Annotated in this window: 52 protein-coding genes and 6 tRNA genes (1 of these 58 cut by a window edge); 34 read left to right on the forward strand and 24 right to left on the reverse strand. The window is 63.7% G+C overall.

What is annotated here, in order from left to right:
* The first annotated feature begins 50 nt into the window (after positions 1 to 50).
* From folP to GJ695_RS18005, 8 genes are all read left to right on the forward strand, one after another.
* Positions 51 to 890 (forward strand): dihydropteroate synthase, encoded by an 840-nt coding sequence (folP, locus tag GJ695_RS17970; protein WP_154367102.1) that lies wholly within the window; start codon positions 51 to 53, stop codon positions 888 to 890.
* A 25-nt stretch (positions 891 to 915) separates the two neighbouring features.
* Complete coding sequence (gene glmM, locus GJ695_RS17975; RefSeq protein WP_154359897.1) at positions 916 to 2,265, forward strand: phosphoglucosamine mutase; 1,350 nt, start codon at positions 916 to 918, stop codon at positions 2,263 to 2,265.
* A gap of 60 nt (positions 2,266 to 2,325) precedes the next feature.
* Positions 2,326 to 2,402 (forward strand) — tRNA-Pro (locus GJ695_RS17980).
* Between the two features lie 70 nt (positions 2,403 to 2,472).
* Positions 2,473 to 2,549, forward strand: a tRNA-Arg gene (locus tag GJ695_RS17985).
* A gap of 152 nt (positions 2,550 to 2,701) precedes the next feature.
* Complete coding sequence (locus tag GJ695_RS17990) at positions 2,702 to 2,911, forward strand: hypothetical protein (RefSeq protein WP_154367104.1); 210 nt, start codon at positions 2,702 to 2,704, stop codon at positions 2,909 to 2,911.
* Between the two features lie 217 nt (positions 2,912 to 3,128).
* A complete protein-coding gene (locus tag GJ695_RS17995) occupies positions 3,129 to 4,766 on the forward strand; it encodes a methyl-accepting chemotaxis protein (protein WP_154367106.1) in 1,638 nt (545 codons plus the stop codon).
* A 123-nt stretch (positions 4,767 to 4,889) separates the two neighbouring features.
* Positions 4,890 to 5,315, forward strand: coding sequence for a YeeE/YedE family protein (locus GJ695_RS18000; RefSeq protein ID WP_154367108.1), 426 nt, complete (start codon positions 4,890 to 4,892; stop codon positions 5,313 to 5,315).
* Positions 5,315 to 5,728 carry a DUF6691 family protein gene (locus GJ695_RS18005; protein ID WP_154367218.1) on the forward strand — a complete coding sequence of 138 codons (414 nt, stop codon included), beginning with the start codon at positions 5,315 to 5,317 and terminating at the stop codon, positions 5,726 to 5,728. The genes GJ695_RS18000 and GJ695_RS18005 overlap by 1 nt, the downstream gene beginning before the upstream one ends.
* A gap of 102 nt (positions 5,729 to 5,830) precedes the next feature.
* On the opposite strand, the gene GJ695_RS18010 is transcribed toward GJ695_RS18005, so the two are convergent.
* A complete protein-coding gene (locus tag GJ695_RS18010; RefSeq protein ID WP_154367110.1) occupies positions 5,831 to 6,730 on the reverse strand; it encodes a LysR family transcriptional regulator in 900 nt (299 codons plus the stop codon).
* 97 nt (positions 6,731 to 6,827) lie between these two features.
* Here GJ695_RS18010 and GJ695_RS18015 point away from each other — a divergent pair, with 97 nt between their 5' ends.
* Positions 6,828 to 7,673 (forward strand): type 1 glutamine amidotransferase domain-containing protein, encoded by an 846-nt coding sequence (locus GJ695_RS18015; protein ID WP_154367112.1) that lies wholly within the window; start codon positions 6,828 to 6,830, stop codon positions 7,671 to 7,673.
* Here the strand turns inward: GJ695_RS18015 and GJ695_RS18020 are convergent, their stop codons facing one another.
* Positions 7,674 to 8,123, reverse strand: a complete 450-nt coding sequence (locus GJ695_RS18020) for a GNAT family N-acetyltransferase (protein WP_154367115.1) — start codon at positions 8,121 to 8,123, stop codon at positions 7,674 to 7,676. It abuts the gene before it with no gap.
* Between the two features lie 107 nt (positions 8,124 to 8,230).
* On the opposite strand from GJ695_RS18020, the gene GJ695_RS18025 reads away from it, so the two are divergent.
* Positions 8,231 to 8,854, forward strand: coding sequence for a flavin reductase family protein (locus tag GJ695_RS18025; protein WP_154367117.1), 624 nt, complete (start codon positions 8,231 to 8,233; stop codon positions 8,852 to 8,854).
* Between the two features lie 6 nt (positions 8,855 to 8,860).
* Here GJ695_RS18025 and GJ695_RS18030 read toward each other — a convergent pair whose 3' ends face one another.
* Complete coding sequence (locus GJ695_RS18030) at positions 8,861 to 9,886, reverse strand: type II asparaginase (protein WP_371866561.1); 1,026 nt, start codon at positions 9,884 to 9,886, stop codon at positions 8,861 to 8,863.
* Between the two features lie 168 nt (positions 9,887 to 10,054).
* On the opposite strand from GJ695_RS18030, the gene GJ695_RS18035 reads away from it, so the two are divergent.
* Entirely contained in the window at positions 10,055 to 10,384 is a 330-nt protein-coding gene (locus tag GJ695_RS18035) for a hypothetical protein (RefSeq protein WP_154367121.1), read from the forward strand.
* Between the two features lie 83 nt (positions 10,385 to 10,467).
* The gene (locus tag GJ695_RS18040) at positions 10,468 to 12,168 is read left to right on the forward strand and encodes an FAD-dependent oxidoreductase (protein WP_154367123.1); all 1,701 of its coding nucleotides are present in this window, start codon (positions 10,468 to 10,470) and stop codon (positions 12,166 to 12,168) included.
* Here the strand turns inward: GJ695_RS18040 and GJ695_RS18045 are convergent.
* A complete protein-coding gene (locus GJ695_RS18045) occupies positions 12,165 to 13,235 on the reverse strand; it encodes a patatin-like phospholipase family protein (RefSeq protein ID WP_154367125.1) in 1,071 nt (356 codons plus the stop codon). The genes GJ695_RS18040 and GJ695_RS18045 overlap by 4 nt on opposite strands.
* Before the next feature lie 130 nt (positions 13,236 to 13,365).
* Here GJ695_RS18045 and GJ695_RS18050 point away from each other — a divergent pair, with 130 nt between their 5' ends.
* Positions 13,366 to 13,701, forward strand: a complete 336-nt coding sequence (locus GJ695_RS18050) for a hypothetical protein (RefSeq protein ID WP_154367127.1) — start codon at positions 13,366 to 13,368, stop codon at positions 13,699 to 13,701.
* Here GJ695_RS18050 and GJ695_RS18055 read toward each other — a convergent pair whose 3' ends face one another.
* From GJ695_RS18055 to GJ695_RS18065, 3 genes are read right to left on the reverse strand one after another with little or no spacing between them, the layout of a single operon-like run.
* Positions 13,702 to 15,825, reverse strand: coding sequence for a TonB-dependent receptor plug domain-containing protein (locus GJ695_RS18055; RefSeq protein WP_154367129.1), 2,124 nt, complete (start codon positions 15,823 to 15,825; stop codon positions 13,702 to 13,704).
* A gap of 3 nt (positions 15,826 to 15,828) precedes the next feature.
* A complete protein-coding gene (locus GJ695_RS18060) occupies positions 15,829 to 17,427 on the reverse strand; it encodes a M23/M56 family metallopeptidase (RefSeq protein WP_154367131.1) in 1,599 nt (532 codons plus the stop codon).
* Positions 17,427 to 17,807, reverse strand: a complete 381-nt coding sequence (locus GJ695_RS18065) for a BlaI/MecI/CopY family transcriptional regulator (RefSeq protein ID WP_154367133.1) — start codon at positions 17,805 to 17,807, stop codon at positions 17,427 to 17,429. The genes GJ695_RS18060 and GJ695_RS18065 overlap by 1 nt, the downstream gene beginning before the upstream one ends.
* Positions 17,808 to 18,102: 295 nt before the next feature.
* On the opposite strand from GJ695_RS18065, the gene trhA reads away from it, so the two are divergent.
* From trhA to GJ695_RS18100, 8 genes are all read left to right on the forward strand, one after another.
* Positions 18,103 to 18,720, forward strand: a complete 618-nt coding sequence (trhA, locus tag GJ695_RS18070) for a PAQR family membrane homeostasis protein TrhA (protein ID WP_154359913.1) — start codon at positions 18,103 to 18,105, stop codon at positions 18,718 to 18,720.
* A 13-nt stretch (positions 18,721 to 18,733) separates the two neighbouring features.
* Positions 18,734 to 19,615 (forward strand): LysR substrate-binding domain-containing protein, encoded by an 882-nt coding sequence (locus tag GJ695_RS18075; protein WP_166455275.1) that lies wholly within the window; start codon positions 18,734 to 18,736, stop codon positions 19,613 to 19,615.
* 167 nt (positions 19,616 to 19,782) lie between these two features.
* Positions 19,783 to 19,941 (forward strand): hypothetical protein, encoded by a 159-nt coding sequence (locus tag GJ695_RS29655; RefSeq protein WP_166454923.1) that lies wholly within the window; start codon positions 19,783 to 19,785, stop codon positions 19,939 to 19,941.
* A 139-nt stretch (positions 19,942 to 20,080) separates the two neighbouring features.
* Positions 20,081 to 20,461: a LiaF transmembrane domain-containing protein gene (locus GJ695_RS18080; protein WP_154367137.1), complete on the forward strand. Its 381-nt coding sequence runs from the start codon at positions 20,081 to 20,083 to the stop codon at positions 20,459 to 20,461.
* Positions 20,458 to 21,171, forward strand: a complete 714-nt coding sequence (locus tag GJ695_RS18085; RefSeq protein WP_229260581.1) for a LiaI-LiaF-like domain-containing protein — start codon at positions 20,458 to 20,460, stop codon at positions 21,169 to 21,171. Before GJ695_RS18080 ends, GJ695_RS18085 begins: the two co-directional genes overlap by 4 nt.
* Entirely contained in the window at positions 21,171 to 22,250 is a 1,080-nt protein-coding gene (locus GJ695_RS18090) for a sensor histidine kinase (protein ID WP_154367139.1), read from the forward strand. Before GJ695_RS18085 ends, GJ695_RS18090 begins: the two co-directional genes overlap by 1 nt.
* A 4-nt stretch (positions 22,251 to 22,254) precedes the next feature.
* Entirely contained in the window at positions 22,255 to 22,986 is a 732-nt protein-coding gene (locus GJ695_RS18095) for a LytR/AlgR family response regulator transcription factor (protein WP_154367141.1), read from the forward strand.
* Between the two features lie 29 nt (positions 22,987 to 23,015).
* Positions 23,016 to 23,210, forward strand: a complete 195-nt coding sequence (locus GJ695_RS18100) for a hypothetical protein (RefSeq protein WP_154367143.1) — start codon at positions 23,016 to 23,018, stop codon at positions 23,208 to 23,210.
* 22 nt (positions 23,211 to 23,232) lie between these two features.
* Here GJ695_RS18100 and GJ695_RS18105 read toward each other — a convergent pair whose 3' ends face one another.
* From GJ695_RS18105 to GJ695_RS18140, 8 genes are all read right to left on the reverse strand, one after another.
* Positions 23,233 to 23,697, reverse strand: coding sequence for a nuclear transport factor 2 family protein (locus GJ695_RS18105; RefSeq protein WP_154367145.1), 465 nt, complete (start codon positions 23,695 to 23,697; stop codon positions 23,233 to 23,235).
* 50 nt (positions 23,698 to 23,747) lie between these two features.
* Positions 23,748 to 26,096, reverse strand: a complete 2,349-nt coding sequence (locus GJ695_RS18110) for an ATP-dependent DNA helicase (protein ID WP_154367147.1) — start codon at positions 26,094 to 26,096, stop codon at positions 23,748 to 23,750.
* Positions 26,093 to 27,733, reverse strand: a complete 1,641-nt coding sequence (locus GJ695_RS18115; protein ID WP_154367150.1) for a VRR-NUC domain-containing protein — start codon at positions 27,731 to 27,733, stop codon at positions 26,093 to 26,095. Before GJ695_RS18115 ends, GJ695_RS18110 begins: the two co-directional genes overlap by 4 nt.
* Before the next feature lie 171 nt (positions 27,734 to 27,904).
* On the reverse strand, positions 27,905 to 28,438 hold the full coding sequence (locus GJ695_RS18120; protein WP_154367152.1) for a phasin family protein: 534 nt from the start codon (positions 28,436 to 28,438) through the stop codon (positions 27,905 to 27,907).
* A gap of 65 nt (positions 28,439 to 28,503) precedes the next feature.
* Positions 28,504 to 28,707, reverse strand: a complete 204-nt coding sequence (locus tag GJ695_RS18125) for a hypothetical protein (protein ID WP_154367154.1) — start codon at positions 28,705 to 28,707, stop codon at positions 28,504 to 28,506.
* A gap of 3 nt (positions 28,708 to 28,710) precedes the next feature.
* Positions 28,711 to 29,868 (reverse strand): GGDEF domain-containing protein, encoded by a 1,158-nt coding sequence (locus GJ695_RS18130; RefSeq protein ID WP_154367156.1) that lies wholly within the window; start codon positions 29,866 to 29,868, stop codon positions 28,711 to 28,713.
* Between the two features lie 96 nt (positions 29,869 to 29,964).
* Complete coding sequence (locus tag GJ695_RS18135; RefSeq protein ID WP_154367158.1) at positions 29,965 to 32,169, reverse strand: ATP-binding protein; 2,205 nt, start codon at positions 32,167 to 32,169, stop codon at positions 29,965 to 29,967.
* 72 nt (positions 32,170 to 32,241) lie between these two features.
* Complete coding sequence (locus GJ695_RS18140; RefSeq protein ID WP_154367161.1) at positions 32,242 to 32,652, reverse strand: winged helix-turn-helix transcriptional regulator; 411 nt, start codon at positions 32,650 to 32,652, stop codon at positions 32,242 to 32,244.
* 98 nt (positions 32,653 to 32,750) lie between these two features.
* Here GJ695_RS18140 and GJ695_RS18145 point away from each other — a divergent pair, with 98 nt between their 5' ends.
* Entirely contained in the window at positions 32,751 to 33,599 is an 849-nt protein-coding gene (locus tag GJ695_RS18145) for an SDR family oxidoreductase (RefSeq protein ID WP_154367163.1), read from the forward strand.
* Positions 33,600 to 33,651: 52 nt separating this feature from the next.
* Here GJ695_RS18145 and GJ695_RS18150 read toward each other — a convergent pair.
* Positions 33,652 to 33,736, reverse strand: a tRNA-Leu gene (locus tag GJ695_RS18150).
* 27 nt (positions 33,737 to 33,763) lie between these two features.
* Positions 33,764 to 33,848: transfer RNA gene (locus GJ695_RS18155), tRNA-Leu, on the reverse strand.
* 176 nt (positions 33,849 to 34,024) lie between these two features.
* On the opposite strand from GJ695_RS18155, the gene GJ695_RS18160 reads away from it, so the two are divergent.
* Positions 34,025 to 34,771 carry a substrate-binding periplasmic protein gene (locus GJ695_RS18160; RefSeq protein ID WP_154367165.1) on the forward strand — a complete coding sequence of 249 codons (747 nt, stop codon included), beginning with the start codon at positions 34,025 to 34,027 and terminating at the stop codon, positions 34,769 to 34,771.
* A 40-nt stretch (positions 34,772 to 34,811) separates the two neighbouring features.
* On the opposite strand, the gene GJ695_RS18165 is transcribed toward GJ695_RS18160, so the two are convergent.
* Positions 34,812 to 34,896, reverse strand: a tRNA-Leu gene (locus GJ695_RS18165).
* Between the two features lie 150 nt (positions 34,897 to 35,046).
* Between GJ695_RS18165 and GJ695_RS18170 the strand changes: the two genes are divergently transcribed.
* A complete protein-coding gene (locus tag GJ695_RS18170) occupies positions 35,047 to 36,642 on the forward strand; it encodes an ATP-binding protein (protein ID WP_154367167.1) in 1,596 nt (531 codons plus the stop codon).
* Between the two features lie 40 nt (positions 36,643 to 36,682).
* Here GJ695_RS18170 and GJ695_RS18175 read toward each other — a convergent pair.
* Positions 36,683 to 36,767 (reverse strand) — tRNA-Leu (locus GJ695_RS18175).
* A 320-nt stretch (positions 36,768 to 37,087) separates the two neighbouring features.
* On the opposite strand from GJ695_RS18175, the gene rnr reads away from it, so the two are divergent.
* The 4 genes from rnr (at position 37,088) to GJ695_RS18195 (ending at position 41,865) form a co-directional block, all read left to right on the forward strand.
* The gene (gene rnr, locus GJ695_RS18180; protein ID WP_154367168.1) at positions 37,088 to 39,559 is read left to right on the forward strand and encodes a ribonuclease R; all 2,472 of its coding nucleotides are present in this window, start codon (positions 37,088 to 37,090) and stop codon (positions 39,557 to 39,559) included.
* The gene (gene rlmB / locus GJ695_RS18185) at positions 39,560 to 40,306 is read left to right on the forward strand and encodes a 23S rRNA (guanosine(2251)-2'-O)-methyltransferase RlmB (protein ID WP_154367171.1); all 747 of its coding nucleotides are present in this window, start codon (positions 39,560 to 39,562) and stop codon (positions 40,304 to 40,306) included. It abuts the gene before it with no gap.
* A gap of 150 nt (positions 40,307 to 40,456) precedes the next feature.
* Complete coding sequence (gene cysE / locus GJ695_RS18190) at positions 40,457 to 41,194, forward strand: serine O-acetyltransferase (protein WP_154367173.1); 738 nt, start codon at positions 40,457 to 40,459, stop codon at positions 41,192 to 41,194.
* Positions 41,195 to 41,205: 11 nt separating this feature from the next.
* The gene (locus tag GJ695_RS18195) at positions 41,206 to 41,865 is read left to right on the forward strand and encodes a YceH family protein (protein WP_154359933.1); all 660 of its coding nucleotides are present in this window, start codon (positions 41,206 to 41,208) and stop codon (positions 41,863 to 41,865) included.
* Between the two features lie 126 nt (positions 41,866 to 41,991).
* Here the strand turns inward: GJ695_RS18195 and GJ695_RS18200 are convergent, their stop codons facing one another.
* Positions 41,992 to 44,388 (reverse strand): MtrB/PioB family decaheme-associated outer membrane protein, encoded by a 2,397-nt coding sequence (locus GJ695_RS18200; protein ID WP_166455276.1) that lies wholly within the window; start codon positions 44,386 to 44,388, stop codon positions 41,992 to 41,994.
* A gap of 12 nt (positions 44,389 to 44,400) precedes the next feature.
* Entirely contained in the window at positions 44,401 to 45,372 is a 972-nt protein-coding gene (locus tag GJ695_RS18205; RefSeq protein WP_154367177.1) for a DmsE family decaheme c-type cytochrome, read from the reverse strand.
* Here GJ695_RS18205 and GJ695_RS18210 point away from each other — a divergent pair.
* From GJ695_RS18210 to GJ695_RS18220, 3 genes are all read left to right on the forward strand, one after another.
* On the forward strand, positions 45,347 to 45,757 hold the full coding sequence (locus GJ695_RS18210) for a hypothetical protein (RefSeq protein WP_154367179.1): 411 nt from the start codon (positions 45,347 to 45,349) through the stop codon (positions 45,755 to 45,757). The genes GJ695_RS18205 and GJ695_RS18210 overlap by 26 nt on opposite strands.
* A 69-nt stretch (positions 45,758 to 45,826) precedes the next feature.
* Positions 45,827 to 46,867: a DmsE family decaheme c-type cytochrome gene (locus GJ695_RS18215; protein WP_154367181.1), complete on the forward strand. Its 1,041-nt coding sequence runs from the start codon at positions 45,827 to 45,829 to the stop codon at positions 46,865 to 46,867.
* Between the two features lie 21 nt (positions 46,868 to 46,888).
* The gene (locus GJ695_RS18220; protein ID WP_166455277.1) at positions 46,889 to 49,357 is read left to right on the forward strand and encodes an MtrB/PioB family decaheme-associated outer membrane protein; all 2,469 of its coding nucleotides are present in this window, start codon (positions 46,889 to 46,891) and stop codon (positions 49,355 to 49,357) included.
* Positions 49,358 to 49,684: 327 nt separating this feature from the next.
* On the opposite strand, the gene GJ695_RS18225 is transcribed toward GJ695_RS18220, so the two are convergent.
* The 3 genes from GJ695_RS18225 to GJ695_RS18235 form a co-directional block, all read right to left on the reverse strand.
* Positions 49,685 to 49,873 (reverse strand): hypothetical protein, encoded by a 189-nt coding sequence (locus GJ695_RS18225; protein WP_154367185.1) that lies wholly within the window; start codon positions 49,871 to 49,873, stop codon positions 49,685 to 49,687.
* A gap of 38 nt (positions 49,874 to 49,911) precedes the next feature.
* Positions 49,912 to 51,906 (reverse strand): multiheme c-type cytochrome, encoded by a 1,995-nt coding sequence (locus GJ695_RS18230; RefSeq protein ID WP_154367186.1) that lies wholly within the window; start codon positions 51,904 to 51,906, stop codon positions 49,912 to 49,914.
* Positions 51,907 to 51,973: 67 nt separating this feature from the next.
* Complete coding sequence (locus GJ695_RS18235; protein WP_154359942.1) at positions 51,974 to 52,312, reverse strand: c-type cytochrome; 339 nt, start codon at positions 52,310 to 52,312, stop codon at positions 51,974 to 51,976.
* A gap of 258 nt (positions 52,313 to 52,570) precedes the next feature.
* Here GJ695_RS18235 and GJ695_RS18240 point away from each other — a divergent pair, with 258 nt between their 5' ends.
* The 3 genes in view from GJ695_RS18240 to hemE are tightly spaced (at most 31 nt apart) and all read left to right on the forward strand, a layout consistent with a single transcriptional unit that may run on beyond the window.
* On the forward strand, positions 52,571 to 54,094 hold the full coding sequence (locus GJ695_RS18240; RefSeq protein WP_166455278.1) for a sensor histidine kinase: 1,524 nt from the start codon (positions 52,571 to 52,573) through the stop codon (positions 54,092 to 54,094).
* A complete protein-coding gene (locus GJ695_RS18245; protein ID WP_154367190.1) occupies positions 54,091 to 55,494 on the forward strand; it encodes a sigma-54-dependent transcriptional regulator in 1,404 nt (467 codons plus the stop codon). Before GJ695_RS18240 ends, GJ695_RS18245 begins: the two co-directional genes overlap by 4 nt.
* 31 nt (positions 55,495 to 55,525) lie before the next feature.
* Positions 55,526 to 56,081 carry the 5' portion of a uroporphyrinogen decarboxylase gene (hemE, locus tag GJ695_RS18250; RefSeq protein WP_154367192.1) on the forward strand. Its footprint extends 530 nt past the window's final position, so 556 of the gene's 1,086 nt are visible here — the first part of the coding sequence; it begins with the start codon at positions 55,526 to 55,528; the stop codon falls past the right edge of the window.

Genomic DNA, 56,081 nt, shown 5'->3' on the forward strand with positions numbered 1-56,081 from the left:
ATCAATCAAGGGTGAGGAGCAATCCTCGCCCTTTTTCATTTCAGTTTCACATGCAATCTACCTTACAGTTTGGCCGTTTTAATTACCCGTGGCGGGGGCAGGGCGTGCGCGCCCGCGTGATGGGCATCCTCAACGTGACGCCCGATTCGTTTTCCGATGGCGGCAACTACCAGTCGCTGGAGTTCGCGCTGTCGCATGCCGAGCAGATGATCCAGGACGGCGTCGACATCATCGACGTCGGCGGCGAATCGACCCGTCCCGGCTCGCCGGCCGTGTCGCTGGAAGACGAGCTGCAGCGCGTGATGCCGGTGCTGTACGCCGTGCGCGACATGGGCCCGGCCATCTCGGTCGACACCTACAAGCCACAGGTGATGCGCGAAGCCATCATCGCCGGCGTCGACATGATCAACGACATCAACGGTTTCCGCGCGCCGGGCGCCATCGAGGCGGTGCGCGACAGCGACTGCGCGCTGTGCATCATGCACATGCAGAGCGATCCGCAACACATGCAGCTGGCGCCGGCCTATACGGACGTGGTGGACGAGGTGATCGCCTTCCTGCGCGAGCGCGCCGCGGCGCTGCTGGCGGCCGGTATTGATCCACGTCGACTTTGCATCGATCCCGGCTTTGGCTTTGGCAAGACTGTGGAGCATAATTACGCCTTGCTGAAGGCGACCGCGCGCCTGATTGACGAACTGAACCTGCCGCTGCTGGCGGGTCTGTCGCGCAAGTCGATGGTCGGCGCGGTGACCGGCAAGCCGGTCGAGCAGCGCATGGCCGGCAGCGTCGGCGGCGCCCTGGCGGCGGTGGCGCAGGGCGCGCTGATCGTGCGCGTGCACGACGTGGCGGAGACGGTCGACGCCCTGAAGGTTTGGCAAGCGGCACAATAAAATAACGACTTAAAAGAGCACACACATGGCACGTAAATATTTTGGCACCGACGGCATCCGCGGTCTGGTCGGCGAAGCACCCATCACCCCTGACTTCGTCATGCGCCTCGGCTACGCGGCAGGCAAGGTCCTGGCCAGCAAGCGCTCCGGCGCCGGCCGCCCGACCGTCCTGATCGGCAAGGACACCCGCATCTCCGGCTACATGCTGGAAGCCGCGCTGGAAGCCGGCTTCTCGGCCGCCGGCGTCGACGTCATGCTGGCCGGCCCGATGCCGACGCCCGCCATCGCCTACCTGACGCGCGCGCTGCGCCTGTCGGCCGGCGTGGTGATCTCGGCGTCGCACAACCCGTTCCAGGACAACGGCATCAAGTTCTTCTCGGCGCAGGGCGCCAAGCTGCCGGACGCGGTCGAGCTCGACATCGAAGCCGAACTGGACCAGCCTATGAACTGCGTGCCGTCGGAAAAACTGGGCCGCGCCAAGCGCCTGGACGACGCCCAGGGCCGTTACATCGAATTCTGCAAGAGCACCTTCCCGAACGAACTGGACCTGCGCGGCCTGAAAGTGGTGGTCGATTGCGCCCACGGCGCCGCCTACAACATCGCACCGCACGTGTTCCATGAGCTGGGCGCGGAAGTGATCGCCATCGGCAACAAGCCGGACGGCTTCAACATCAACCTGGAACACGGCGCCACCGCGCCGGCCGCCATGGCCGCCGCCGTGCGCGCCCACGGCGCCGACCTCGGCATCGCGCTGGACGGTGACGCCGACCGCCTGATCATGTGCGACGCCAACGGCCGCCTGTATAACGGCGACGAGCTGCTGTACCTGATGGTGATGGACCGCCTGGCCACCGGCCCGGTGGCCGGCGCCGTCGGCACGCTGATGACCAATATGGCGGTCGAAGTGGCGCTGAAAGAGAAGGGCATCGGCTTCGCGCGCGCCAAGGTGGGCGACCGCTACGTGCTGGAAGTGATGCAGGAGAAGGGCTGGAACCTGGGCGGCGAAGGCTCGGGCCACCTGCTGGCGCTCGACAAGCACACCACCGGCGACGGCATCATCTCGGCGCTGCAAGTGCTGTCGGCGCTGAAGCGCGCCGGCAAGTCGCTGGAAGAGTGCTGCGCCGACCTGACCATCTTCCCGCAGACGCTGATCAACGTGCGCGTGGCGCCCGGCTTCGACTGGACCAAGAACGCCGCCATGGTGGCTGAAAAGGAAAAGGTCGAGGCCGAGCTGGGCGACAGCGGCCGCGTGCTGATCCGCGCCTCGGGCACCGAACCGCTGATCCGCGTGATGGTCGAGGCGCGCGACGCCAACGCCGCCCAATCGATGGCGCGCCGCATTGCCGACAAGGTGGAAAGCCAGCTTGCTGCGTAAAAATTTAAATCGCCTGCTTTGATTGACGGAATGGGCGACAACGACTAGAATACTGGTCTTCGGAGTGTAGCGCAGCCCGGTAGCGCACCTGGTTTGGGACCAGGGGGTCCAAGGTTCGAATCCTTGTACTCCGACCAAGAACTTTTAAACGGGTTGTCGAAAGACAGCCCGTTTTTCATTTCCGCCGCAGATTCCTGCGGCCATCCTCTGCCCATAGCTCAGTTGGATAGAGCACAAGCCTTCTAAGCTTGGGGTCGCTGGTTCGAACCCAGCTGGGCAGGCCAATCCTCAGCACGATACATTAAATCAATCACCGTCCGCGCGCAAAGTTGTTATAGTAATGATAGCTGCAGGCGCCCAGACAGCGCGCCACCGCGGCAGGCATTCTCACCTAATCCCGTGAGTATTTAATTTTTAAATACCAAGAGGTGAGAGCATGCAACCGAGAACCAACCACCAATTTGCCGATGCGCTGGAGCAGGGCGTTGTGATTGACGCGCTCTGTGGCGCGGCAACCGCATGGGCTTTCCTCGAAGCGCACGACGTGCCCAAGGAAATGATCTTCCGCGTCCTGTCATCGGCCAGCGTGCGACGACGGAGCGATACGCCTTCGCCCGACACCATCGAAAAGTGTCGCGCGCCCTGATTGCTATCGTGGTATTAGTTTAATTTGTGTTGATCTACGGCATTTTTTGAGGCATAGTGAGGGTCATGCATTCCGGTGCATCGAACCGCCGTCCATGCCTCAGACGGCCTGTTCATCGCCTGATTTCCCGTCCCCGCCCCGACTTCCGTGTATTTCATCGCTCCTAGCCCGCGAGCCTGGTTGTTAATCCAACTTTGCCCACACACAGGAGCGTCCCATGGACTCGTTCAAAAAATTAAAAATCGGTACCCAGCTCACGTTGGGCTTTGGCATGCTGACGGCGCTGATGCTGGTGCTGGCGGTGTTTTCGGTGGTGCGCGTGTCGGCGCTGTCGAAGGCCTTCAACGACGACAACCGCATCGCCTCGGAGAAGCTGGAGCCGCTGTACCTGGCGCGCGAGGCGCTGGCCCAGACCGGCCTAGCGGCGCGTAACGCCTATATCTTTACCGACGCCGCCGAAGCCAACAAGGAGCTCGACATCGTCGACGCCCAAAAGGCGATTTACCTGAAAGCCGTCGAGCAGATGGCGCCGGCTTACGCCAACGATCCGCAGTTCGCCAAGGTCAAGGAAGGCCTGCTGGCGATGGCAAACGAGCTCAAGCGCCCGCGCCAGTACCGCGATGCCGGTAAGATGGAGGAATATGGCCACTTCCTGGTCAATGAATGCAGCCCGTTGCGCCGCCGTATCGTGCAGGACATGGCCGTGCTGGTCACCTCCGCCCAGAAAGAATCGGAAGCCGCCACCGACACGGTGGAAGCCTACGCCAGCGGCGCGCAGCGCATGGTGACGGTGCTGGCGGTGGTGGCCTTCATCCTGAGCGTGGTGATTGCCGGCCTGATCAAGCGCGTGCTGCTGAAACAGCTGGGCGGCGAGCCGCTGTACGCGGCCGAAATCGCCAGCCGCATCGCCAAGGGCGACCTGTCCGTCAACGTGCGGGTGGCGGCCACCGACAAGGACAGCCTGCTGTTTGCCATCAAGAGCATGCGAGACAGCCTGGCTGGCATCGTCAGCGAGGTGCGCCATGGCACCGAATCCATCACCCATGCATCGACCGAGATCGCGGTCGGCAATCTGGACTTGTCGCAGCGGACCGAACAGCAGGCGCAATCGCTGGAACGCGTGGCGACGGCGATGGAAGAACTGACCTCGACCGTCAAGCAAAACGCCAGCAATGCGCAGCAGGCCAATCAATTGTCGCAATCGGCGTCGGAGGTGTCGGAGCAGGGCGGTGAAGTGATGCGCCAGGTAACCACGACCATGGAATCGATTAATGATTCGTCTAAAAAGATTGTCGATATTATTTCTGTTATCGATGGCATCGCATTCCAGACGAATATTCTGGCCTTGAATGCGGCAGTAGAGGCGGCGCGTGCCGGCGAACAAGGCCGTGGTTTTGCCGTGGTGGCCAGCGAGGTGCGCGTTTTGGCCCAGCGTGCAGCACAGGCGGCTAAGGAAATTAAAGTGTTGATTGATGATTCGGTGGTAAAAGTCGGCAGTGGTTCGGAACTGGTTGAAAAAGCCGGCGTCACCATGCATGAAGTCGTTGCCAGCGTGCGCAAGGTCACCGAGATTATGGCTGAGATTAGTAATGCCAGTCAGGAGCAGTGTATTGGCATTCAGGATGTCAGCCAGGCACTTGGTCAAATGGATGGCATGACCCAGCAGAATACCGCATTGGTGGAAGAGGCTAGTGCGGCGGCGGAAGAATTGAAAGAACAGGCTGCGCATTTAAGCGAAGTCGTCGGCCAGTTTAAACTGGATGCATCGACCGCGACGATCGCTGATTTACCGAGAAAATCTGGTTCACATAATATCCCGCGCGGTCGTCCTAACCTGCGGGTTGCAAACGGCTGATTAAAACAGGGCGCACGGACAGCCTGTCCGTGCGCCTTTTTGCCGCGCCGCCATGCTAAAAATTAGCGCGATGACACTGATATCTGGCATACTCTGAGAGACTTTTCCCAGAGGAGCGCCGCAATGACCATCGATAGCATCGCCTTCACGCCCGTCGCCGCCCTGGCCGGCGGGGTGCTGATCGGTTTGGCTGCTGCATTATTCGCCGTATTCAATGGCCGTATTGCCGGCATCAGCGGCATACTCGGCGGCCTGATTAAACCGCGTCGTGGCGATATAGGCTGGCGTGTCGCATTTATTGCCGGCCTGGTTGTGGCGCCTATTGCATGTGCTTTGGTCTGGATGCGTCCGGATATTCAAGTTGATGCTGATCCGTTTATTTTAATTGTTGCCGGATTAATCGTTGGATTTGGTACCAGAATGGGTTCCGGCTGCACCAGCGGTCATGGCGTCTGTGGAATAGCGCGGCTTTCGCCTCGCTCGCTGATTGCCACGCTGACTTTCATGGCGCTGGGATTTCTAACCGTATTTGTGGTACGCCATTTATGATGATTATTTCATTTCTGGCTGGTCTGATATTCGGTATCGGCCTTATTATTTCCGGCATGGCGAATCCCGCCAAGGTATTGGCGTTTCTGGATTTGGCGGGCAATTGGGACCCGTCGCTGATATTCGTTATGGCAGGCGCGGTTGGCGTTGGTTTCTTTGCTTTTCTTTGGGCCAGGTCCCGTAAAACCACGCTGTTGGGCGGTGCAATGAAATTACCCGTCGTCACCCGCATTGATCGCCGCCTGATAATCGGCGCCGTCATGTTCGGCATAGGCTGGGGACTGGCGGGATTTTGTCCGGGACCGGCCTTGGTCGGCCTGGGAATGGGCGTGCCGAAAGCCATACTGTTCGTTCTGGCCATGCTGGCGGGCATGGGGCTGTACGAATTGTTCGAGCGCCGTCGCGGTGGATAACTTTTTACTGCGCGAAAATTACGCAGCAAACTTTTGTCCTTTGAAAACAAGCACTTGTTTGTCGGCGCGCCAGCTTGTTAACAGCCTTATCCACAGAATTTGTTAACAACCGGCAGGCAGGGCGTCGATCAGTGCCCGCACGGCCGCCGACATGCGCCGGTGCGGTGGATAAATCAGCGAAAACGGCTTGCTGCGTCCCCGCAGCGCCGGCAGCACTTCCACCAGCTGACCGTTGCGCAACCGCTCCTCCGCCACGAAGTGATAGGTCTGGCAGATGCCCAGCCCTTGTTGCGCCAGCGACACCACGCCCAGCACGTCGTCCGCCACCTGCATGCGCGGGACGGGCAGCCAATCGACGTCTTCGCCATCCACCCGGAACAGCCACGGCGCCAGACGGCCGGTGCTCGGCATGATGAAGGGCAGGCAGGCGTGGTCCGCCAGCTCGTGCAGCGTTTGCGGCATGCCGGCGCGGTGCAGGTAGTCGGGTGAGGCCACCAGGCAGACCGCCTCGTCGCCGAGCCGCTTGGCGGCAAGGCCGCTGTCGGCCAGCTCCCCGAGCCGGATTGCCATGTCGTAGCCCTCGGCCACCAGATCGACATTCCGGTTATTGATGCTCAGTTCGATGCCAACCTGCGGGTGCCGCTCCATGAAGCTCCGCAGCATGGCCGGCAGGCGGTAGTGGCCGTAGGTGGTCGGCACGCTGATGCGCACCTTGCCCGACAGCGCGCCGCCCTGGCCCTGGATGGCGCGCTCGGCGTCGGCGATCAGGCCGAAAGCGCTGCGCGCCTGCTCCAGATACAGATTGCCCGCTTCCGTCACGCTGAGCCGGCGCGTGGTGCGCCGCATCAGCTGCACGCCCAGCCGCGCCTCCAGCCGGGCCACGGCGCGGCTCAACACCGACGGCGTGGTGCCGAGCGCCACCGCCGCCGCGCTGATCGTGCCCTTGTCGACGATGGTGACAAACGCTTCCAGGTCCGCCATATGATCGAATTGCCGTGCCATTCACACCTTTCGAGAACAAATGATTTGATTTTCAGCGTATTTAAACATGACTGAGGCATGAATACACTGGCGGGACTGAAAAACAAAGGAACTGATCATGGAAAACATTCTTCGCAACGCCATTGCCGCCGCCGTGCTGGGCCTGAACGCGGTTGCCGCCCACAGCGCCAACGTGCTGGTCGTGCTGTCCGATGAATCCCAGCTGGCCCTGCGTGACAACCGCACCTTCGACACCGGTTTTTACGCCAATGAACTGATGCAGCCGGTCAAAAGGCTGCTGGATGCCGGCCATACCGTCACCTTCGCCACGCCGCTGGGCAAGGCGCCGACCGTCGACCGTGGCTCGATCGACAAAATGTACTTCGGCAATGACGAAGCCGCCATGCGGCAACATCTGGCGCTGCTCGACAAGCTGCAACTGACCTCGGCCGCGCACTCGCCGGTGATCAGCCTGGCGCGCGTGGAGCAGGCCGGCTACGACCGCTACGATGCCATCTACATCCCCGGCGGTCACGCGCCGATGCAGGATTTGTTGTACAGCGCGCCGCTGGGTCGCGTGCTGGCCGCCTTCCACCAGCAAGGCAAGCCGACCGCGCTGGTCTGCCACGGTCCGATCGCGTTGCTGTCGACGCTGGATGCGCCACGGCAGCTGACCCTGCCGCTGGAAAGCGGCGGCCAGGCCGGCAGGGCGCCCGCCTGGATCTACGCCGGCTACAGGATGACGGTCATCAGCAATAACGAAGAGGAGGCGGCGAAGGGGATGTTGAAGGGCGGCGTCATGAAGTTCACGCCGCAAACCGCGCTGGAAAGTGCCGGCGGCGTCTACAGCAGTGGCGCCAACTGGCAATCCTATGTGGTGAAGGACCGTGAACTGATCACGGGCCAGAATCCGGCGTCGGCCAATGCGGTGGCCGACGAGCTGCTGGCGCGGCTGAAGCGCTGATCAGCCGAACATCGGCGTGAAGATCTTCCGGTGCAAAGGGCTGATTTCCTTGCGCCACAGCCGTGGCGCCAGCGGATCGGGCACGAAAGCCTGCGATTTGTAGAAACTGTCCGTGCCTTCGGCCGCTTCCAGCAGCAGGCGCTGGGTGCCCCGGCCGAGGCAGTATTGTTCGATGCGCTGGATCAGCCAGTGGCCGATGCCCCGGCCGCGGTACTGGCTCAACACCATCAGGTCCGACACAAAGCAGAACATCGGCGGCGCGATCTCCAGCCGGGCGATGCCGACCTGCTTGTTCTTCAGTTCCACCGACACCCACTGCACCACGCCGCGCGCATCGTGCGCGGCTTTTTGCGGCACTGCGCCCTTGAGGCCGGCGTCTTTCCGAAAAGTCAACAAGGCTTTCGGCGTGGGCGGCGCTTTCATCGGGCGAAATTGCAGATCGAGATTCATGTACGTGTTTCAATTAGGTGATGCTCTTAGATTAATGCCCGCGCGCTTGCCGCGCAACCCCCGATTTGTATAAATTGTTTCGCAGGAGACATATGCGACAATGGGGCATGAGCGACCGATACTTCTACGAACCGGCACAGGGCCACGGCCTGCCGCATGATCCCTTCAACGCCATCGTCGGCCCGCGCCCGATCGGCTGGATCTCGACCCGCGCCGCCAGCGGCAACCTGAACCTGGCGCCGTACAGCTTCTTCAACGCCTTCAACTACACGCCGCCGCTGATCGGCTTTGCCAGCATCGGCCGCAAGGACACGCTGCGCAACATCGAGGCAACCGGGGAATTTGTATGGAACCTGGCGACCCGGCCGCTGGCCGAGGCGATGAACGCCAGCTGCGCCGCCGCGCCGCCGGACATCGACGAGTTCCAGCTGGCCGGCCTGACGCCGGTCACCTCCAACATCGTGGCGGTGCCGCGCGTGGCGGAAAGCCCGGTATCGTTTGAATGCAAGGTAAGCCAGATCATCCGCCTGCAGGGCGCGTCCGGCGCCGAAACCAACACCTGGCTGACCATCGGGGAAGTGGTGGGCGTGCATATCGCGCGCGAGCTGCTGCGCGACGGCATCTATGATACGGCCGGCTCGCGCGCCATCCTGCGTGGCGGCGGCCCGGCCGACTACTTTGAAATCACGCCGGACAGCCTGTTCCAGATGAAACGGCCCAGCTATCCGTAAGCGCGATCAGTAGGTGTAGAACATGCGTTGAATCTGCTTGCTGTCGCTGGTCCTGGTCAGCGCCAGCATCAGCAGGATGCGGGCTTTCTGCGGATTCAGCGTGTCGGAGGCAACAAAGTCCAGTTCGTCGTCGTTGGCTTCGCCGTTGCGCGCCACGATGCCCTGGCCGACGCGGCTGGCACGCACGATCAGCACGCCTTGCTTGCGGGCCGCCACCAGGCCGGTCTTGACCGATGCCGCCAGGCTGCCGTCGCCGACGCCGGCGTGGATGATGCCCTTGGCGCCGGCGGCCACCAGCGCGTTTAGTGCAACTGGGTTAACATTGGCGTAGCCGTACACGATGTCGACCTGCGGCAGGGTGTCGAGCTTGCTGATGTCGAACTCGGTGTCGGCCGTGTTTTTGCGGGATGACACGTGGTAGAAGTACGGCTTGTTGCCCTGGATGTAACCCAGCATGCCCAGTTCCGGCGTCTTGAAGCTGTCCGGCGTCGAGGTGTTGGTCTTGGTGACGTCGCGCGCGGCGTGGATCTGGTCGTTCATGGCGACCAGCACGCCCTTGCCGACGGCTTCCTGGCTGGCGGCCAGCAGCACGGCGTTGTACAGGTTGATCGGACCGTCGGCCGACAGCGCGGTGCCCGGACGCATGGCGCCCACCAGCACCACCGGCTTTTTGCTCTTGACGGTCAGGTCCAGGAAGTAGGCGGTTTCTTCCAGCGTGTCGGTGCCGTGGGTGATGACGATGCCATCCACGTCCGGCTGCGCCAGCAGGGCGTTGACGCGCTTGGCCAGTGTCAGCCAGTGCTCGTTGCTCATGTTTTCGCTGGCGATCTGGAACACCTGCTCGCCCTTGACGTCGGCGACCTTGGCCAGTTCCGGCACGGCCGCGATCAGGCTGTTCACGCCGACGGTGGCGGCGGTGTAGCCGACGGTGGTGGTGCTGGAGGCGCCGCTGCCGGCAATGGTGCCGCCGGTGGCCAGAATGGTCACGTGGGCCAGCTTTTCAGCTGCCTCGGCATATGAAGTGAGCAACATTGCACAGGCCAGCACGGCGTTGAGCCAGCGGGCGGAAGGTTTGTAGGACATGAAGTCTCCTGATCTCGCGGTAAAGCTTGGGATAGTAACAAAACCCCTGCATGTCAACAACGTGGGGTGTTGCTGCGTTAAGGCAGGATGGCAGGAACAATATAAAAGAGAAAATATATGAGATTGGCTATCACGATGGCATTGATGCTGGTGCTGGCGGCTTGTGGCAAGACGGCGGCACAAAAGCAGCAGGAAGACGCGGCAACGCTGACCACGCTGGGTGAAAAGTATGTGAAGGAAAAAATCCTGGAGCCGAACCAGGCCCAGTTCCGCAACCAGTTCATCGGCAAGGGCGGCGCGCCATGCGGCGAAGTCAACGCCAAGGATGCGTTTGGCGGTTACATCGGCTATCAGCGCTATATTTCGGTGGCGCGCGACCTGACCTTGCTGGCGCAGGATGTGTCGCCGGCCGAATTCGAGGCGCAGTGGCAGCAACTGTGCAAATAAGGCTTGGCGGCCTTGCTGAAGGGTAGGCAGCCAGCCCGCCCGATTAGCGCTATCATTGCCGTACTTTATCGCGAGGATACGGCATGGAACAGCAATCCGGGGCAGGCCACAACACCGCCCCACACTTGGCGTCGTCCGACATCGGCAACCGCCGTCACCAGATTTTCCCGACCCTGAGCGAAGAGCAGTTCGACGTGCTGCTGCGCTACGGCGAACGCCAGCGCTTCGCCGCCGGCACCGTGCTGTTCCGCCAGGGCGACCGCCATATCTCCATGTATGTGATCATTTCCGGCTCGATCGAGGTCGAGCGCGGTTCGGCGCTCGGCTCGACCATCATCGGCACGCACGGCCCCGGCATGTTCACCGGCGAGATGGGCGCCCTGGCCGGCCGCGCCGCCGTCGCCACCGCGCGCGTGGTGACCGACAGTGAGTTGATCGTCATCGACGAGGAATCGCTGCGCACGCTGGTCATCTCGGAAGCGGCATTGAGTGAAACCATCATGCGCGCCTTCATCCTGCGGCGCGTGGCCTACATGCAGGACCAGACCGGCGGCGTGGTGGTGTTTGGCGCGCGCGATTCGCAGCAGACGCTGGTGCTGCGCCACTTCCTCAACCGTAACGGCCAGCCGGCCGCCTACTTCGACACCAACATCGCAGCCGACGACGAAGCCCACAAGCTGATGACGCGCTTCGGCGTCACGGCCGACGATATTCCGGCCGTGGTCATGCTCAACGGCGAAGTGCTGCGCCGGCCGACGCTGCGCCAGCTGGCCGACGGCATCGGCATCAGCCCGGACCGCATCGACGGCCGCCTGTTCGACGTGGTGGTGGTCGGCGCCGGCCCGGCCGGCCTGGCCGCCGCCGTGTATGCGGCGTCGGAAGGCTTGAGCGTGGCGGTGCTGGATGCGAAGGCGCCCGGCGGCCAGGCCGGCTCCAGCTCCAAGATTGAAAATTACTTTGGCTTCCCGACCGGGATCACCGGCCAGGCGCTGGCGGGGCGCGGCCTGTCGCAGGCGCGCAAGTTCGGCGCCGAGGTGGCGGTGCCGGTCGCGGTCAGCGCCGTCAAGTGCGACAGCAGCGACTACGACATCGAGATCGACAGCGGCGAAAAGCTGCGTGCCCGCTCCATCGTGATCGCCAGCGGCGCGCGCTACCGCAAGCCGAATCTGCCGGAGCTGGAGCGCTTTGAAGGACGCGGCGTCTATTACAGCGCCTCGTTCATGGAAGCGAACTTCTGCGCCGATGAAGAAGTGGTGGTGGTCGGCGGCGGCAACTCCGCCGGGCAGGCGGCGGTGTTCCTGTCGGCGCACGCCAAGCATGTGCACATCGTGGTGCGCTCGGGCGGGCTGGCGGCCAGCATGTCGCGCTATCTGATCCAGCGTATCGAAGCGTCGCCGAAGATCACGCTGCACACGCACAAGCAGATTGTCGAACTGCGCGGCACGGACCGGCTGGAAAGCATCTGCTGGCAAAGCGCCGGCGGCGAACCGCGCGAGGCGCCGGCGCGCCATCTGTTCCTGTTCCTCGGCGCGGAGCCCAGCACCGCGTGGCTGAACGACTGCGTGCTGTTGGACGACAAGAACTTCGTGCTCACGGGGCCGGACGTGCCGGCGGAACGCTGGCCGCTGGAACGCCAGCGCCACTTCCTGGAGACCAGCCGGCCGCGCATCTTCGCGGTGGGCGATGTGCGCAGCGGCTCGGTCAAGCGGGTGGCGGCGGCTGTCGGCGAAGGCTCGGCGGCGGTGGCCTCGCTGCACCAGGCCTTGGCTTCGGACCTGCTCTAAGGCTCGATACTGCTCAGCGGCTTGCTGTGGCGGTTGGCGCGGCGCACCGGCGGCTGCTGGCGCAACGGCCGCGCCAGCGCTTCCTTCGCGCGGTCGTAGCCGTACTGCCACTGGTCGTTCATGTGCTGGATGAAGATGTCGTGGCTCGGCGGCATTTGTAGCTCGATGCGGTTGCGCAGCCAGTCCAGCTTTTGCTGCATCTGCTGCTTTTCCAGCACCACCGAAACATCCGATGAATCGATGCGCATGTCGGCCAGGTGGCTGTTGGCGTAACGCAGGCGCGCATTGCCGTCCACGCCCAGCACCGAGCGCCAGGCGGGAATCGAAAACACCTGGTCGAACGCTTCCTTGAATTCCATGATCACTTCCTGGCCGAGCGCGCGGGCGATTTCGACCGGGAACAGGTCGACCACGCCGCCGATGTATTCCTCGCCGCGATACTGCGCGCAGCGGAAGTAGATCATGTCGGCGATGGAGATGCGGGCGGCGTCGGTGACCGGCACGCTGGTATCGGTCAGCAGTTCGCGCGCGACGGCGTGTTCGCCCCAGCGCGGATCGCCGAGCGGCGAGTCCATGTCTTTCAGCGCCGCTGCGGCGCGCTGGTTGCAGAACACCGTCTCCGCAAACAGCTTGCGCTGGCCGCGCGGCTGGCCGACATCCGCAGGCGTGAACAGCAGCTTGCCGCCGAGGATGGCGACATCCACTTCCGGCGCGCCGCTGGCGGGCGGGAAGGGCAGTTGCGGCGGAATCTCGAACAGGTAATCGTTGAACAGGTCCGGGATGACTGGCGCGGCGGCGCTGGACAGCTTGCGCCTGGCGGCGCGCGCCAGGGTGCCGAGCAGCGCGGCATGTTCAGTGGCGCGCAGGCTGCACCAGAAGCGGTACATCTCCTCGGACGACAGCCAGGCGCGCTGCGCGGCGGGATCGGGCAGGTTATGAATGATGGCGGCGGCAATGGCCCCGCCGCAGCTGGCCAGCAGCACATCCGGCGCCTTGCCGGCCTGCCGCAGGGCGGCATACATGCCGATGTAGATCCCGAAACGGAAACCACCACCTCCCAGTACCATGCAGCGTTTATATGGTTTATACGATTCATGCGTCATAGCCCGCAACCATACCACAGCAAAGTTTGATCTATTCGATATTGCACAGTCGTTTGGCTTGACGCGCTACAGTGCGAGGATAATCATTAACCTTATGGACGCAGCCAATACATCTACGGAAGACCTGCTGCGAACCTTGCTGGTTCGCACGGCTGTCATGCAAGCTAACAGCGAAGCGATATTAGGGGAGCTGAAAGCTTTGCGGGAAGGGCAGAGCGTGTTGCAGGAAGCGGTAGCCGCTTTGCAAATTGATGTTGCCGGCATTAAAGGCACAATGGCTCATTTTGCTACGCAAGCTGATGTCGAGAAGGTTCGGACCGAACTCTACAAGGCAATGGAAGCCCAAACATGGCGCTTGCTGGTCTGGATGACAGCGGTATGCTCCGGGCTTACCGCCGCCGTGTATTACATCGCCCGCAACGTTCACTGATCACAGCTGGTGTTCCAGCATGATGCGCAGGGTGGCCTGGGTTGGCGTCAGGCGCAGGCGGCGCATGGTGCCGGTGTTGTCGGTGTAGCTGTAGGTTTCACTGGCTTGCTGGTGCAGCAGGTTGGTGGCGGAAAAGCGCAGCTGCGTCTTCGCGTTCCATTTCCACAGGGCGTACAGGTCCAGTTCCCGTTTCGGGCTGGTGCCGGTCAGCACCTGCACGGACTGGCGCGCCGGGCCGGCGGCCTGGTAGTTCAGGTTGCCGCCGACGGTCAGCTGGGACCAGCGGTAGTCCAAGCCAAAGTTGGCGGTGGCCGGCGTCTGCGATTCCAGACGGTTGTCCGGCCCGGGCACATTGTCCACGCGCGACCAGTTGCGCGCCACGTTGGCGCGCACGTCCAGCGCCTTGGTCAGCGGCAGCTTGGCTTCCAGCTCGATGCCATGCGCGCTGGCGTTGCCGTCGTTGAACGGCGCTTCCACCCACACGCCATCCTGCTGGAACAACCGCGATTGCGTCACGTCGCGGATGCGCCGCAGATAGGTGCTGACGCTGACCAGCGCACCGCCGCCCAGATAGTGCTCATACGCCGCATCCAGCCCCCACGCCAGCTCCGGCCGCAGGTTCGGATTGCCCTGTTCATCCGGATTGGTCGGATTGTTGTTGTTATCGTTGGTGTAGCGGCGCGGCACCAGCTTCACCAGTTCCGGCGCCTTGTAGGTGCGGCTGACCGCCACCCGCACCACATCCTTGTTGGCCAGCTCGTAGCGCGATTGCAGCGAAGGACTCCACACTGCCGACGAACTATCCAGCGCATCTGGTGCGTTGGCGGCCACCGCGCGGCTGGCGGTGTCCAGCCGTTCGTGACGCAGGCCGAGATACAGCGAATAGCGCCTGGTGATCTGCCACTCATCCTGCACAAACACTGCCAGGCGATTGACGTTGGCCGTGTAGTCCGCGTTGTTGGCGCCGGTCTGCGCGCCGTCGCCGTTAAACAGCGTTTCGTTGCGGTCTTCGCTGCGCACCGCGTGGCTGGCGTCCCAGCCCAGCGCAATCGCATGGCTGTCACCGACCGGATGGCGATAGGTGCCGGTGCTGGTCACGCTGTTCTCCACCGGCCCGGAATCGACGTGGTGCCGCCCCAGCGGCTTGCCATCCGCATCCATGCCGTGGAAGTCGAAGGTGCCGGTGCGGCGGTTGCTGCTGGCGCCCAGCTTCATTTCCAGCTTGTCGCCGTTGGCCAGCGGGTGCGTCCAGTTCACATCGCTGCGCAGCATGACGAAGTTGGCGACGAAGTTGGCGGAGTTGTGCGGATACTCGCTATGCTCGCCCAGCAGCACTGTCTCGTCGGCGCGCGCCAGGTTGTCGACGCGGCGGACGTAGGCGAAGCTTTGCCAACTGAGCGTGTCGCCGTCGGCCAGTTTCCAGTTCAGGCGCGGCGTCAGCGTCAGGGCGTCGGTGCGGCCGGATTCCGTTTGCGGCGTGTAGCGCAGCAGCGTGGCGACGCCGGCCGGATCACGCTGCTCCTGCCATTCGGCGAATGGTTTTTCGCTGCGCTTGCGCGTCAGCGTGGCGGCGAGGCTGTAGGAATAAGCGTCGCTTTGGTCCGACAACTGCGCGCTCAAGGCCGGCGTGTTGACGCCGTGCTGGCGCGCCACGCTGGCGCTGATCGATCGCTGGCCGCGCGTTGCCGCTTTTTTCAGAATGATGTTGATGGCGCCGGCCACCGCATGGTTGCTGGTTTCCGCCGTGGCGCTGCGCAGGATCTCGATGCGCTCTATGGTCTCCGGTGCGATGGCGTCCAGCGAGAAGCCGGCGGGCACCGGCTCGCCGTTGAGCAGGATCTGCGTGTAGCCGTTGCCCAGGCCGCGCATCTGGATGGCGCCGCCTTGTCCCGGCGTGCCGGTGATGCTGACGCCGGGCAGGCGCTTGAGCACATCGGCCAGCGTCTGGTCGCCCTGGCGGATGATGTCCGCGTGGTTGATGACGATGGCGGTGGTGGTCTCGCGCTGGCGCTGGTCGCTGCGCGATCCGCTGATCTGGACTTGTTGCGGCTCCGGCGTTTCAGAAGCGCAGGCGCAAGCGGAGACCGCCAGCAGCAGGCTGCCGGTGATGCGTGGTACTGACATGGCTTATCCCTTCGAGGGTAGTTGCTGGCGGCGGACCTTGAGGGCGCGCGGTGTGGCGTAGGCGTCCAGGTTGGTGAGCATGGTGGCCGGGTCAACGAGTTGGCCGCTCCGCCGCACTTCGAGGTGCAGATGCGGGCCGGTGGCGAAGCCGCTCTGGCCGACGGCGCCGATCAGCTGGCCGGCTTGCACGTGCTGGCCTGGTTGGACGCTGACGCTGTTCAGATGCGCGTACAGCGAGCGTTGCGCGCCGTGGTCGATGATGACGGCGTTGCCGTAGCGACCGTCGTTTTCGGCCAACGGGCCGGCGGAGATCACTGTGCCGCTGGCGGTGGCGTGGACTGGCGTGCCTTTGGTCGCGGCGAAGTCGATGCCTTTGTGTGGCGTCGGCAGGATGCTGCGGGTGACGCCGAAGAAGCTGGTGACGCGGACTTTGTCGAGCGGTGCGCGCCAGGTTTCAGCGACCGTCGTTGCCGCTGGTGTTGCTGCGATAGTTGGTGCGGCCGGTGCCGGCACGCTGAAGGCCAGCGCCGGTTGCAGCAGCGCGCCGATGGCCAGGATGGCCGACAATGCGGCGGCGGTGAGCCAGGCGGCGGCGGTGCTCAGGGCCGGCAGGCCGTCCTTCTGCATCTGGCGGATGCGTGCGGCGATGGTGGCGCCGTTGAAGGCGGCCACGCCGGTTGGCGTGCGCGTGGTCCATTGCTGGAGCAGGGAGGCGGCGTATTGCTTCCGCTGGTGTTGCGGGCGGCCGGCGAGGACGTGCTGGTCGCAGCTCAGTTCCAGTGCCCATTCCATTTGCCGAGCCATCCAGCGCAGGGCGGGATTGAACCAGAAGAGCGTCTGCAAGGAGGCGGCGATGCCCAGGCACAGTGGGTCGCGGACGCGCCAGTGATGCAGTTCGTGGGCGATGATCATTTGCTGTTGCGTGGTGCTGAGGGCGTCCAGATGGGCGGGCAGCAGCAGGTGCGGGCGGCGGATGCCGATCAGCATGGGGGAGACGGCGGCGTCGGTGCGCAGGACGGTCAGCTTGTGCCTGGCGATTTCGCGTAGCTGGCTTGCGGTGAAAGCGCTGTGGCCTTGAAGTTCGATAGGCGTCAGGCGCCTGGAGGAGGCCAACAGGTCGCGCCACAGGCGATGGGCGCGCAGTTGCCTGGTGACGGCGCGGGCCAGGCCGGCGGCGTAAAGCAGCAGCCAGAGCGCGGCGAGGAGCGGCAGTGCGCGGCTGCCGGAATTGGCATGGCCAGTCGCCTGTGGCGCGGCGGCCGGCGCAGCGTTGGCGCGGGTCACGGCGCGTGCGGCGGCGATCTCGTTCGCGCGGGGAGCGGCGACCGCGTCGGCGGCATCGGCCTCCTGGCTGGCCGCAGCGACGGCGGGGCCGAGGTCAATTTGTGGTGTGAGGCTTATCTGGGCGCTGTGTGGCAGGAAGGCCAGGACAGCGGTGGTGGCGACTACGCATTGCGCTGCAAGCCAGACCGCACGTCGGGTCCGCAACGCCGGCCACAGGCGCGCGGCGCCGTTCAGCAGCAGCCAAGTGGCGATGCCGGCGGCCACACAGCCAACGCACGCCAGCAGCCACTGGAACGCCAACAGGTAAGCGCCCGCCATTATTCGCCGTCTGCCGGCCAGTCTTGCAGCATCTGCTCCAGCTGTGTCAGCTCCTGCTGGTCGACCAGCTTGCTGCCGGTGAACATGGCCACGGGCAGCGGCGCATCCATCTCCATCACGCGGCGGCCGAAATCGTGCGCGAAGGCGGCCAGGGTGCCGACTTTCTCCAGCCGCGCGCTGTAGACATTGATGCCGTGCACCGTCTGCATGCCGATCATCTGCTTTTCCAGCATCCGGTCCAGCGTCTTGCGGGTGGACGAAAACGACCAGCCCAACTCGTCGGCTGCGGCATCATGAATTTCGCGCGCGCTCAACGGCTGCTGTTTCCACAGCACTTTCAGCAACGTCAGCTCGCTGACGGAAGGAATCGTGACAGACATATTTACCCCTATGCGACTAATGGGATGATTATGCGACACATGTCGCAAATCCGTCAACCCATGATGCATATCAAATTAGGATATATCATTTTGTAACATTGCTTTGGATAAATTCTAAATATGTTACGATGAATCTTTTGCTAATTAGCAAGAAAGCACGGTCGTGCGCGACGGCACCAAGGGTAGCGCGGCGCGGGTAGCGGCATGAAACCGGCGGCGAGAAGCTGCATAGCGCTATACAATGCCTGTGGCCGCAGCTATCCCAGCCGCAGCCACCTGTGCATTGGAACCACATATGTATTACGGAGAGCGCTTCAACAGCATCACGCACACCGTCGGCGCTGCGCTGGCCGCCATTGGCGGCACATTGCTGATCGTCCAGGCGGCCCGCAGCGGCGATGCCTGGAAGGTCGTCAGTTGCAGCATCTACGCCGCCACCTTGCTGGCGCTGTACCTGACGTCGACGCTGTACCACAGCCTGCGCGGCCGCGCCAAGGACGTACTGCGGCAGATGGACTATTGCGCCATCTACCTGCTGATCGCCGGCAGTTACACGCCGTTCACGCTGGTCAGCCTGCGCGGCGCGTGGGGCTGGTCGCTGTTTGGCGTGGTGTGGGGACTGGCGCTGATCGGCATCGTGCAGGAGCTGCTGTTCGCCAAAGGCGCGCGCGTGCTCTCACTATTGATCTACGTGGCGATGGGCTGGGTGGGCGTGATCGGCGCCAGCCCGCTGATCGACGCGCTGGGCTGGAACGGATTTATGTGGCTGGCGGTTGGTGGCCTGGTGTACACCGTGGGCATCGCCTTCTTCGTCACCGACCACAAATGGCGCTACGGACACGGCGTCTGGCATTTGTTTGTACTGGGCGGCAGCGCATGCCATTTCGGCGCTGTCATGCTCTATGTGGCGTAAGGATGGAACACCCGTGGAAATCAATTCGGACGATTTAAAAACCTTCATCACCGTCATCGACAGCGGCACCTTGAGCGCGGCGTCGGTGCACCTCGGGCAGACCACGTCCGGCGTCAGCCGCGCGCTGTCGCGGCTGGAGGACAAGCTGGCCACCTCGCTGCTGACGCGCACCACGCGCCGCATGGAGTTGACCGAAGAGGGCCACCTGTTCCTGGAGAAGGCCCGCGCCATCCTTGGCGCGATGGAGGAGGCGGAAGAAACCATCCGCATCCGCCGCCAGAAGCCGGCCGGCCGCCTGTGCATCGACGCCGCCTCGCCGTTCATGCTGCATTGCGTGGTGCCGCACATGGCCGAATTCCGCGCCATGTATCCGGACATCCGCCTGGAGTTGAGCAGCAACGACCAGATCGCCGACCTGATCGAGCACCGCACCGACATCGCCATCCGCATCGGCGCGCTGAATGATTCGACGCTGCATGCGCGCGCACTCACTTCCAGTCCGCTGTACGTGCTGGCCAGCCCGGACTACCTGGCGCGTCACGGCACGCCGCAAACGCCGGAAGACCTGGCGCAGCATTCGCTGCTGGGCTTTGTGCAGTATGAGCTGGGCAACCAGTGGCCGCTGCGTCACGCCAGCGGCAACAGCCTGCCGGTGACGCCGTCGCTGTCGGCGTCCAGCGGCGAGACGCTGCGCCAGCTGGCGCTGGCGGGCCAGGGCATCGTCTGCCTGGCGGACTTCATGACCCGCGACGATATCGCGGCCGGCCGCCTGGTCAAGGTGCTGGAGGCCGACTACACCGGCTATCGTCAGCAGATCCACGCGGTCTACTACCGCAACACGCTGCTGGCGCAGCGCATCAGCTGCTTCCTGGAGTTTTTGCAGCAAAAACTCTGAGCAGTAGTAGTGTGCGGGCCCGTACAGAGCGAAATCGGGCGCGTGGCTACACTGGCCTTGCGTGCCTGGAGCGCATCTCCCAAGGATGAGCAGCTCGGCAGCAGGTAAGCCGGTAGCCTCAAGTACCGGCACCAGATCAACGATGTTGCCGCCGCATGGAGGTCATCATGACGCAGACTACTCACCCTTCGAAGCACGTGGTACGTGCCTACCTTGAGCGCCGTTCGCACGAGGTGAAACCGCCTCCAACCCCGGAAGAAATCCGCCGGCAGCTCGGTTGGGGCCTGATGGCCTTCGAACAAAAAGTCGGCAACGGCCGCAACTGACCGTCCCAAAACGCACCCGGCCGACGGCGTGCGTTTTTTTTCGCCGTTCACCGGCGCTTTTCCGCCGTTCGCCGAATAGCGGTTTCCCCGCCAGCCGTTCCCCGGTATTGTTCTATTCATACCGACTTGGGGGACTAACATGAATGCAGACATTGCCTACCGCTGGCGCAAACAGCTGGTCTGGGGCCTGGCGCTGATTATCGCCGGCACCGTCATCCTGCTGGCGCAACTGGACATCCTGGACATCGACCTGAACCCGGCGCACTTCTGGCGCTGGTGGCCGTGGCTCGTTGTCGTCAGCGGCGTCACCAAGATCATTCCGCCGACCACCTCGCGCCATTTCACCGAAGGCTGGTGGGAAATCTTCTTTGCCGGCTGGTGGTACGTCTCCTTCAACCACATCTGGGGCCTGGGCTTCGGCCAGACCTGGCCGGCGCTGCTGGTGGCCTGGGGCGTGGGTATGATGCTGCGGCCGCTGCTGGATAATATCTTCCCACCATCGGTCAAGGAGCAAGCATGAAAAGCCGTCGCCGCGAGCGTAGCCCGGTCACGCAGATGATCATCGGCCTGTTCGTCATCGGCGTGGGCATGATGTTCCTGCTCGATAACCTGGGCTGGCTGGATTTCGATTTCCGCATCCACGTCTTCCCGACCATCCTGATCGCCGCCGGCATCCTGAAAGTGCTGCAGACACGCAGCCAGTCCGGTGTGGTCGTGGGCGGCATCATGGTCGTGGTGGGCTGCCTGTTCATGCTGAAGGAAATGGGCTGGCTGAACATCGACTGGCGCACCTTGTGGCCGGTGTTCATGATCGCGGCCGGCGTGGCGGTGGTGTTCAAATCCAACCGGCGCGCCGAGGCATCGTCCACCGCCTTCTTCACGGAAAATCACAAGGACAGCGACGACACGCTGATCAACGCCACCGCCATCATGGGCAGCTTCAAGCGCCGCATCACCACGCCGGAATTCCGCGGCGGCGAGATCACCGCCATCATGGGCGGCTGCGACCTGGACCTGCGCCAGTCGTCAATCAACGGCGAGGCGGTGCTGAATGTGTATGCGCTGTTCGGCGGCATCACCATCAAGGTGCCGATCGACTGGACCGTGGTACTGGACGGCACACCGATCATGGGCGGCTTTGAGGAGAAGACTGTACCGCCCACCAGCACCGGCAAGCAGCTGATCGTGCGCGGCTACGTCATCATGGGCGGACTGGAAGTGCGCAACTGATGCTGGAGTTATCCTCCACCCGGCGCGGCCTGGTCATCTACCTGCTGGTGTGGCTGTTCCTCGGTTGCGCGCTTGGCGGCGTGATCTCCGTGGCCAGCGACGCGCCGCTGGCCAACGCCATGCTGTTCGCCATCCCGCTGAACCTGGTGTACGCCTTTGCGGCGGGCTACTCGGCCTACTACCTGTGCCGCGCCTACCCGCTGGGCGGACGTCGGCCGGGGCAGATCGCGTTCGTGCTGACGTTTGCGGCCGTGGTGTCGGGCTTTCTGTGGCTGGTGATCGGCAATCTGTGGAATGGGCTTTGCCTGTTGCCTGGCGTGCACTGGAGTGGCATCGAGATCACGCCGCATCTGTCGCTGCTGATCGTGGTGCTGGGCGTGCTGCTGTATGGCTTTGCGGCGGCGCTGCACTATCTGGTGATCGAATTCGTGCGCGCCAAGAACGCCGAGCAGCGCGAGCTGGAATCGCTGCTGATGGCGCAGGAGGCCGAACTGCGCATGCTGCGCACGCAGATCGATCCTCACTTCCTGTTCAACAGCCTGAACTCGATCAGCGCGCTGACGTCGCAAGATCCCAAGGCGGCGCGGCGCATGACGCTGGAACTGGCCAGCTTCTTCCGTCAGAGCCTGGGCATGGAGGCGCACAGGAAGGTCACGCTGGGCGAGGAGATGATCTTGATCCGCCACTTCCTGGCGATCGAGCAGGTGCGCTTCGGCGAGCGCCTGCAAGTGGAGGAAGTGATCGGCGAGGGCGCGGCCGAGTGCCTGGTGCCGCCGATGATCATCCAGCCGCTGGTGGAGAACGCCGTCAAGCACGGCATCTGCAATATGCCGGAGGGCGGCACGGTGCGCATCACCGCGCGGCGCGCCGGCTCGATACTGCATATCGGCGTAGCCAATCCGGTGGACGCGGATATGGGGTCGATCCGCAGCGAGGGCCACGGCATCGGCTTGACCAATGTGCGCCAGCGCCTGTCGGGCGTCTACAAGCATGAAGCCGGCATCCATTGGGGCCGGAAGGACAACAGCTTTGGCGTGGACATCACAATGCCCGCGCAAACAAGCGAAGAAGGGGAGTAGGGCAATGCGTATCATCATTGTGGACGACGAAATGCTGGCGCGCGGCGTGGTGCGCGAATACCTGTCCGAGCATGCCGACGTGGAGATCGTGGCCGAATGCGCCAACGGCTTCGAGGCGGTGAAGGCGATTACCGAGTTGTCGCCGGACCTGGTGTTCCTGGATATCCAGATGCCGAAGCTGGACGGTTTTGAGGTAGCCGAACTGGCGGGCGGCAAAACGCGCTACATCTTTGCCACGGCGTTCGACCAGTATGCGATCAAGGCGTTTGAATTCCACGCGCTGGATTATCTGCTCAAGCCTTTCAGCCAGCAGCGTTTCGACCAGGCGCTGGCGCATGCGCGCGCCAATCTCGGCGCCGGCGATGGCGCGGTCGAGAAGATGGTGCGTGAGGCCACCGGCCGCAACAAGCCGCTGGGCCGCGTGCTGATACGCGATGGCGCCAAGGTCCATGTGATCAATGCCGACAAGATCGAGTCTATCGAAGCGCAGGACGATTACGTGCAGATCCGCTCGGAAGGAAAATCGTATCTGAAGAATCAGCGCATGACCGAGCTTGAAGGACAACTCGACGCCGAGCAGTTCTTGCGCATACACCGCTCCTACATCGTCAACATCGCTTATGTCGAACGTATCGAGCAGGCGACCAAGGACAGTTATGCGGCGATCCTCAAGGACGGCAGCAGGCTTCCCATCAGCCGTACCGGCTATCAGAAAATCAAGACCGTGATGCAGTAACGGTGCAGTATTTACCAAAGGAGAAAAAAATGAATTGGCTTACCACGGTGTCCCCGATATTAATTCCGATTGTCGCGTTGCTGATTCCGATAGTCGGCATCATCGCCGGCGCGGTGCTGAAGATACAGAAGCTCCAGCTTCTGCACGAAACCATCCGCGTCCTGAGCGCGAACGGGCAGCAGATTCCGCAGGAGCTTCTGGATAAAATTCTTGAGAAAAAATGATGATCGCGGGCGGCCAAATTAATTATTTGTTGGCGCGGTGCCCGTAACTGAGCGCGCGGGTGATTTGCCACCCGCCGTCGCGCAATCGCCAGATGATGGTGAATTCGGCGATGCCCTCGCACTTGTTGTTGCTGAACTCACAGAAGATGTGCGAGCCGGTGGCGATGGCGCCGAAGTCCTTCACCGGCACCACTTTCAAGCTGCCCGGCACCAGTTCGCGGCGGTAATTGCCGCAGACGTTGTTGCGCGTGTTGGCGATCATGGCGTCGCGGGTCCAGGTGACGCCGCCGTTATCGTGATAGAACTCGATGTTGGTGTCGAAGTAGCTGGCGTACCTGTCCAGTTGCCCCGGCTTGTCGCACTGGTTGAAGGCGTTGAACATGTCCGTGTCCAGTTTGGCGATGGTGGCGGTCAGCGCCGCATCGTCCGTCGCATGGACGCTGCCAGCGACTGCGCACAACAATAAACTGAGGCTCCATTTCTTCATGACCGGCTCCGTGTGGTGGCGATAAACACAATCTTATCGCGCGCCGCCGTTCAGGCGTCGGCGTTTTCCGACGAACCGTTGATTGCGAGGGGCGAATGGCGTTCCACGCGCCACCAGCTGGGCATCAGCTCCTGGATTTCCGGCCGGCCGAAGCGGTCGTCGATCAGGTAGACGGTGCCGCGGTCGGACTGGGTGCGGATCACACGGCCGGCCGCCTGCACCACTTTTTGCATGCCGGGATAGGTGTAGGTATAGTCGTAGCCGGCACCGAAGATGGTCTCCATGCGCGCCCGTATCTGTTCGTTGACGGGATTAATCTGCGGCAGGCCGAGCGTGGCGACAAACGCGCCGATCAGCCGCGCGCCAGGCAGGTCAACGCCTTCGCCGAACGAGCCGCCCAGCACGGCGAAGCCGATGCCTTCGCTGTCGAGCGTGAAGCGCTCGAGGAATTGCGCGCGCTCCGCCTCGTCCATGCGGCGCGACTGGCGCCACACCGGCACGTCCGGATGCAGCTCGCTGAACTGGTTGGCGGCCTTTTCCATGTAATCGAAGCTGCTGAAGAACGCCAGGTAGTTACCGCGCTCGCGCTGATACTGCTTGCCCATCAACTCCGCGATGGGCCGTAGCGATTGCTGGCGGTGGGCGTAGCGCGTCGAGATGTGCGCCGCCACCTGCACCGACAGCTGCTCCGCCACGAACGGCGATTCGACATCCACCCAGGCGGTGGTCTCCGGCATGCCGAGCATGTCGCCAAAGTAGTTCCATGGACTGAGCGTAGCCGAGAACAGCGCCGTGGTGTGCGTGCTTTCAAAGCGCGGCTTCAGATACGGCGCCGGCACGATGTTGCGGATGCAGAGCACCGAGTTGCTGTTGCTGGCGCGCGCACCGGCGGCCTTTTCGATATCGAACAGCGCATGGTCGCCGAAGCTCTCCGCCAGCCGCGCGAACATCAGCGCGTTGAAGTAGAAGCTTTGCAGGTCCGGCTCCACATAGCCAGGATGGTCGGCCATGTAGTCGGAGATGGCGGTGGACGCCGTCTGCAAGGCGCCCATGAACTTGTCCGGCAGCTCGGCGTAGGACTGGTATTCGGCCGTCTGGTCTTTCTCCAGCTGGTTCCATTGCTTGTGCACGCGGTCGAGCGGCTTTTTCAATTCGTCGGGAACGATCTTGCGCAGCAGCCGCAGGCTGTCGTGCTCCATGTCGGCCGAATACATCTTGCGCGCGCGGGACACCATATTGTGCGCCTCGTCCACCAGCACGTTGACCTTCCAATCATTGAGCTGCGTCAGGCTGTGCAGCATGGCGCTGATGTCGAAGTAGTAGTTGTAGTCGCCGATGACGATGTCGCTCCAGCGCGCCATTTCGCTGCTCAGATAATACGGGCAGACGTTGTGGGCGAGGGCGATGGCGCGCAGCGTGTCGCGGTCCAGCGCCGGCGGCGCGCTGCCGTTCGCTGACGGCGCCATGATCACCAGCGCCGATTCGCGCGCGGCCGGCAGACGGTCGTAGAAGCCCTTGGCCAGCGGGCAGGAGTCGCCATGGCAGGCCTTGTCCGGATTGACGCAGGCGGTGCTCTTGGCGGCCAGCTCCAGCGTGCGCAAGGGCAGCAGCGGCGCGCCTTCGCGGATCAGGTCCACGGCATCGAGCGCCATCTGCCGGCCCGAGGTTTTCGCGGCCAGGAAGAAGATTTTGTCGACGCCATGTTCGGCGCTGGCCTTCAGCATCGGGAACAGGCTGCCGACGGTCTTGCCGATGCCGGTCGGCGCCTGCGCCAGCAGGCACACCTTGCGGTTGCTGGCGCGGTACATGGCTTCGGCGAGCTGGCGCTGGCCGGGACGGAAATCGCCGTAGGGGAAGCGCATCGCCTTCAGTTGCCAGTCGCGTTCCGCGCGGTGCGCCATTTCCTGCTGCGCCCATTGCAGGAACAGGCCACACTGCTGCTCGAAATAGGCTTGCAGGCCGGCGGCCGTGTGGTCCTCGTGCAGCACGGTTTCCTTCTGGCTGCCGATGTCGAAATACACCAGCGCCAGGCGCACCTTGTCCAGTCCCTGGTCCTGGCAGAGAAGGTGGCCGTAGATTTTCACCTGTGCCCAGTGCAGCGCGCGCTGGTTGTCCGGCATCTTCTTCAAGTCGCCACGATAGGTCTTGATTTCCTCCAGCCGGTTGGCGCGGATGTCGTAGCCGTCGGCGCGGCCGCGCACGTGCAGCGGGCCGAAGTCGCCGGACAGCGTAATCTCGGTCTGGTAGTCGTCGTCGCGGCGCGCCGTCACCACGCCATGACCGGCGATGCCTTCCTGGGCGGTGGGCGAGGGCGTGAAGCGCAGATCGAGGTCGCCGGCCTTGGCGGTGAACTCGCACAGCGCGCGCACGGCGACGGTATAGCGGGCCGGCTGCGTCATGCCGCCCACTGCAGGTAGCACACCGAGATCGGCATCTGGTGCGCGGCGCAGTATTCGATCCAGCGTAGCTGGTTGTCCTGCAGGCGGTCGCCCGGACCCTTCACTTCAATCATGTTGTAGCGGCGCTCGGCCGGCCAGAACTGGATCAGGTCCGGGAAGCCGCTGCGGTTGGACTTGATGTCCAGCAGGATGCGTTCGAAGGCGCGCTTCAGGTGCTGCGCGGGGATGCAGTCCAGCGCCAGGTCCAGCAGCTCCTCGTCAATCGCTTCCCAGAACACGAACGGCGACTGGATGCCGTACTTGAAGGCGAAGTTGGCGCGGATGGTGGCGCGGTACTGCTCATCGTCCAGCTGCGACAGCGCGGCGTTGAACTGCTGCGCGCGGCGGCGCTGGAAGTCGGCGCTGTGCAGGTCGGCCGGGCCGCGATGGTAGGGATGGAAGAAGGCGCCGGGAATCGGCGAGAACACCGCCTCCCAGCACAGCAGGCCGAACAGCGAATTCATCAGCGAATTTTCGACGTAGTAGACCGGCGCGTCTTCCTTGCTCAGGTGGTCGCGCACCACGAATTCGACGTAGCTGGCTTCCTGCGGCGGCGGCAGGCTCAGGTCGATGCGCTCGGCCTGGGCCAGCGTCACCGGCGGCGGCTTGGCGTGGCCCAGCTTGCGCGCCAGGCGCGGCGCCATGCGCAGCAGTTGCTGGCGTTCGGCTTCGCTCTCGGGCGCTTGCAGCGCGGTTTGCAGCAGGTCGAAGGCTTCACGCGGCTGCTCGTTTTTTTCCAGCACGCGAATGGCGCGGGCGCGGGCGCCGGGATAATCGCAATCGGCATACATCGCATGCGCGGCGGGCCAGTCGCGCAGCTTTTCCACGTGCTGGGCGATGGCGAACAGCAGCTTGTTGCGGCGGCTGCGCAGCCATTCGTTGTCCGCCGCGCAGGGCGGCAGGTCGCGGATCACGGCGGCCGGCTCTTCGCCTTCGGCAAAGCGTTCGTGGCAGTGGTGGATGGCGAGGAAATCGTCGATGTCGCGGCGGCTGCGGAAGCCGCGTGCGGCCGGCGAGAACTCCACTTTTTCGTACTGGTAGATGCCGAGGTCGGACAGCACGAAGTCGGTCCAGTCCTGGTGGTAGTTGCCGAAGAAGATCAGGCGCAGGCGGTCGCACAGTTCCTGCGTCAGGTTGCGGTAGACGTGGTCGCCGGAGTTGGCGTACCAGCCGGAGAAGCGGTGCGCGGCGTCATATTCCTCGCGCAGCGCTTCCAGCTGATCGGCCTTGCGCAGATGCTTGACGTGCGCGCCGAGCTGGAACACCTTGACGATTTCCGGCTTTTGCAGCAGGTCGAACAGCTCGTCCAGACCCAGCGACGGATCTTCCTCGATCAGGCCGAGTTCGGCCAGCGGCCGGGCCGCTTCGTGGGTGCTGCCGATTTCGGCGTAAACCAGTTTGCTGGCGCGGAAAATCGTCCCCTTGCGCATCACCATGCGCACGAACAGCGCGCGCGAGGCTTGTGGCAGGGCGGGGAAGGAGGCGAGGAACTGGCGTTCGTCGGTGGTCAGCAGGTCGTCGTAGCGGTCGCCGATCCACGCCAATACCTGGTGAAAATTCTCCAGGTAGTAGAACGGATTTTCCAGAACTTTGATCATTGCAGCGGGAAGGAGCGAAGGCGATAGACTGTATTTATGTACAGTGTATCCCGTTCCTCCCCGTTTGCACAGCAAAAAATACGGGGTCAGGTCCCCCATTTCTACACGAGCTCGGCCGTAAAGCGCGTTACGGCCGGGCTCGTGTAGAAATGGGGGACCTGACCCCGGAGTTTATTTCTTGGCTACTAAGGCGTTGGCCTTGGCGATTTCCGCTTCGACGGCTTGTACTGCCTGCTTGGTGGCTTTGGTCACCTGTTCGTAGCCGGCGAAGGCGTTGTCGATCGCGGTCTTGACGATGTCGACGGCGTTTTCCGAACCGGGACGCACGTTCTTGGTGACGTCGTAGATCAGCGCGCTCAGGTTGCTTTTGGCTTCGGCCACGTGGGCGTCGGCGGCGCGGGTGAATTCTTCACGGATCTCGGCGATGATGTCGCCCAACTGCTGGTTGTAGGCGGCGGCGCTGGCTACGCCCGGCTGGATCTTTTCGGCGGCGGCCTGGATCGCGGCCTTGGCGTCGGCCGCTTGGCTCATTTCCTTGCCGGTGGCCAGACCGCCGGCCAGTTGCGACTTGGCGGTGGACAGGTTGAGTGCGATGACTTGCTCCACACCCTGCACGGTCTTGCTGGTCAGGGTGTTGAAGGTTTCAAGCTGGAATTCAAACAGCGCCTTGGTGGCGTTGGCAAATTGCTCTGGATTCGTAAACATACTGTCTCCTCATAAGAAATGTAGGGATGCAACGCTTCCGGTTCAACCGTGTTTTTATGGTTTGATTATCGAATAACAATTAATTTTTCGCAACGGGCGTCTTTGAAGGGGCCGTAAGCACGATCCCAGCCTTCACCCAGCGGCGTCTGCGAGCAGATCAATACCCCGTCGATCTTGCTGCGCCATTTCCACCATGGCGCCGGCGCCGCCGCCAGCGTGCCGCAGCACAGCGCCAGAACCAATGCCAGCTTCCGTTTCGATGTCTTCATGCCTTACACCAGTTGTTGAGCGCAGACGCGATTGCGGCCGCTGTTTTTCGCAGCGTACAGCAAATCGTCGGCCGCCGCGATCATATTGAGGTGGGCGGCATGGGTGGAGGTGGCGAAATCCACGCTGGCGACGCCGAAACTGGCGGTCACCGTGATCTGCTGGCCCTGGTGCGCGACCGGCGTCGCGGCCAGCGTCTGGCGCAGGCGTTCGGCCAGCAGTTCGCCGCCGGCCAGGTCGGTTTCCGGCAGGATCAGCAGGAATTCCTCGCCGCCGTAGCGCACCACGCTGTCGATGCTGTCGCGCGTCATCGATTGCAGCAGCGCGGCGAAGCGTTGCAGCACCGCGTCGCCGCCGTAGTGGCCGTAGGTGTCGTTGACCGCCTTGAAATGGTCCAGGTCGCTCATGATGACGGTCAGGCTCAGGCGGTAGCGCTGGGCGCGCGAGATTTCCGTTTCCAGCAGCTGTTCGTGCAGGTGGCGCCGGTTGTAGCAGCCGGTCAGCGGATCGCGCACCGACAGGTTTTTCAGCACCATCTGCGCGCTGTATTCCTCGCGTGACAGCATCTGGTAGCGCCGCGCGGCCACGTAGCCGAACACATTGCCCAGCACCAGCAGCGCGGCCATGGTGCCCAGCTCCATGCCGTGCACGCCTCCTTGCCACCACGCCAGCCAGACGAAGGCGGCGGTGGCCACCGCCGCGATCGCCGCCGCGTAGACCAGCCGGTTCGGGATGTAGATGTAGATGACGATCAGCACGATGGACATCGACATCGCGTGCAGCGAAAACTCGTTCGGCCGCAGCGCGGCGATCAACAGGAAGCCGGCCGCGCCCGCCACTTCGACAATGTTGGCGGCCACGTGGGTGAAGGGGATGGAGTCCGGCCGGCGCTTGAGCATGGAGACGCAGGCCAGCACCACGGCCGCCACGGCCACGCGTGCGCCCACCAGCAAACAGGTTTTCAGCTCATAGCCGATCCAGATCAGGTCGGTGACGGCAAAGCACAGGTAAAACAGCGCGCAGAACAGGAAAGTGACGCGCAGCTGCGCCTGCGTGGTGGCCAGGTGATGACGTAAGAAATCGTTTTCAGTCGCTGTATCGCAGAACTCGCACTTGAGGGGCGCGACTTTGATTGTCCTGGACGAAACAGGATTCGAGGGCATGGCTGCGAGTCTCCGCTGGTGGCCGGCTGCTTGCCGGTCTGTCATAGTCAATTATACGACTGCAACAGTTGCGATGCGGAAAAATCTTCGTGCGGCCTACAGCGGCGCCACTTTCGGCAGGCGCAGCATGACGCTGGTGCCGCGTCCCGGCGTGCTGGCGGCCTCGATCCGGCCGCCGAGCACGCCGGTGACGATGTTGTGTGTTATATACAAACCAAGTCCCGAGCCGCCCGATCCCATGCGCGTGGTGAAGAAGGGATCGTAGATGCGCGGCAGGTTTTCCGCCGCGATGCCGGCCCCGGTGTCGCTCAGGGTGAGAGTGATCTCGCCGTTGCCGCTGTCGTGCGCCGACAGCGTGATGCTGCCCTGGCCGTGGTTGCGGCCGCCGAAACCGTGCACCAGGCTGTTGTCGATCAGGTGGTGCAGCGCCTGCGTCAGCGGGCCGGGATAGCTGTCCAGCTCCAGCCAGTGATCGACGTCCTCGATCAGTTCCAGCTCTTTTGCGCGCAGTTCGGCCTGCACCGATTGCAGCAGCGCCGCCACCACGTCGCCCAGCACGAAGCGGCTGCGCTGGCTGCCGGCGCCGTCCACCGCGATGCGCTTGAAGCTGTCGACCAGCGCGGCGGCGCGCTTCAGGTTGCGCAGCACCACTTCGTCGGCGCTGGCGGCCTGTTCAAGATATGCGGCCAGCACCGACTTGCGCAGGCCGCTGTCGAGGTCGCGCCGCAGTTCGGCGGTGCGCTCGCTCATGCTGCCGGCCATGGTCAGGCTGTTGCCGATCGGCGTGTTCAACTCGTGGGCGACGCCGGCCACCAGCGCGCCGAGGGCGGCCAGTTTGTCGCGCCGCACCAGTTCTTCCTGCGTCATGCTGAGGTTGTCCAGTGCGGTGCTGAGTTCCTCGTTGACGTGCTCGGCGTCTTCCTTGGCCTGGCGCAGTTCGGCGGTGCGCGCCGCCACCAGGTCTTCCAGGTGCTCGCGGTGGCGCAGCAGTTCTTCCTCGCGCCGGGTGCGGGCGACGGCGATGCCGGCCAGGTGGGTGGCGGTGTGGATCAGGCGGCGGTCGTCGTCGTTCGGTTCGCGCACCTCCTGGTAGTACATGGCGAACGAGCCGAGCACGGTGTCCTTGTCCAGCAGGATCGGCATCGACCAGCAGGCGCGCAGGCCGTAATGGGCGGCGGCGTTGCGGTAGGGCGCCCACAGCGGGTCGTTGAGGATATCGCTGACGATCACCGTCTCCTTGCGGAACATGGCGGTGCCGCAGGAGCCGGCCGCCGGGCCGATCGGCAGGCCGTTGAGCGCCGCCAGGTAGTCGCGCGGCATGCTGGGGCCGGCCGCGCTGTGGACCGTGACGCCGTCCGGATTGAGCAGCATCACGGTGCAGTGGCCGCCGTCGATCTGGGCTTCGATCATGCGCACCAGCTTGTCCAGCGTCTCGGGCAGCGGCGCGCCCCGGGCGATCATTTCCAGCAGCTCGTTCTTGCCGTCGCGCAGGGCGGCGGCCAGCCTGCGCGGGGTGACGTCGACGATGCGCACATGCATCAGCCGGTGCTCGGCGGTGGTCAGCGGCACCATCCGCAGTTCGCAGGCGATCGGGCGGCCGGAACTGTGGCGCATTTCCAGCTCGAACACCTGCAGTTCGCCGGCCATGATCTGCGTCACCAGTACGCCCAGCACGTGGTCGCTGGGCTGGCCGTCCGGTTGCAGCGTCGGGCACAGCGACAGCAGGTCGGTTTGCACCAGCTCGGTTTCGGTCATGCCGAACAGCTGGCGCGTGCCGCGGTTGATGTCGAGAATGCGGTAGTTGCCGCGCTGCATCAGCAGGATGGCGTCCGGCGAGCCGGACAGCATGGTGTGGTAGTTGACTTCCAGCGTCGCCATGGTCGGCATGCCGGACAGCACCGGCGCCGGCGCCAGCACTTGCAGGTGCAGCAGGATTTTTTCCGCCAGGTCGTCGGCGTTGAAGCTCATCGGCAGGTAGGCGGTGGCGCCGGCTTCCTGGGCGCGCTGGCGCTCCTCCTCGCTGGAGTTGGCGGACAGCAGGAACACCGGCAGCGGATGGGCGCTGGCCTGTTGCAGGCGCGGGCACAGTTCCAGCGCGGCGCTGCCGGCCAGCGTCACGTCCAGCAGGGCCAGCGCGATCTTGCCGCCGCGGACGGCGGCCAGCGCCTCGTCGCCGCGGCTGACGGCTTGCACTTCGAAATTGTGCCGCGCCAGCATGCGCCGCAGCGCGGCAGTATCGTAGGCCGTGCTGACGGCTAGCAGGATGGTGTGCGGCTGATCGGCTGAGAACGGCGGCATCATATGTGACTGGTACGGCTCCGCAGTGCGGCGTGGAGACCAGTGTATTACAAGATCGCCACGCGCGGAGAGGCCTTATGCGGCTTTCAGTGCGGCAGCGTCCTGTGCCTGCTGGATAAGGGGGAAATTGTCCTCGATCCAGTCGACCAGCACTTCCAGCCGCTCGGCGGCTTGCCGGCCCAGGGGCGTCAGGCTGTATTCGACGTGCGGCGGCACCACCTGGTGGGCCACGCGCAGCACCATGCCGTCGTAGGCGAGGGCGTCCAGCGTCTGCGCCAGCATTTTTTCGCTGACACCGCCCACGGCGCGGCGCAGCTCGCTGAAGCGGTGGGTGCGTTCCAGCAGCATCACCAGCACCAGCACGCCCCAGCGGCTGGTGATGTGGCCGAGCACGGCGCGCGACGGGCAGTCGGCGGCCATCACCTGGGCGCGCTGCGGGTCCTGGTTGAGTTGCTGGATGGTCTTGCGCAGGGATTTGCTGGTCATCGGAAGCTCCAAGGGGTACTTACTAAAATGTGCGTACTTACAATTCGTAAGTATAGACTATATGATGGCTGCATCCACTTTTCAGGAGCAACCTCATCATGATTATCGTTACTGGCGCAACCGGCCAACTGGGCCGCCTGGTTATTTCCCAACTGCTCAAGCGCGTCCCTGCGGCGCAGATCGTCGCCGCCGTGCGCGACCCGGCCAAGGCCGCCGACCTGGCTGCTCAGGGCGTGCTGGTGCGTCGCGCCGACTACACCGATCCGGCCTCGCTGGACGCCGCCTTCCAGGGCGCAACCAAGGTATTGCTGATTTCCTCGAACGAGCTGGGCAACCGCGTGCCGCAGCACCGCAATGTGATCGACGCCGCCGTCCGCGCCAAGGTCGGCCTGCTGGCCTACACCAGCGTGCTGCACGCGGACCGTTCGACGCTCGGTCTGGCGCCGGAGCACCGCGAGACCGAGGATGCGGTGCGCGCCTCGGGCGTGCCGTACACCTTGCTGCGCAACGGCTGGTATGTGGAGAACTACACGGTCAGCCTGGGCGGCGCGATCGCCCACGGCGCGCTGGCCGGCGGCGCCGGCGAAGGCCGCATCGCCGCGGCGGCGCGCGCCGACTACGCCGAAGCGGCAGCGGTGGTGCTGGCCAGCAGCGGCGCGGTGGAGCAGGTGTATGAACTGGCGGGCGATACGGCGTTCACGCTGGCGCAGCTGGCGGCGGAAGTGTCGCGCCAGACCGGCAAGGAGATCCCGTTCCATAATCTGCCGCAGCAGGAATACACCGAACTGCTGCTGAATGTCGGCCTGCCGGCGCCACTGGCCGAACTGATCGCCGACTCCGACGCCCAGGCCGCGAAAGGCGCACTGTTTGACGACAGTGGCGTCCTCGGCAAGCTGATCGGCCGCCCGACCATCTCCCTGGCCGCCGCCGTCAAAGCCGCGCTGTAATGAAAAAAGCCTCCATGGCGCGAAACGCTATGGAGGCTTTTTGCGGAATTCTTGGTGCCCACGGAGGGACTCGAACCCCCACACCTTGCGGCACATGGACCTGAACCATGCGCGTCTACCAATTCCGCCACGTGGGCATTTTGTCATTCAACAGTATCGGTGCTTGGTGCCCACGGAGGGACTCGAACCCCCACACCTTGCGGCACATGGACCTGAACCATGCGCGTCTACCAATTCCGCCACGTGGGCACTGATACTGTCTAGCTACTTTCTGCTGCTTGCTCAGCAACAGAAGGCACGCATCTTAAGGTGTGGCGGCATACCCGTCAATAGCATTCTGCTGCTTTTGTGAAATTATTTCATTTCCGGTTGTATTACAAGTTGAATCATAATGGCGTTTCTTTCAACATCGTATTCACTCCACAATGCAGGTGTTCCGCTTTGCGCTGGCTGCGGCTGGCTTGCTGGTGTTGTTCCCGGATGCGCGTGGCGCTGAAACCATTACGGTGACGAATAGCGAATGGCTGCCGTACACCTCGGAGTATTTGCCGCATTACGGCCCGCTGTCGCGCATCATCAGCGAGGCGTTCGCGCTGGAAGGCGTTGAGGTGCGCTATGTGTTCCGGCCGTGGAGCCGCGCCTATGCGGAAGCGGCGGCGGACATGGCCAACGGTTCGATCCTGTGGAGCACCTCGGGCCGCGACAGCGACCGCCAGCGCCGTTTCTATTTCAGCGACGTGGTGTTTGATGGCCAGTCGGTGCTGTTTCACCTGAAGAGCTATCCATTCCGCTGGGCCGGCTACCAGCAACTGGCGGGTGTGCGCATGGGCGGCACGGCGGGCTATGAATACACCTTCGACAAATACCCGTTTATTCACATGGACCGCTCCGCCGTCAGCGACGAGCTGAATTTCCGCAAGCTGGAGGCGGGGCGCTTCGATGTGTTTCCGGCGAACCTGGACGTCGGCCGCGAAATCATGCGCACCGCGCTGACGCCCGAACAGGCGGCGCGCATCACCTGGGATCCGAATCCCTACAACATCACGCACTACCATCTGATACTCAACAAGCGCAACAAGGACAACCGCCGCTACGTGGCGTTGTTCAACAAGGGGCTGAAGCGGTTGAGGGAGAGCGGCAAATACACCGAGTATTTGCAGGAGCTGAAATGAAAAAAGCCTCCCGAAGGAGGCTTTTAACAACGGAATTCTGTGGTGCCCACGGAGGGACTCGAACCCCCACACCTTGCGGCACATGGACCTGAACCATGCGCGTCTACCAATTCCGCCACGTGGGCACTGTTGCTGCTTTTCTGCTGCGCTGTTGCCTGCACCAGAGGCCAGTATCTTACGGTAACAGCTTGCTTTTCGCAAGTGCTATTCTTCTTGCGCCGCGTGATGCAGTTTCGTAAGCTAGGCCTGTCAGTTCAATCACCCTGGAGGCCGGCATGGAAATGGTCAGCAACTGGTTCAACAGCCAGGGCTTCATGCCGCATGGGCACTGCTTCCTGTGGATACCGTCGATCCTGTGGACCAGCGTGATTTCCGACGCGCTGATCGCGCTGGCCTACCTGACGATTCCGATCAGCCTGGTCTACTTCATCCGCAAGCGGCGCGACATGCCGTTCGACTGGATGTTCATCGCCTTTGGCGTCTTCATCCTTGCCTGCGGCAGCACGCACCTGGCCGACATCTGGGTGGTGTGGCATCCGGACTACGTGTTGTCAGTGACGCTGAAGGCGATCACCGCCGCCGCCTCGGTGGTGACCGCGGTTGCGATGATACGCCTGATTCCGATCGCGCTGCGCATTCCCAGTCCGGCGCAACTGGCGGCCGTCAACGCCGAACTGCAAAAGGCCAACGACGATTTGCGCGCCGCCATGGAACGCGCCGAAGTGGCCAACCGCGCCAAGAGCGCCTTCCTCGCCTCGATGAGTCATGAGCTGCGCACGCCGCTCAACGCTATTCTCGGCTACGCGCAAATCCTCAAGCGCGACAAGAGCCTGACCATGTCGCAGCAGGGCGGCATCAGCACCATCCAGCAAGGCGGCCAACACCTGCTGGCGCTGATCAACGACGTGCTGGACCTGTCGCGCGTGGATGCGGGCAAGATGGAATTCCATCCGAAGCCGGTGCGGCTGGGCGATCTGCTGTCGGTGGTGGGCGACATCATGCGCGTGCGCGCCGAGCAAAAACATCTACACTTCGAGCTGGAATTGATGGATGGCTTGCCGCTGGCCGTCAGCGTGGATGAAACGCGGTTGCGCCAGGTGCTGCTGAACCTGCTGGGTAACGCCGTCAAGTTCACCGACCGTGGCGCGGTGCAGTTGCGCGTGTCGCGGCTGGCGGCGGGGCAGGGCGATGCTGCCGACGTGGCGCGCGTGCGTTTCGAAGTGATCGACCAGGGCATTGGCATCGCCGCCGATCAGCAGGAAGCGATCTTCCGCCCGTTCGAACAGGTTGGCGATCCTTCGCGCCGCGCCGGCGGCACCGGGCTGGGCCTGGCGATCAGCCGCCAGCTGGTGCAGCTGATGGGCGGCGCGCTGCAAGTCGAAAGCAGGCCCGGCAAAGGCAGCCGCTTCTGGTTCGACGTGCTGCTCAACGTGGTGGAGGCGCCCGGCGCCCTGGTCAGCGGCGAGCGCATCGCCACCGGTTACGTCGGGCCGCGCAAGACAATATTGGTGGTGGACGACGTCGCCACCAACCGCGCGCTGTTGCGCGACCTGCTGGGCGCGCTGGGCTTCCGTACCTTCGAGGCGGAAAACGGCACGTCGGCATTGGCGCAAACGCAGGCCGAGCGGCCGGACATGGTATTGCTGGATATGGTGATGCCGGGCATGGATGGGCTGGAAACCACGCGCCGCCTGCGCGCCGATGCGCGCACGGCCGGCACGCCGGTGCTGATGATTTCAGCCAGCTCGACGCCGGAAGAGGAGGAGCGCTCGCTGGAAGTGGGCGTCAACGCCTTCCTGGCCAAGCCGGTCAACGAACACGACCTGCTGCGGGAAATCGGCGCCCACCTTCATTTGGAGTGGACAGAATGAAAAAAGCCTCCCGAAGGAGGCTTTTAACAACGGAATTCTGTGGTGCCCACGGAGGGACTCGAACCCCCACACCTTGCGGCACATGGACCTGAACCATGCGCGTCTACCAATTCCGCCACGTGGGCACTGATGCTGCTCAACAAAACTCTGCTATTATATCGACCGGGAGAGTTTTGCGCCAGATGAACTTTTACATTCCTTACTGCACATCAACCCTGTCTAGCAGTTCCCGCCGCTTTCGCCGCGAGAGACCAGAATTATAGAGGAATCCATGGCGATGTCAAATGCCGCCAGTAATTTTTTTGATGCGAACTGCTGAATTAGTCATTCAAGACGATTCCAAGTACACTACGCCTGTCGTCGTGACATATATATGCACCTGACGATTTTGCCAGGCCGGATTTTTTCTGAACACTGTCAATAACATTGCAAAAATAAGAAACTTTTGAACCAATCTACACACACCATTCCCAGCCGGGAGGAAATTCTCGGCATCTTCCGCAGCGCCAACGGCCCGTTGGACCTGCGCGCCTTGTCGAAAACGCTGAAAGTCGGCACCGATGCACAGGCCATCCTGTCGCGCCGGCTGAACGCCATGCAGCGCGACGGCCAGATCCTGATTGACGACGCCGGCCACTACACGCTGGCCACGCAGACCGGCTTCATCGCCGGCCGCGTCAGCAGCCATCGCGACGGCTTCGGCTTTGTGATCCCGGACGAGCCGGGCGAGGACCTGTTCCTGCCCGAGAAGGAAATGCAGAAAGTGCTGCATGGCGACCGCGTGCTGGCCAAGGTCATCGGCGTCGATCGCCGTGGCCGTCCGGAAGGCACCATCGTCGAGGTCACGCAGCGTGCCAATACCCACATCATCGGCCGCCTGCTGAAGAACGACAGCGGCGCCTGGATCGTCGCGCCGGAAGACCAGCGCATCGCCCAGGACGTGCTGATCGAAGGTTCGATCGGCAAGGCCAAGCAAGGCCAGGTGGTCAGCGTTGAGCTGACCGAGCAGCCGATGCGTTTCAAGCAGCCGGTCGGCAAGATCGCCGAAGTGCTCGGTTCGCTGGACGATCCCGGCATGGAAATCGAAATCGCCGTGCGCAAGTTCGGCGTGCCGCACATCTTCTCGGACGCCGCGCTGCGCCAGGCCAACAAGCTGCCTGACCATGTGCGCGAAGCGGACTGGGGCGAGCGCGTCGACCTGCGCGACGTGCCGCTGGTGACCATCGACGGCGAAGACGCACGCGACTTCGACGATGCGGTCTACTGCGAACCGGTCAAGATCGGCCGCGCCAACGGCTTCCGCCTGATCGTCGCGATCGCCGACGTCAGCCACTACGTCAAGCCGAACGATGCGCTCGACGCCGACGCGCTGGAACGCAGCACCTCGGTCTATTTCCCGCGCCGCGTGATCCCGATGCTGCCGGAAAAGCTGTCGAACGGCCTGTGCTCGCTGAATCCGGCGGTCGACCGCCTGACCCTGGTGTGCGACGCCGTGGTCACCGCCAAGGGCGAGATCAAGGCTTACCAGTTCTACCCGGCCGTGATCCACTCGGCCGCGCGCCTGACCTACACCGAAGTGGCCGACATCCTGGGTAACACCAAGGGCCCGGAAGCCGCGCGCCGCCCAGGCATCGTGCCGCATCTGCTGAATTTGTACGACGTGTTCCAGGCGCTGCTGAAAGCCCGCGCCGAACGCGGCGCCATCGATTTCGAGACCACCGAAACCTATATCGTCTGCAATCCGAACGGCAAGATCGAAAAGATCATCCCGCGCACCCGCAACGACGCGCACCGTTTGATCGAAGAGTGCATGCTGACCGCCAACGTGTGCGCTGCCGATCTGCTGATCCGCAACAAGCATCCGGGCACCTACCGCATCCACGCCACGCCGACCGCTGAAAAGCTCAAGCAGGTGCGCACCTTCCTCAAGCAGGTCGGCCTGAACCTGAACGGCGGTGACAAGCCGGCCGCCGGCGACTACGCCGTGCTGATGAAGCAGATCAAGGAGCGTCCGGACGCGTCGCTGCTGCAAACCATGCTGCTGCGCTCGATGCAGCAGGCGGTCTACAGCCCGGATAATATCGGCCACTTCGGTCTGGCGTATGAGGCCTATGCCCACTTCACCAGCCCGATCCGCCGCTACCCGGACCTGCTGACGCACCGCGCCATCAAGGCCATCCTGCTGGGCAAGAAGTACGAGCCGAAGATTCCAAGCACCAGCGTGCTGAACACCAACGTCTCGAACGCCACCCGCAAGCAGCAGGCCAAGGACAAGGCCGAAGGCAAGGAGAAGAAATCCGCCGCCGACCTGACCGTGTGGGACGCGCTCGGCGTGCACTGCTCGGCCAACGAGCGCCGCGCCGACGAAGCCTCGCGCGATGTCGAGAACTGGCTGAAGTGCTACTTCATGCAGGACAAGCTGGGCGAGGAATACACCGGCATCATCACCGGCGTGACCACCTTCGGCATCTTCGTGCAGCTGGACCAGCTGTTCGTCGAAGGCATGGTGCACATCACCGACCTGGGCCAGGACTACTTCCAGTACGACGACGCCCGCCACGAACTGAAAGGCGAGCGCAGCGGCAAGAAGTTCCAGCTGACCGACCGCGTCAGCGTGCAGGTGGTGCGGGTCGACCTGGAGTCGCGCAAGATCGATCTGCGCCTGGCCGGCGCCGATGCGCCGCCGCCACGCGTGGACAAGGCGGGCGCGCAGTCGAAGGACCGCAAGACCAATATCAAGCCTGGCCCGGCCGTTCCGGCCGCCAAGCCAGGCAAGCCGGCCCGCAAGAGCGCCGCTGCGGCGCCACCCGCCGCAGCCAAGCCGAAAGCGGCAGCCCGCAAGCCCAAAGCCGCAGCGAAACCTGCGGCAGCACCCCGGGCAGCGCAAGCTGCTCCAAAAAGTAAGAAGAAGCGATAAATGAGCAAGAACAAAATGATTTTCGGTTTCCATGCGGTGACCTCGCGTTTGCGTCACGAGGCCGCCACTGTGGAAGAAATTTTCGTCGACGTCGGCCGTGACGACCGCCGCATGAAGGATCTGATCGCCAACGCGAAAGCGGCTGGCGTGCGCGTGATGCCGGTCGATTCGGCACGCCTGGACAAGATCGTCGGCACCCGCCGTCACCAGGGCGTGATCGCGTTTGCCTCGCAGCTGGCGCTGGCGCGCAACCTGGACGAACTGCTGGACGCCATCGAAGGCCCGCCGCTGCTGCTGGTTCTCGACGGCATCACCGATCCGCACAACCTGGGCGCCTGCCTGCGTGTGGCCGACGGCGTCGGCGCCCATGCGGTGATCGTGCCGAAGGACCGTGCCGTGGGCCTGAACGCCACCGCCGCCAAGGTCGCCAGCGGCGCCGCCGAGACCGTGCCTTACATCACCGTCACCAATCTGGCGCGCACTCTGCGCGACCTGAAGGACCGCGACATCTGGCTGATCGGCACCTCCGACGACGGCGAAAAAGGCCTGTACGAAGCCGACTTCACCGGCCCGACCGCCCTGGTCATGGGTTCGGAAGGCGAGGGCATGCGCCGCCTGACGCGCGAGACCTGCGACATGCTGGTCAGCATTCCGATGTTCGGCTCGGTGGAGAGTCTGAACGTGTCGGTCGCTTCGGGCGTCTGTCTGTACGAGGCCCGCCGCCAGCGTATCGCCAAGGAGGGCTGACAAGCCCTCCGGTTAGGCGATACGCAGTACCCGGCGGCCGATTTCGAGGGCTGCCGGTTTTCACATCTCCCTCCGAACTCAGCCGCTGTTCAGCAACTCCCAGCCGGATACGCTACCATTCAAGCACCGGTTGTCAATTCTGGATACGCCATGTTTCATCGTCTACGCCAAGACATCAACAGCATCATCGAACGCGATCCCGCCGCCCGCAACGCCTGGGAGGTGCTGACCTGCTATCCCGGCCTGCAAGCCATCGTCATGCACCGCTGGGCGCACTGGTACTGGACGCACCACATGAAATGGCTGGGCCGTTTCGTCTCCTACCTGGCGCGCATCGTCACCGGGATTGAAATCCATCCCGGCGCCACCATCGGCCGCCGCGTCTTCATCGACCACGGCTTCGGCGTGGTGATCGGCGAAACCGCCGAGGTCGGCGACGACTGCACCATCTACCAGGGCGTGACGCTGGGCGGCACCTCGCTGCATACCGGCGCCAAGCGCCATCCGACGCTTGGACGCGGCGTCATCATCGGCGCCGGCGCCAAGGTGCTGGGCGGCTTCACGGTGGGCGAATACGCCAAGGTCGGCTCCAACGCCGTGCTGTTGAAGCCGGTGCCGCCGGGCGCCACGGCGGTCGGCAATCCGGCCCACATCGTGCAGAAGGATTTGCTCAACGCCGCCGCCAATCCGTTTGCCGCATATGGCGTCACGCCGAACGGCGATGACCCGCTGTCGAAGGCGCTGCGCGGGTTGATCGAGAACGCCGTCAAGCAGGAGCAGCGCATCGAACAGCTGGTGGCAACCATGAAGGCGGCGGGCTTGGCGTGTCAAAGCGTACCCGACTGTGATAAATTGAATTCCGACCAACTGAACAAGCTCGTCGAATAAGGAAGCAAGACATGGAAGAAGGCACAGAAGTACTGGACCCGTTTGAAATCCGCGTGCTGGCGGTGCTGGCCGAAAAGGAAGCGCTGACGCCGGATAACTATCCGCTGTCGCTGAACGCGCTGGTCAACGGCTGCAACCAGCTGTCCAGCCGCGACCCGGTGATGGCGATTTCGGAAGAAGCCGTCTCCGAAGTATTGCAGCGGCTGATGCAGCGCAAGTACGTCAACGGTATTACGCAAGCTGGCGCGCGCGTGACCAAGTACGAACACCGCATGCGCATCAAATGGTCGCTGGAGCAGGACAAGCTGGCCGTGCTGACGATTTTGATGCTGCGCGGCCTGCAAACGGCCGGCGAAATCCGCACCCGCAGCGGCCGCCTGCATGACTTCAAGAGCGTGGCCGACGTCGAGCAGGCGCTGCAATTCCTGATCGACAAATATCCGCCGCTGGTCTCCAAGCTGCCACTGGCGCCCGGCACCAAGGAGCCGCGCTACGGCCAGCTGCTGGGCGGCGAAGAAGCCCTGGCCCGCGAAGAAACCGCCGCGACAATGGGCGGCTCGGTCGCACAAGGCAGCCGCCTGGGCGCCCTGGAACAGGAAGTGCAGCAGTTGCGCAGCCAGGTCGAAGACCTGACCGCCCAGTTCGCCGAATTCCGCAAACAGTTCGAATAAAGCCAGCGGGGTGCGCAGCCGAGCCGTCGCGCACCCCACAACGCCATCGCCCCCGCAAGCCCAAAACGAAAGGGTCTGACCCCGAACGGGGTCAGACCCTGGCCGCAGCGCCCTGCGGGTTAAAGATCAGAAGCGATAAATATAGCGCACAGCAATATCCGCCACATTCTGCCGATTCTGCATATTCACGGTCGTATTATCCGAATACGTGAACGGCACGCCGTTGTTACTCCACTGCCACTCATAGAACTTCACGCGCGAGTAGCCGTAGTCGATGCGTAGGTCCGCGTTCGGCTGCAAGGCATACATGCCGGCCAGACGCAGGCCGACCTGACGGAAAGTCGCATCCGGCAAACCAATCGCCGCCTGCGCCGTATTCGCCGCGCTAGGCGCCGTCACGGTCGTGCCGCTGACACCACTGGCCGCCGCCACGCCATACTTGTTGCGGTCATTCAGATAAGCCAGCGTCGCCGTCAGATTCAGCTTGGACGTCGCCTTGAACTTCAGGCCCAGTCCGGCCGCATCGTTGAAGTTGTGCAGATCCGCCATATACCCGGTGCTATGGTTGATGTGCTGGGTCTGCTCACCATGCGACGCATACGCGTTCAGCGAGAATTTCTCCGACAGCATATAGCCCGCATCCAGGCTATACAGCGAGACACCGCTCTCGCGCCATGCCTTGCCGCCGTACAGCGCCGACACCGGCGCGTTGTTGGTGTCCTTGCCGTCCTCCGCCACCAGCTGCACGTTCAGCCGTTCGGTCGGATTCCAGTCCAGCGAGAACTTCCACTTGTCGCGCTTGACGTCGGTCAGCGACAGCGGGAACACCGAGTTGCCCGACAGCGCCAGGATCGCCGCATACGACAGCTTCTGGCCATAGCAGGCCTTGCCGCCGCAATACTGGTTGATCAGCGCCAAGTTGGCGGCGGTGGTGCCGGCGATGGCCGGATCGAGCGTGCTCAGCGTGGTCCAGTCCGAGCCGGTGCGCTTGCTTTCCGAGTAGCTCAACGAACCATTCAACGTTTCCGACATGCTGCGGCGCAGTTCCAGGCGATAGCCCGATTCCTCCGTCTTGGCGCGCAGCGCGGTCAGGCCGGCCACGTTGTCGTCCGCCGCCGAGGTCGGCACTTCACGCTTGATCTCGTTGTAGTCGCCGCCCAGCGTGGCGCGCCAGGCCGGCGACAGGCGATAGCTGGCCTCGACCTTGGCCACGGTCTTGGTATTGCTGGTGCGGTTGTTGAACCAGGCGGCGCCGTTGTTGGTGTAGCTGGCCGGCGTGGTGGCCGGCGTGGCCGCCTCGGCTTCCAGGTTATAGCGGTACAGCGGCGTCTTGTCCTCGCGGTGGTCGTACTTGACGTTGGCCAGCAGCGACAGGTTGCTGGTCGGCCGCGCCGTCAGGCCGAACTGCGTCAGCAGCGTGTCGACCTTGGCGCCCAGGCTGTCGACGCCGGCCGGGGCGCCGGTCAGGCCGTTGGCGGCGAAGTTGTCGTTCTGGCTGGCGTGGGTGTAGGCGATCTTGAAGTTGGCCTTGACCGTGCGGCTGAAGCCGTAGCTGCCGTCCAGGTACAGCTGGTGCGCCTGGTTGTCCGGCGGCAGCGCCATCGCCGATTGCAGCACGTTCTGCAGGCTCATGCCGCCGCCGGCGATGATGTTGTTGCCCACCGCCGGGTAGCCGGGCAATGCCACGCCGAGGCCGCTGTTGAAGGCGTTCGGCACGATCGGATTCAGGCTGCCGTTGGCGTTGTTGTACATCGAGCCGTAGTAGCCGAAACTGAGCAGCAGCTTGTCGTCATGGTAGTTCAGGCGCATGTCGATCTGCTTGGTCGACGAGTCGATCGGCTCCGGCACCAGCAGCAGCGCGCCGGCGGCGAAGTTGGCCTGGTTCATGGCGGTGGTGGTCGAGCTGCCGCAGACGTAGGCCGCGCAGGCGTAGCCACGGCCCCACAGGCGGGCGCCGCTCTTGTCCTCGTTCTTGAAGTTGGCTTCGAACTGCAGCTGCGGCGTCAGCCACTGCTCGTAGCCGAGGCCGGCGGCCTTGCGCTCGGTGCCGATGTTGACATTGGCGCCGGTGCCGGCCTTGGCCAGGCGCGAGATCACCGGCGAGGTGGTGCCGACGCCGGTCATGCCGGTGTTGATGGTGCGCGGGTATTCGCGATTCAGTTCGCTGTACTCGGCGCTGTATTTCCACGCGCCTTGTTTTTCGCGCGAAAAGCTGACTTCGCGGTCGTCGAGGCCGCCGTCGGCGACCTTGATGCGCATCCAGGTGCCGGTGGCGTCGTCGCGCGTGACCCAGTCGATGTCGACGATGGCGTAGGCGTCGCTGTTGCGCTTGCCGTTGTACTGGCCGTAGATGGCGCGGTCGTCCTTGCCGCCGCTGAGCGCGCCGAGACCGACGATGACCACGCTGTCAGGCTTGATCAGCTGGGCCACTTCGTCTTCGGCGCTGGCGGTAGAAAAGATCGCCATCAGTGCCAGCGCCAGCGCGGTATGGCGCAGGGCGGGCTGTTTCAGATTGCTGTTCATTTTCATTCCTCCTCAACGGAACATGAATTGCGGTGTTGGATTGGTGACGGTCGGATTGTTCGAACCGTGGACCTGGGTGTGGCAGTTGTTGCAGGCGCGGCCCTGGGTCACCCAGGCGCCGGACTTGCCGGGCGTGCTGGCCGTCGGCGCGGTGGCCTGGGCGCCGGTCACTTGCGGGATGAAGCCGCCGTGCGGGGTGTGGCACTGGTGGCACAGGAAGGGCGGACGGGCTTTCAGCATGTTTTCCGCCGTGGTGCCGTGCGGGTTGTGGCACAGCGTGCAGTCTTCGCTGACCGGCTCGTGGTTGTGCACGAACGGGCCGCGTTTTTCCATGTGGCAGGTGTAGCAGGTGTCATTGACGCTGTCGCGTTTCAACAGTTTCGGACCGACCGAGCCGTGCGGATTGTGGCAATCCGAGCAGGCCATCTTGCCTTCCGGGATAGGGTGGTGCGAAGGGCGGTTGACCTGGCCGCGCTGCTCCTTGTGGCAGGCGTAGCAGACTTCAGGCTGGGTGCGCTTGTCGCGGACCTTATCGTGGCCGGTGTGGACCTGGTGGCACGAGGTGCAGGCGACGTCGCGCGCATCGTGGATGCTGCCGGCCCAGTGCGAGCGCTTGGCGTCCTTGTCGTGGCAGCTCAGGCAGGCGTCGTTGCGGTCGGCCACCGGCGTCTTCGAGTTCTTGGTGAAGGTGCGGTCGGGGGCCGGCCGCTGCTGGGTCTTGCTGTCGGCGTGGGCGTCGCTGGCGCCGTGGCAGCTGGTGCAGGTCGGCGTGCGGCCATCGGCGCGGGTGCCGTGTTTGCCTTTGCCGATCTGCAGCAGTTGGGGGTTGTCGCTTTCATCGTGACAAGCGGTGCATTTCGCGTCGCCTTTCAGGACCAGGTCGCTGCCCTGGTCCGCTGTCAGCGTTTCCGCAGCTGCCGCCGGGAAGGAAGTCACCATGCCGGCAGCGAAGGCCAGGATGGAAACGAGTCGCAGTATCTTCATTATTTTTCTCCGAGATGTTCGACAGCCTGAATCGCTGCCACCCCCTTCTATGCAAAAACAGGGCCTGCCAAAAAAAGCGGCAAAATACGCGCTCTTGAATTTGCAAGTCATTGTTTTCAAAGAAGAAGTGGAGTCGTTCCGAGAATGGTTCCAGATTCCCGAAGCTGAGAAAATCCGCCGCGCTTTTGCCACTTCCGGTAAAGCGCGGCGGCGCTTTTCACGGCGCTGGATTTCCCGCAAGCGGGACCGCGCCGGCGCTTTTCCCAAGGTTGGCAAGCGCCGCGCCGCGCACAGCATTTTGTTCGGCGCCGAAGGCCGCCAGCCGGCGTTTCCCGCCGTCCCGGCGCGCGCGGTCCGGTGCCGCATTCTCCATTTAAAGAATTGAAAAATAGGCATCGTTTTTGCTGAAAGCCCCCTGGGCGACATCTGGTCGCCGTTACTTCAAGGGGAAATAATGAAACTACGAAAACTCATCAGCTTGCTGGCGTTGCTCGCCGGGACGGCGACGGTGTCGGCGGCATTTGCTGCCGACAATCCCGCCTTGCCCGACCTGCCGAACCGCGCCAGCACGGTCAGCGCGGCGTTGAAGAAGGACGCCATCTGCACCGCCTGTCACGACGAGTCGGAGGAGCGGCCCATCCTGGCCATGTACAAGACGCGCCACGGCGTGAAGGCCGATGCGCGCACGCCCAACTGCCAGTCCTGTCACGGCGAGAGCGAGGCGCACGTCAAGAATCCTGAAGGCAAATCGAAACGTCCGCTGCCGGACCGCCGCTTCGTCGGCAAGAACAAGTCGGACGCCGACGTCATCAACGACAGCTGTCTGAGCTGCCACAAGGCTGGCAAGCGCAACCTGTGGCAAGGCAGCAAGCACCAGAGCCAGGACCTGTCCTGCGTCTCCTGCCACCAGGTGCACACCCAGGGCAAGGACCGCATGCTGGAGCGCACCGCCCAGCCGGACGCCTGCTTCTCCTGCCACAAGACCGAGCGTTCGGAAACCCTGCGCCACTCGACCCATCCGATCCAGGCCGGCAAGGTGGTCTGCTCCGACTGCCACAACCCGCACGGCTCCGAAGGTCCGAAGCTGATGAAGGACATCTCGGTGCGCGACACCTGCTTCAGCTGCCATGCCGAGAAACGCGGCCCGTTCCTGTGGGAACACCCATCGGCCATGGATGACTGCATGAACTGCCACACGCCGCACGGCTCGTCGAATGCGCCGCTGCTCAAAGCCCGCAGTCCGTGGCTGTGCCAGAGCTGCCACGCCGACGGCGCGCCGCACCCAGGCACCGTCTACAGCGCGGCCAACCTGCCGGGCGGCGCGGTCGCCAACGCCTCGTCGCAAAGCGCGCTGGCCGGCACCACCAATCCGCTGACCGGCCAGGGCGTGGCGATGAACAATCCATCGGCCCAGCTGGCGTTCCGCGGTTGCACCAACTGCCACACCCAGGTGCACGGTTCCAACAGCCCCGGCGGCAAACGTTTTGTGCGCTAACCGACAACCATGGAGAACACTATGAAACACACATCCACTCCACTGACGCTGCGCGCAAGCGCGCTGGCGGTACGCGGTGCGCTGGCTTTGCTGGTGGTCATGCCGCTGGCCCATGCGGCCGATGAGGAAAACGACGAGGTCAAGCGCCTGACCACGCCGGCCAGCTCGATCGAGATCGGCGTCGGCAACGTCAACCACGCGTCCGACAAGTTCGGCGAATACAACGGCCTCGACAAGAAGGGCAGCTATGCGGTCGGCGGCTTCCTGCTGCAGGGCGGCGGCGCCTATGACAGCGACAGCGCGCTGCGCTGGTATCTGAAGGGCGCCAACCTGGGCCTGGACACGCGCAGCCTGGACGCCGAGATCGGCGTGCAGGGCCTGTTCCGCGTCAACTACAACTACGATGAACTGTCGCGCGTGTACTCGACGCAGTTCCAGACCTTCTACGACGGCGCCGGCACCACCACCTTGAGCCTGCCCGCATCGTTTGCTGCCACGCCGGCCGCGTCGCGCGTCAGCAGCACCACCACCGCCAACGGCGCGCTGTCGAACTGGCAGAACATGCAGTCGCCCTACGCCACCGCGGCCTGCGCGGCGGTGGGCGGCGTGCCGACCGCGGCCTGCCGCGGTCCCGGCTACCTGATCGCGGCGGCCATGCATCACTTCGACGTCGGCACCGAGCGCAAGAAGCATGCGGGCAGCGTCACCGTCGAGCTGACGCCGCAATGGCAGTTCAGCGCCTCGGCCCAGCGCGAAAGCAAGGAAGGCACCAAGGTCACCGGCCTGGCCTTCGGCGGCCCGGCGCGCGGCGTCACCGTGCCGGAGCTGATCGACAGCACCACCGACCAGTTCAAGGCGGCGCTGGCCTATGTGGGCGAGCAGGGCAATATCACGTTCGGCTACTACGGTTCGCTGTACAAGAACGCGGTCAACAAGTGGACCGTGGAAAGCCCGTTCAACGGCGCCTTGCTGAATCCGGAACTGAACAACCGCGCGGTGATGAGCGGCGCGCCGGACAACGAGATGCACCGGCTGTCGGTGTCGGGCGGCTACAACTTCACGCACACCACGCGGTTGACGATGGCGGCCAACTACCAGCGCATGACGCAGAACGAAGCACTGGTCGACGGCCTGCCGACCACCTGGGTGATTCCGACCACCTCGGCGCACGGCAAGGTCATCAACACGTCGCTGAACGCCACGCTGACCAGCCGACCGATCCGGGATCTGGCCTTGTCGGCGGTGGTGAAGTATGAAAACCGCGACGACCAGTCGCCGGTGTACCGCTTCATGACGGCCGGCGGCGATGCGGCCGGCGCGCCCAGCCTGTTTGTCACCGAACCGCTGAACCGGCGCATGGAGCAGGTCAGCCTGGACGCCGACTATGCCTTCGCGCGCCGCCAGTCGATCCGCTTCGGCGTCGACACGCAGGAGATCCGCCGTACCGCCGATGGCGAGGAAACGCCGTTCAAGGCCGAGACCAACCGGGAAAACACGCTGCGCATCGACTACCGCAACAATCTGTCTGAGCTGATCACCGGCCGCCTGGGCTACAGCCACGCCAAGCGCACGCAGTCCGAGTACGAGACCAGCGAACTGCTGCCGGTGCCGACGGTGGCGCCGCTGCCGGCCGCCGATCCCTTGTTGCCGGGCCTGGTGCAGTTCTACCTGGCCGACCGCACGCGCGACCAGTTGCGCAGTTCGGTCAACATCCAGGCCACCGAGCGTTTGAGTCTGCAAACCGGCGTCGATTACAACCGCGACCAGTACAAGAATTCCCTGTACGGCCTGAAGCAGATGGAATCGCAGGTGTTCAAGCTGGATGCGGCGTTTGCCGCCACCGACCGCCTGGGCTACGACGCCTTCTACACCTTCGAGCACAAGAAGTCGGAGATGGGCAGCCTGTCGATCGGCCGCGGTTACTCGACCACCATCCTCGATGCGCCAGCCTACAATCCGGCCACCGGTTGCACCGGTTACTGGGCTGACAGCGGCCACCTGCCGTCCGACGAGGGGACTGACCCATGCCGCAAATGGAGCCAGACCCAGACCGACCGCATCCACACCGTCGGCTGGGGCGTCAAGGCGACGCAACTGATGGGCGGCAAGCTGGACGTCGGCGCCGACCTGGCGCTGTCGTACAGCCGCACGCCGATCGAGGTCACCGGCGGCTATTACGTCAGCAACGGCAATACGGTCAAGACGGCGGCGCGTCCGTACAACAACGTCTGGGTGGCGGCGCAGTCCTTCCCGGACGTGACCAGCAAGATGGTGGATATCCGCGTGCATGGCCTGTACCGCATCAACAATGTGTCGTCGCTGCGGGCCAACTACCAGTTCCGCCGCCTGCAGTCGTCCGACTGGCAATACGACGCCTACGCCAATGCGGCGCAGGGCGTGACGGCGCTGCAAGTCTATCCAGGCAACGCCATCGTGTCGCCCAACTACGCGTTGCAGGTAGTGTCACTGTCCTACGTTCACTCGTTCTGATCCGTTAAGTAGCAAGCAAGCCCGCCACCGTTGAGGTGGCGGGCTTGCGCTTGCAGTGACGGCGTCGGCCTTCGCCATCGATCCCGCTCTCTGGCGCTGCGCAGATCCGGATGCCGTCGCCACCTCGATCAACATTCCAGGCATCGCTATGCCGGATATCGCCTGTTCGCCGCATCTGATTTCCTCGCCGTCCACGACGGCGAAATAGTGCCGGCCACCGAAGCTGGCCCGCAATCGTGTGCCCTCCGGCAGAAACAGCTGCTTCCATTGGTATCAAGCCTTGCTTGCGGTGGATGCCGCCTGCCGGGACGGCGGCGCCGGATTCATTCAGGCGCGGATCGCATCGCAAATGATCGGCTCCAGCTCCCAGCTCGACCAGAAAAGGCCGGTGTGCTCGCCCAACGCGACCAGCACATCGGCGGGCAGACGCACGGAGTGATTAAGTGTATATCGCCGTTTATCGCGGCGTAGTACGGTATCGCGCATTTTAGTAAAGAGCGAAAAAAAAAAGGCCACGGCAAACGCCGTGGCCCAACAGGCACTACATTTAATGGTTAATGGCCGCCGGTGAAGAAGCCGATGGTCACCAAGGTCAGCAGGATCAGGCCGAAGGCGATCAGCACCAGGCCCAGCACCTTGGAGCCGATGCGCATCGGTTTCGATGGCGCATCCACCAGGTACTTCTGCAACTCGCCCGAGGCCAGCAGGCGTTCATACTGCGCCGGGTGCTCGTCGCGGAACTCTTCCAGCGACTGCGTGCCGGTGAACATGACGATGTCCGGTGGCGGCAGCTTGTTCGGCCGGAAGTGATTGTTGAAGAAGTGCACGGTGAACAGGAACACCGCCGCCAGGAACGCTTCCTCGCCGTGGATCACCGTCGCCACGTTGAAGATCCAGCCCGGCAGGAACTTGGCCGCCACCGTCGGCAACGCCAGCGTCAGGCCGCTGAAGCCGATGATGTTGACGCCCCAGAACACGGCCCAGTAGTCGAACTTCTCGAAGTAGGTCCAGCGGTCGAACTTCGGTTTCGGACCTTTGCCGAAGAACCATTTGAACATGCCGACGCAATCCTGCAGGTCTTTCCAGTTCGGAATCAGCGAATCCGGACCGAACCAGCGGAAGCTGCGGTCGCGCAGCAGTTTCTGCATCACGTACACGAAGTGGATGAAGAAGATGCCGACGAAGGCCATCGCCGCACAGCGGTGGATCAAGCCCATCGGTTTCGAACCGCCGAACACCTTGGCCACGTGCGGCGCCCACGAGGCGTGCGAGAACAGCACGGCGGTCCCGGTCAGCACCAGCGTCATGGTCACCAGCGCGAAGCACAGGTGGGCGATGCGCCAGCCGACAGGGAAGCGGCGGAAGTGCTTGTGCTGCAGCGGTTCCGCCAGGCCTTCGAGGCGGATATGGGTTTCGACCTTGTGCTTGGCCGACTCCTTCCATTCGCGGAACAGCCACAGGCCCGAGTGCGACCAGAAGAACAGGAACACGCCGATCAGCAGCGCCACCATGAAGTTGGTGACGATCCACATTTCAGGATACTTGGCGAAATCGTGGCTGTTGGCGTGCGGCTTGAACGAGGCGAAGCCGGCGGTGGCCAGCGCACGTTTCTTGCCGTCGTGGCAGGCCTGGCAGGTTTTCAGGCGGTTGTCAGGATGCACCTTGGAGGCCGGATCTTTCGGTCCCAGGATGTCGTGGCTGCCGTGGCAGTTGTAGCACTTGGCGGTTTCCGCCGTGCCCAGGTTGGTGGCCTGGCCGTGGTAGGTGCCGCCGTAGGTCTTGCGCTGTTCCTGGTGGCAGTTGCCGCATTCTTCCACGTTCAGCAGCTTGAACGAGGTCAGCGAGGTGCTGGTGATCTCGTGCGTGGTGTGGCAATCGATGCAGACCGCGGCCTTGCTGTTGTGCTTGTCCAGCACTTCCTTGCCGTGCGCCGATTCCGTGTAGGTGTCGAGCTGGTCAGTGTGGCAGCTGGCGCCGCACAGGGCCGGCACGCCGGCGCGCCAGGCGGCGTATTCCGGGCTGCTGCGATCGGCAGGCACATTGAAGGTATGGGTGTCGTGGCACTGGGTGCAGGAAGCCTTGGGCACGTTCGGATTGTCGTCATCCGGCTTGGCGTGGAAGGACTTCTTGTAGGCGGCGATGTTGGAGACCACCTTGCCCATGCGCGGACGGGCGCTGGCGCTGCCGTTCTTCTGCGCCTCGTCCCACAGGCGCTGGTGGCAAGTGGCGCAATCGGGCGCGGCCTGGCCGTTTTTCTTGTGCGGCGCCTTGGCGTCGCCGGTCACGGTCAGGTCGCTGTGGCAGCTGACGCAGGACAGGCCACGGTGGACGCTGGCGCCGTGCTTGGCCGGATCGACGCCGCGCAACGCGCGCTCGTCGCCGTCTTCGTTACTGACTTTGATGGTTTTTTTTGCGTCATGGCAGGCGAGACAGGCGGCGTCGCCGCTGGCGGGCGGACTGTCGGCTGCCGTGGCCGGCACGCTCGATAGCGCGCCGGCCAGGCAGAAGACCGCGCCCAGTATCGCCTTTAGAAACTGTTTGGGGTACATGATGTTTTCCTGATGCTGAAAGTGGCGGCGCGCCAGGGCGCACCGCCGGTACGGCGAGGGAGGAGGACTAGCGGGTCAGAATCCACTGCGCCACGCTTTTCAGCGTTGCCGGATCCTTGGTTTCGATGATCTTGTGTTCTTCCTCGGTGCCGTCTTCCAGCTTCACCTTCGGACCGGTAGTGATCTGCTTGATGATGTGTTCTTCACCGTCGGCCTTGCCCTTGTACTTGGCGGCGACTTTCTTGTAGGCCGGACCCTTCTTGGTTTTGTCGACGGCGTGGCATTTGAAGCAGCCATTTTTGCGCAGCAGGGCTTCGGTGTCGGCATCGTCTGCATAGGCGTTCATGCTGGCCAGGGCAGTGCTGGCCAACAGCAGCAGGGCGCTCAGTTTGATTGTCGATTTCATGGTTTCCTCAATGGTTGTTTCACATGTCGGCCGCAATGGACCACGGCTCGTCGTACCACTAAGCAAAATCAAGGCCATGCAGGAAAGCCCGTAGGTAAAGGCGCTATGGGAAGATGGCCATTCCCGAAAACGGGAAAACAGCGATTTTTTTCCCGAATGCGGGAGCGCCGGCGGAATCCACGCCACTTGATCTGGGCGCATGTTCAGCGGCCTGGCCGTCTTGTAGGATGGTGGGAACACAAGGGGAGCAGAAACCACATGATGGGGCAAGCGCATTTCGGCAGTCAGCCATTGCCGCTGACGGCCGGCGGCCACGCAGCGGCACGGCGCGCGCTGTCTATCCGTAGCAAGGGACTGATCGTCATCGGCGCGCTGCTGCTGTATGCGATCGCCATTTCGCTGTTCGCCTTCGACCAGAAAAACCAGCTGCTGCGCGAGTTCGAGGACATCCAGGGCACGCTGCAAACGGAAGCGCTGCTCAAGCAGGCCGATCTGTCGGCGTTCCACGGCGTGATCGCCATCTTTGCCGCCATCGACGCCACCGATCCGGCGCTGGCCATGCAGCACGCCGAGATGCACCACCAGTCGCTGCTGGACGCGCAGCGCGAGCTGGGCCACCGCTTCGACAACGGCCTGCTGGCGCCGGGCGCGCTGGACGCCGACTGGCAGCGCGCCAACCAGCATCCGGACAAGCCCAACCTGAACCGCCTGCTGAGCGGCGTTGTCAAGGTCAAGAGCGAGCTGGCGGCGCTGACCGAGGCCGTGCAGCGTCGCCGCCAGGCGCTGTCGTCCAGCTACCTTGAACGCACCAGTTCGGTGGCCAGCACGATTTTCCTGGCCGGCATGCTGGGGCTGGCGCTGCTGGGCGCCTGCATCGTGCTGTTCTTTCGCCGCCTGACCGAAGACCTGGCGATCCTGCAAAAGCGCGCGCTGGAAATCCTGCACGGCCTGCACGGCGGGCCGATCGTGGTGACGCGGCGGGACGAGGTCGGCCAGCTGATGATCGCCGTGAACAATATGTCCGACACGCTGGACGCCCGCAACAAGGAACTGATGCTCGAACGCCAAAAGTATTTTCACCAGGAGAAGATGGCCGCCATCGGTACGCTGGCCGCCGGCATCTCGCACGAGATCGGCAATCCGATCGCCGCCATTTCCGGCATCGCGCAGGACATGCTGGAACGTCGCTCCTGCATGGACGAACACGGCAACGCCAACTGCATCGACTGCCGCCCGGACATGATCTTCGAACAGACCGCACGGCTGGCCGCCATCACCCGCGAAATCGCCGACTTCGCCTCGCCGCGCGCGGTGGAGGCGCAGCTGCTGGATCTGAACCAGCAACTGCGCAGCACCAGCAGCCTGGTGCGCTACGACAAGCGCCTGGGCGGCGTCGCGCTGCAACTGGCGCTAGATCCGCAACTGCCGGCCATCCACGGCGTCGCCGACCAGCTGACCCAGCTCATCATGAACCTGCTGATCAACGCCATGGACGCGCTGGAAGGCATCAGCGGCCGCCAGCCGACCATCGTCGTCACCACCAGCCGGCAGCAGCAGGGCGCCGTCATGTGCGTGGAAGACAACGGCAGCGGCATGGACGCCGCCACCGTGCAGCGCGTGTTCGAAGCCTTCTTCACCACCAAGCCGGCCGGCAAGGGCACCGGCCTCGGTCTGTCGCTGTGCTACGCCATCGCCCAGAACCACGGCGGCGCCATCGACATCGAATCCACGCCCGGCAGCGGCACGCGGGTGCGCGTGGTCTTTCCATGGGTGACGCCATGAAATCACTTGACGTGATGGTGATCGACGACGAACCGGTGATCCGCCAGATGCTGGCCGCGCACCTGCTCAAGGCCGGCTGCAACGTGGTCCAGGCCGGCAACGGCGAGGACGCCTTCGAGCGCCTGTCGAAAGGCGATATCGAAGTCGCCATCTGCGACATCAAGATGCCCGGCATCAGCGGCATCGAGCTGGTGCGGCAGGCGCGCGCGGCCGGCATCGACACCAGCTTCATCATGATGACCGCGTTTGCCTCGGTCGACACCGCCATCGAGGCGATGCAGGCCGGCGCCGCCGACTACATCGTCAAGCCGGTGCGCAACGAGGAGTTGCAGCACCGCCTGCTGAAGATCAACGACATGCGCGGCCTGCGCGCGGAAAACCGCGTGCTGCGCAGCCTGGTGCAAGGGCGGCGCGAAGACCAGTTCGAATTCAATTCGACCGCCATGCGCGAGCTGGGGCGGCTGGTCGACAAGGTGTCGCCGACCGCCAGCACGGTGCTGGTGACCGGCGAGAGCGGCACCGGCAAGGGCGTGGTGGCGCGCCGTATCCACCAGCAAAGCCCGCGCGCGAACGCGCCGTTCATCCCGGTCAACTGCGGCGCGCTGCCGGACAACCTGATCGAGAGTGAACTGTTCGGCCACGTCAAGGGCGCTTTCACCGGCGCCGACAAGGCGCGCAAGGGCCTGTTCCTGGAAGCGGACGGCGGCACGCTGTTCCTCGACGAAATCGGCGAACTGCCGCTGATGATGCAGGTGAAGCTGCTGCACGTGATCGAGGAAAAATCAATCCGCGCCGTCGGCAGCGAGCAGTCGCGCCGCGCCGACGTGCGCATCGTCGCCGCCACCAACCGCGACCTGGCGCAGATGGTGGCCGAGGGCCGCTTCCGCGAAGACCTGTATTTCCGCCTGAGCGTGTTCCAGATCCCGCTGCCGCCGCTGCGCGAACGCCGCGCCGACCTGATGCCGCTGATGGCCTTCCTGCTGCAACGCGGCGCCGAGCGCATGGGCCTGGCGCGCGTGCCGTCGCTGGAGCCGGAAGTGGAAGAGCTGCTGATGGCCTACCAGTGGCCCGGCAATGTACGCGAACTGGAACACGTGATCGATCGCGCGCTGATCCTGGCCGACCGCGGGCAGGTCAGCTGCGCCGACCTGCCGCCGCAAATCGTCAAGGACGCCACGCCGCTGCTGGCCGCGCAGCCGGCCGAGGGCGTCGATGGCGCCTGGCTGGCGTCGCCCGGCGACAGCCTGCGCGACCAGGTGCGCCGCTTTGAATGCACGCTGATCGCGCGCGCCATCCGCGACGCCGACGGCGACCGCCGCCTGGCGGCGCAAAAACTCGGCATGGGCTTATCCAGCCTGTACCGCAAACAAGAAGAATTTGAAACGCTGGGCCTGCTGTAACCACGGCGCCCACACTTTGCTGAGAGAATCTATGTCCCGCTTCGCCCCATTACAGAACGACACCTTCCTGCGCGCGCTGATGCGCCAGCCGACCGACTACACGCCGCTGTGGCTGATGCGCCAGGCCGGCCGCTACCTGCCGGAATACCGCGCCGTGCGCAAGCAGGCCGGTTCCTTCATGGGCCTGGCCACCAATCCCGACCTGGCCACCGAGGTGACGCTGCAGCCGGTCACACGCTTCGGGCTGGACGCGGCCATCCTGTTCTCCGACATCCTGACGGTGCCGGACGCCATGGGCCTGGGCCTGCAATTCGTCGAAGGCGAAGGGCCGAAGTTCGACCATCCGCTGCGCGACGAGCGCGCCGTGCTGGAACTGCGGGTGCCGGAGATGGACAAGCTGCGGTATGTGTTCGACGCCGTCACCCAGATCCGCACCGAGCTGGCGGGCAAGGTGCCGCTGATCGGCTTTGCCGGCAGCCCGTGGACGCTGGCCTGCTACATGGTCGAAGGCGGCGGTTCGCGCGACCATCTGGAAGTCAAGCGCATGATGTACAGCCGTCCCGAGCTGATGCACCACATCCTGGAAG

The sequence above is a fragment of the Duganella alba genome, assembly GCF_009674495.1.
Taxonomy (GTDB): Bacteria; Pseudomonadota; Gammaproteobacteria; order Burkholderiales; family Burkholderiaceae_D; genus Rugamonas; species Rugamonas alba.

Coding starts and splice junctions, on each gene's coding strand:
- GJ695_RS18035 (WP_154367121.1), top strand. CDS start 10,055: ATGAGATTGGCTATCACGATGGCATTGATGCTGGTGCTGGCGGCTTGT.
- GJ695_RS18200 (WP_166455276.1), bottom strand. CDS start 44,388: ATGAACAGCAATCTGAAACAGCCCGCCCTGCGCCATACCGCGCTGGCG.
- GJ695_RS18015 (WP_154367112.1), top strand. CDS start 6,828: ATGGAAAACATTCTTCGCAACGCCATTGCCGCCGCCGTGCTGGGCCTG.
- GJ695_RS18060 (WP_154367131.1), bottom strand. CDS start 17,427: ATGGCGGGCGCTTACCTGTTGGCGTTCCAGTGGCTGCTGGCGTGCGTT.
- glmM (WP_154359897.1), top strand. CDS start 916: ATGGCACGTAAATATTTTGGCACCGACGGCATCCGCGGTCTGGTCGGC.
- GJ695_RS18000 (WP_154367108.1), top strand. CDS start 4,890: ATGACCATCGATAGCATCGCCTTCACGCCCGTCGCCGCCCTGGCCGGC.
- GJ695_RS18040 (WP_154367123.1), top strand. CDS start 10,468: ATGGAACAGCAATCCGGGGCAGGCCACAACACCGCCCCACACTTGGCG.
- GJ695_RS18050 (WP_154367127.1), top strand. CDS start 13,366: ATGGACGCAGCCAATACATCTACGGAAGACCTGCTGCGAACCTTGCTG.
- GJ695_RS18085 (WP_229260581.1), top strand. CDS start 20,458: ATGAAAAGCCGTCGCCGCGAGCGTAGCCCGGTCACGCAGATGATCATC.
- GJ695_RS18130 (WP_154367156.1), bottom strand. CDS start 29,868: ATGCCCTCGAATCCTGTTTCGTCCAGGACAATCAAAGTCGCGCCCCTC.
- GJ695_RS18245 (WP_154367190.1), top strand. CDS start 54,091: ATGAAATCACTTGACGTGATGGTGATCGACGACGAACCGGTGATCCGC.
- trhA (WP_154359913.1), top strand. CDS start 18,103: ATGTATTACGGAGAGCGCTTCAACAGCATCACGCACACCGTCGGCGCT.
- GJ695_RS18065 (WP_154367133.1), bottom strand. CDS start 17,807: ATGTCTGTCACGATTCCTTCCGTCAGCGAGCTGACGTTGCTGAAAGTG.
- GJ695_RS18235 (WP_154359942.1), bottom strand. CDS start 52,312: ATGAAATCGACAATCAAACTGAGCGCCCTGCTGCTGTTGGCCAGCACT.
- GJ695_RS18090 (WP_154367139.1), top strand. CDS start 21,171: ATGCTGGAGTTATCCTCCACCCGGCGCGGCCTGGTCATCTACCTGCTG.
- GJ695_RS18240 (WP_166455278.1), top strand. CDS start 52,571: ATGATGGGGCAAGCGCATTTCGGCAGTCAGCCATTGCCGCTGACGGCC.
- GJ695_RS18105 (WP_154367145.1), bottom strand. CDS start 23,697: ATGAAGAAATGGAGCCTCAGTTTATTGTTGTGCGCAGTCGCTGGCAGC.
- GJ695_RS18170 (WP_154367167.1), top strand. CDS start 35,047: ATGGAAATGGTCAGCAACTGGTTCAACAGCCAGGGCTTCATGCCGCAT.
- GJ695_RS18120 (WP_154367152.1), bottom strand. CDS start 28,438: ATGTTTACGAATCCAGAGCAATTTGCCAACGCCACCAAGGCGCTGTTT.
- GJ695_RS18195 (WP_154359933.1), top strand. CDS start 41,206: ATGGAAGAAGGCACAGAAGTACTGGACCCGTTTGAAATCCGCGTGCTG.
- GJ695_RS18005 (WP_154367218.1), top strand. CDS start 5,315: ATGATTATTTCATTTCTGGCTGGTCTGATATTCGGTATCGGCCTTATT.
- GJ695_RS18210 (WP_154367179.1), top strand. CDS start 45,347: ATGGAAACGAGTCGCAGTATCTTCATTATTTTTCTCCGAGATGTTCGA.
- GJ695_RS18045 (WP_154367125.1), bottom strand. CDS start 13,235: ATGGTACTGGGAGGTGGTGGTTTCCGTTTCGGGATCTACATCGGCATG.
- GJ695_RS18100 (WP_154367143.1), top strand. CDS start 23,016: ATGAATTGGCTTACCACGGTGTCCCCGATATTAATTCCGATTGTCGCG.
- GJ695_RS18140 (WP_154367161.1), bottom strand. CDS start 32,652: ATGACCAGCAAATCCCTGCGCAAGACCATCCAGCAACTCAACCAGGAC.
- GJ695_RS18135 (WP_154367158.1), bottom strand. CDS start 32,169: ATGATGCCGCCGTTCTCAGCCGATCAGCCGCACACCATCCTGCTAGCC.
- GJ695_RS18080 (WP_154367137.1), top strand. CDS start 20,081: ATGAATGCAGACATTGCCTACCGCTGGCGCAAACAGCTGGTCTGGGGC.
- folP (WP_154367102.1), top strand. CDS start 51: ATGCAATCTACCTTACAGTTTGGCCGTTTTAATTACCCGTGGCGGGGG.
- GJ695_RS18220 (WP_166455277.1), top strand. CDS start 46,889: ATGAAACACACATCCACTCCACTGACGCTGCGCGCAAGCGCGCTGGCG.
- GJ695_RS18145 (WP_154367163.1), top strand. CDS start 32,751: ATGATTATCGTTACTGGCGCAACCGGCCAACTGGGCCGCCTGGTTATT.
- GJ695_RS17995 (WP_154367106.1), top strand. CDS start 3,129: ATGGACTCGTTCAAAAAATTAAAAATCGGTACCCAGCTCACGTTGGGC.
- GJ695_RS18055 (WP_154367129.1), bottom strand. CDS start 15,825: ATGTCAGTACCACGCATCACCGGCAGCCTGCTGCTGGCGGTCTCCGCT.
- GJ695_RS17990 (WP_154367104.1), top strand. CDS start 2,702: ATGCAACCGAGAACCAACCACCAATTTGCCGATGCGCTGGAGCAGGGC.
- rlmB (WP_154367171.1), top strand. CDS start 39,560: ATGAGCAAGAACAAAATGATTTTCGGTTTCCATGCGGTGACCTCGCGT.
- cysE (WP_154367173.1), top strand. CDS start 40,457: ATGTTTCATCGTCTACGCCAAGACATCAACAGCATCATCGAACGCGAT.
- GJ695_RS29655 (WP_166454923.1), top strand. CDS start 19,783: ATGACGCAGACTACTCACCCTTCGAAGCACGTGGTACGTGCCTACCTT.
- GJ695_RS18205 (WP_154367177.1), bottom strand. CDS start 45,372: ATGAAGATACTGCGACTCGTTTCCATCCTGGCCTTCGCTGCCGGCATG.
- GJ695_RS18030 (WP_371866561.1), bottom strand. CDS start 9,886: ATGTTGCTCACTTCATATGCCGAGGCAGCTGAAAAGCTGGCCCACGTG.
- GJ695_RS18010 (WP_154367110.1), bottom strand. CDS start 6,730: ATGGCACGGCAATTCGATCATATGGCGGACCTGGAAGCGTTTGTCACC.
- GJ695_RS18095 (WP_154367141.1), top strand. CDS start 22,255: ATGCGTATCATCATTGTGGACGACGAAATGCTGGCGCGCGGCGTGGTG.
- GJ695_RS18230 (WP_154367186.1), bottom strand. CDS start 51,906: ATGTACCCCAAACAGTTTCTAAAGGCGATACTGGGCGCGGTCTTCTGC.
- GJ695_RS18110 (WP_154367147.1), bottom strand. CDS start 26,096: ATGACGCAGCCGGCCCGCTATACCGTCGCCGTGCGCGCGCTGTGCGAG.
- GJ695_RS18160 (WP_154367165.1), top strand. CDS start 34,025: ATGCAGGTGTTCCGCTTTGCGCTGGCTGCGGCTGGCTTGCTGGTGTTG.
- GJ695_RS18020 (WP_154367115.1), bottom strand. CDS start 8,123: ATGAATCTCGATCTGCAATTTCGCCCGATGAAAGCGCCGCCCACGCCG.
- GJ695_RS18215 (WP_154367181.1), top strand. CDS start 45,827: ATGAAACTACGAAAACTCATCAGCTTGCTGGCGTTGCTCGCCGGGACG.
- GJ695_RS18025 (WP_154367117.1), top strand. CDS start 8,231: ATGAGCGACCGATACTTCTACGAACCGGCACAGGGCCACGGCCTGCCG.
- GJ695_RS18125 (WP_154367154.1), bottom strand. CDS start 28,707: ATGAAGACATCGAAACGGAAGCTGGCATTGGTTCTGGCGCTGTGCTGC.
- GJ695_RS18115 (WP_154367150.1), bottom strand. CDS start 27,733: ATGATCAAAGTTCTGGAAAATCCGTTCTACTACCTGGAGAATTTTCAC.